Consider the following 41,942-nt stretch of genomic DNA (forward strand, 5'->3'; position numbering starts at 1 on the left):
GATCTGGGGCGGCGGCGGCGGTGGCTTCGGCGGCGGCTCCGACGGCGGCGGCGGCTTCTCCTCGGGCGGCGGGGGTGACTTTGGCGGCGGCGGCGCCTCGGGAGATTGGTGATGGGAGCCCGTTTGCTACGCCTGCTCAAGCATCGCCTCTGGGACGAGGGCGACGCGCAGCGCGCCCTCCCCGAACCTGTGCTGGAGCGCCTGCGCCAGCGCGTGGCCGCCAGCGAGACGCGCCACAGCGGCGAGATCCGCATCTGCGTGGAGGCCAGCCTGCCGCTGTCCTATCTCTGGCGCCAGGCCAGCGCACGCGAGCGCGCCCTGGCCATGTTCGGCAAGCTGCGCGTCTGGGACACCGAGCACAACAACGGCGTGCTGATCTACCTGCTGCTGGTGGAACACCGCATCGAGATCATCGCCGACCGCGGCCTCACACGGCGCGTCGGGCCCGAGGCCTGGAACGCCTTGCTGGCGCGCATGCGCGGTGCCTTCCGCGATGGCGCATTCGAGGCCGGGCTCAGCCAGGCCGTTGACGAGGTAGGCGAAATGCTGGCGCAGCATTTCCCGCTGCGCGCGGGCGAGCTCAATCCGAACGAGCTGCCGGACGAGCCGGCGCTGCTCTGATCAGCCCCGCTTCAAGCCAGGCTCAGGCTCTGGCGGCCCACCCAGCTCTCGCCGGGGGCCAACTGCACCGGGCGCTCGACCTGCGCCGCCTCGATGCACAGGAAGTGCTGGTAACCGTCGGCCGGCATGTCCGCGAGCGCCGCACATTTGGCCGCGCCGGGATTCCACACCACCGCGTCCTCGAAGCCCTGCTGCTGGATGCCCACGCGGCGCTCGCCCGCGGCGGTGAGTTCCTGCAGGGTCAGGTCTTGCTTCACCTGGTAGTAGATGCGATCCAGGTCCTGCGCGCCCGGGCTGCCGGGCAGGAGCAGATCGGTGCGCTGGCTGCGCTCCACCCCGTCCACCGAATCCCAGTAGCTCAGGCCGGCAAGGCCCTGCACGCTGGCGTCGCCCAAAGCGCCCAGACCCAGATAGCTGTGCAGCGCGGCGCTGAAGCTGAACATCTCCTCGCCCTTGTTCTCGCAGGCGAGCTCGATCTCGAGATCGCGGCCGGCCACGCGCACGCTCAGCTCGAGCTCGAAGGCATGGGGCCAGAACATGCGCGTCGCCGCGTCGTCGCTGAGGCGCAGCACCGCCAGCGCGTCGCCCTCGCCCTGCTCGGCCATCACCAGCTGCCAGGGCTTGGTGCGGGCAAAGCCATGGCGCTGCAGCGGGCCGCGCGCTGCGAACTGCGGAAAGATCACCGGCACGCCGCCGCGTATCGCCTGGCCTGAGGCCATGGCCGTCTTGGGCGAGACGTAGAGCTGCTCGTCGGCACCGGCGGGCACCCAGGACAGCACATGGCCGCCATGCAGCAGCACGGTGGCACGGGCGCCGTCGGGGGCGCAGAGCTCCAGGGCTTCCATGCCTTGGTGGCGGGTGATGGCGATGGGCGTGGACATAGGGTCAGAGCATACGAGAGACAAAAAAGAACGCCCGCCTGACTTGCGTCGGCGGGCGCCGTGAGCAGCCGGGCTGCTTGCTTACTTCTTGCGGAACTTGCGCAGCGCAGCGATCTGGGCGGCCATGGCGGCGAATTCGCCTTGCGCGGCGGCAAAGTCGATATCGCTCTTGGCGTTCTTCATCGCTTCCTCGGCCAGCTTCTTAGCCTCGGTAGCCTTGGCTTCGTCGAGGTCCTTGCCGCGGATCGCGGTGTCGGCCAGCACGGTCACGGTGCCCGGTTGCACTTCGAGAATGCCACCGGCCACGAACACGAACTCTTCGCCACCGTCGGCGCGCTCGATGCGCACCGCGCCCGGCTTGATGCGGGTGATCAGCGGGGTGTGCTGGGGCAGGATGCCCAGCTCACCGCTTTCGCCCGGCAACGCGACGAACTTGGCCTCGCCGGAGAAGATCTGCTCTTCGGCGGAAACCACATCAACGTGGATGGTTGCCATGTCAATCTTCCTTTAGCGGTTGAAAAGATTCAGTCATGCGGCTGGGGTGCGAGCACCCCGAGGCCTCATCACTGCATCTTCTTCGCCTTTTCGAACGCTTCGTCGATCGTGCCGACCATGTAGAAGGCCTGCTCGGGCAGGTGATCGCACTCGCCGTTGACGATCATCTTGAAGCCGCGGATGGTTTCCTTCAGGGGCACGTACTTGCCGGGCGAGCCGGTGAAGACTTCGGCCACGTGGAAGGGCTGCGACAGGAAACGCTGGATCTTGCGAGCGCGGGCCACGGCCAGCTTGTCTTCCGGCGACAGCTCGTCCATGCCCAGAATCGCGATGATGTCGCGCAGTTCCTTGTAGCGCTGCAACACGCCCTGCACGGCACGGGTGGTGTTGTAGTGCTCTTCGCCCACCACGTTCGGGTCCACTTGACGCGAGGTCGAGTCCAGCGGGTCCACGGCGGGGTAGATACCCAGCGAAGCGATGTCACGCGACAGCACGACCGTTGCGTCCAAGTGGGCAAAGGTGGTGGCGGGTGAGGGGTCGGTCAAGTCATCGGCAGGCACGTAAACGGCCTGGATGGAGGTGATCGAACCGACCTTGGTCGAGGTGATGCGCTCTTGCAGACGGCCCATTTCTTCGGCCAGCGTCGGCTGGTAGCCCACGGCCGAAGGCATACGACCCAGCAGTGCCGACACTTCGGTACCGGCCAGGGTGTAGCGGTAGATGTTGTCCACGAAGAACAGCACGTCCTTGCCTTCGTCACGGAAGGACTCGGCGATCGTCAGACCGGTCAGGGCCACGCGCAGACGGTTGCCCGGGGGCTCGTTCATCTGACCGTAGACCATCGCGACCTTGGAGTCCTCGAGCTTCTCGAGGTTCACCACGCCGGAGTCGGCCATCTCGTGATAGAAGTCGTTGCCCTCACGGGTACGCTCGCCCACACCAGCGAACACCGACAGACCGCTGTGGGCCTTGGCGATGTTGTTGATGAGTTCCATCATGTTCACGGTCTTGCCCACGCCGGCGCCACCGAACAGACCCACCTTGCCGCCCTTGGCGAACGGGCAGATCAGGTCGATCACCTTGATGCCGGTTTCCAGCAGGTCTTGCGAGGGGCTCAGCTCGTCGTAAGACGGTGCAGCGCGGTGGATGGACGCGGTCAGCTCGGCAGCCACGGGGCCGCGCTCGTCGATCGGGTTGCCCAGCACGTCCATGATGCGGCCAAGGGTTGCCTTGCCGACCGGGACCTTGATGTTCTCACCGGTGTTGTAGACCTCGGTGCCGCGGCGCAGGCCGTCGGACGAGCCCAGCGCAATGGTACGCACCACGCCGTCGCCCAGCTGCTGCTGGACTTCCAGCGTCAGAGCCGAGCCTTCCATCTTCAGCGCGTCATAGACCTGCGGCATCTGGTTGCGCGGAAACTCCACGTCCACCACGGCGCCGATGCACTGAACGATCTTGCCCACTGATTGAGTGTTAGCCATTTTTTCGTTCCTTCAATTCCAAAACTTTTGCGTTCGACTGCGATCAGCCCACGGCGGCGGCGCCGCTGACGATTTCCGACAGTTCCTTGGTGATGGCGGCCTGGCGGGTCTTGTTGTAGACCAGCTTCAGCTCGGCGATCAGGTTGCCGGCGTTGTCAGTAGCGGCCTTCATGGCCACCATGCGCGCCGATTGCTCGGACGCCATGTTCTCGGCCACGGCCTGGTAGATCAGGGCCTCGGTGTAGCGCACCAGCAGCTCGTCGATGACCGTGGCGGCATCCGGCTCGTAGATGTAATCCCACGAGTGGTTGTTGCCCGCGCCCGCCTTCATGCTCTCGGCCGACAGCGGCAGCAGTTGCTGCACCACCGGCTCCTGCTTCATCGTGTTGATGAAGCGGGTGTAGCAGAGGTAGACGGCCGACAGCTCGCCTGCGGCGTACTTGTCCAGCAGCACCTTGACGGGGCCGATGAGCTTCTCGATGTGCGGCTGGTCGCCCAGCTGCGTCGCATGAGCCACCACCTTGGCGCCGATGCGGTTCATGAAGGAGTAGCCCTTGTTGCCGATGGCAACGACTTCCGCCTTCTGACCCGCGCCCTCAAGCTCCTTGAGCTTGTTGGTCGTGGCGCGCAGCAGGTTGGTGTTCAAGCCACCACAAAGACCCTTGTCGGTCGTCACCACCACGTAGCCGGCCACCTTGGCCTGGTCATTCTTGACCAGGAAAGCGTGCTGGTACTCGGGGTTGGCCTGGGCGAGATTGGCGGCGATGTTGCCGATCTTCTCGCTGTAGGGGCGGGCCGCACGCATCCGGTCTTGCGCCTTGCGCATCTTGGAAGCGGACACCAGCTCCATGGCCTTGGTGATCTTCTTCGTGTTCTCGAAGCTCTTGATCTTGCCGCGAATTTCCTTGCTTGATGCCATGATTTCTCCTGTTAGGTCCGGGCCGTTCTTTGCATCACAGCCCGGTCATGGTCATTAGGCGAAGGACTTCTTGAACGTGGTGATGGCAGCGTTCAGCTCGGCTTCGGCATCCTTGTCCATGGCCCGATCGGCCTCCAGCTTGGCCAGCAGAGCGGCGTGGCTGGTTTTCAGGAACTGGTGCAGGCCGTGCTCGAAAGCCAGAACCTTCTTGACGTCCAGGCTGTCCATGAAGCCCTTGTTCACCGCGAACAGCGTGGCAGCCATCAGGCTGATCGGCAGCGGCGAGTACTGAGCTTGCTTGAGCAGCTCGGTCACGCGGGCACCGCGGTCCAGCTGCTTGCGGGTGGACTCGTCCAGATCGGAAGCGAACTGCGCGAACGCGGCCAGCTCACGGTACTGGGCCAGGTCGGTACGGATACCGCCGGACAGGTTCTTGATCAGCTTGGTCTGTGCAGCACCACCGACGCGCGACACCGAGATACCGGCGTTGATGGCGGGGCGGATACCGGCGTTGAACAGGCTGGTTTCCAGGAAGATCTGACCGTCGGTGATCGAGATCACGTTGGTCGGAACGAAGGCGGACACGTCACCGGCCTGGGTTTCGATGATGGGCAGGGCCGTCAGCGAACCGGTCTTGCCCTTCACTTCACCCTTGGTGAAGGCTTCCACGTAATCGGCGTTCACGCGGGCTGCGCGCTCCAGCAGACGGCTGTGGAGATAGAACACGTCGCCGGGAAAGGCTTCGCGGCCGGGCGGACGACGCAGCAGCAGCGAGACCTGGCGATAGGCCACGGCTTGCTTGGACAGGTCGTCATACACGATCAGGGCGTCTTGGCCGCGGTCGCGGAAGTACTCGCCCATGGTGCAGCCGGAGTAGGCCGAGACGTACTGCATGGCAGCCGACTCGGACGCCGAGGCGGCCACCACGATGGTGTATTCCATCGCGCCGTTGGCTTCCAGGGCACGCACCACGTTCTTGATCGACGACGCCTTCTGGCCGATGGCGACGTAGATGCAGGTCATGTTCTGACCCTTTTGGTTGATGATGGCGTCGATCGCGACGGCAGTCTTGCCGGTCTGACGGTCGCCAATGATCAACTCACGTTGGCCGCGGCCCACGGGCACCATCGAGTCGATGGACTTCAGACCGGTCTGCACCGGCTGGTCCACGGACTTACGGGCGATCACGCCGGGAGCGACCTTTTCGATCACGTCCGTCATCTTGGCGTTGATCGGGCCCTTGCCGTCGATCGGCTGGCCCAGGGCGTTCACGACACGGCCGATCAGCTCGGGGCCGACGGGCACTTCCAGAATGCGGCCCGTGCACTTCACGGTGTCGCCTTCGGAGATGTGCTCGTAGGCACCCAGGATCACGGAACCGACGGAGTCGCGCTCGAGGTTCAGCGCCAGGCCGTAGGTGGGTTGACCATCGGCGGCGGCGGGGAACTCCAGCATCTCGCCTTGCATCACATCGGACAGGCCGTGGATGCGGACGATACCGTCGGAGACGGACACCACGGTGCCCTGGTTGCGGACGTCCGTCGATGTGCCAAGGCCCTCGATGCGGCTCTTGATCAATTCGGAAATTTCAGCAGGATTCAGTTGCATTGCTTGCTCCCATCTGGTCGGGCGTCTGTTGCCAGAGCGCGGGTGACACAGGGATGAATCGGAATAGGTGTCTTCTCGCGCTAGCTTTTAAGCTGTGAGCGCCACTTTCATGCGTTCCAGGCGGGCCTTGACGGAGGTGTCGAGCACCTCGTCGCCGACCACCACACGGATACCGCCGATGAGTGAAGGCTCCAGCGTGACATGGGCTTCGAGCTTGCGACCGAAACGCTTCTCCAGGGTGCCGATCACATCGCTCAGCTGGGCTGCGTCGATGGGATAGGCGCTGAAGATCTGCGCATCAGCCACGCCGGCTGCGGCATTGGCCAGCACGTGGAACTGCGCCACCACTTCGGGCAGCGCCGCCAGGCGGCTGTTCTCGATCACCGCGCGCAGAAAGTTCTGCAGCTCCGGGGCCAGGTCTTGCTTGGCGGCCGCGGTCATCACCGCGTACACCTGCTCGGCCGTGACCTTGGGGTTGTCGGCGAACTGGCGCAGATCGGCATCCTGTGCGACCAGGGCGAGCGCGTCGAGCGCCGCGCCCCAGGCCTTCACATCATGCTTGACCGCGACCTGGTAGAGCGCTTCAGCGTAAGGGCGTGCAATGGTTGCGAGCTCAGCCATGATTACAGCTCCGTCTTCAGACGGCCCAGCAATTCGGCGTGCACGCTGGCATTGACTTCGCGTTGCAGAATTTGCTCGGCGCCCTTCACGGCCAGTGCGGCGACCTGCTCGCGCAGGGCCTCACGGGCACGCGCGGCTTGCTGTTCGGCCTCGGCCTTGGCAGCAGCCACGATCTTGGCGCCTTCATCTTCTGCGCGCTTCTTCGCTTCGTCCACGATCGCAGCGGCGCGCTTTTCGGCGTCGGCCAATTGCTTGGTGGTTTCGTTGCGCGCCTGGCTCAGTTGCTCGTCAACGCGCTTGTTGGCGGTTGCCAATTCGCTCTTGGCCTTGTCGGCCGCAGCCAGCCCGTCAGCGATCTTCTGCGCACGCTCATCCAGCGCCTTCATCACAGGCGGCCAAATGAAGCGCATGGTGAACCACACAAGGATCGCAAAGACGATCGCTTGCAGGAACAGGGTTGCGTTGATATTCACAGCACGATCCTTTCAACCGTGAAAGGTAAGCGAGCCGCTTAGATCGCGAAGGGCTTGGCGAATGCGAACAGCAGAGCGATAGCCACACCGATCAGGAAGGCAGCGTCGATCAGACCAGCCAAGATGAACATCTTGGTTTGCAGTTCGTTCATCAGCTCAGGCTGGCGAGCCGACGATTCCAGGAACTTGCCACCCATCAGCGCGATGCCGATAGAAGCGCCCAGAGCGCCCAGACCAACGATGAGACCGCAAGCCAGCGCGACGAGACCGAGGATGTTTTCCATGATTAGCTCCTGAATGGAATGAAAAGAAAGAAATTGAAGAAAAGGGAAAGAGAAGAACTGCTTGGGAATCAGTGCGAGTCGTGCGCCTGGCCCGTGTAGATCAAGGTCAACATCATGAAGATGAAGGCCTGCAAGGTGATGATCAGGATGTGGAACAGCGTCCACACCGTACCGGCCACCACATGACCGAAGCCCAGCCAGAAACCACCCGTAAGGGGGTTCAGCTCCCAGGCCCAGACACCGCCCATCAGCGCGATCAGCATGAACACGAGTTCGCCGGCAAACATATTGCCGAACAGTCGCATGCCGTGCGAGACGGTCTTGGCAGCGAACTCGATCATCTGCATCAGGAAGTTGACCGGATACAGGAACCACTTGTCGCCGAACGGCGCAGCCAGCAGTTCATGCGTCCAACCACCGACGCCCTTGATCTTGACGCTGTAGAAGAAGCACATCAGCAGCACGCTGGTCGACAGACCCAGCGTGGTGGAGAGATCGGCGGTGGGCACCACACGCATATAGGCATGGTGCGCATCGTGGCCCATCGAGGCATAGACCTGGGTCCAGGCCGAAGGCAGCAGGTCCACCGGCAGCATGTCCATGAAGTTCATCAGGAAGATCCAGACGAACACGGTCAGGGCCAGCGGCGAGATGACCTTGCGGCTGGCGGCGTTGTGGATCACGCCCTTGGCCTGGTTCTCGACCATTTCGGCAATGATTTCAACGGCAGCCTGGAAGCGGCCCGGCACACCCGAGGTGGCCTTGCGCGCGGCGCGCCACAGGATGAAGCAACCAATCACGCCCAGGATCACCGAATAGATCAGCGAGTCCAGATTGAACAGGCTGAAGTCAACGATGCTGGTCTGCTTGACCGCCTGCCCCGAGAAATTGACCTGCATGTGCTGCAGGTGGTGCTGGATGTATTCGCCCGCGTTCGGCGCGTGTCCTTCGGCTGCCATCGTCAGTTTCCGTCACTAATGCTTGTAGAACGGCCCCGCGTGAGCAGGACCAGCCAATTAACTTTCAGGCAGAGGATCATGGTCACCAGCATCGCCAGCCAACTCAGATCCGCCACCCGTTTGGCCACCACCACCAGGATGGCAATGGCCAGCAAAATCTTGACCGACTCCCAGAACATCATCGAGAGCAAGGCCGCTCCCGCATCCGTCACCGTTCGTCGCGTGGCACCCCAGGCCATCAGGCCGTTCGGCACCACCACCGCGATCGCGCCACACAGCGCCGACCACGCCTTGCCGCTCTCCTGCGTGAACAACCACCAGAGCGCAGCCATCACCACACCTGCCAGGGCCTGCACCATCACCAGGCGCCAGGGCGACCATTTCAACAACGTATCAGGCCACCTGGCTCTCAGGCTTTGCGCTTCTTCACGCGACAGCACCTTGAAAGGCTCTTCGCCGACCTCATCTCCCCAGGCATCGTCAGGCCTGGCCTGCGGCGCGGCATTGTCACGGGCGCGCAGGTTCTCAGGGCTCACGGCTTAGGGGTGCAATCAGCAAAACCCAAGGATTATATGTGGTTTCCCCTTACACCCAGGTAACGCAGCGATGCACATGCCTTTGCGGCCAGGCTTGACAAAGCGCACGCTGTGGCTTTAGCCACCCGTGGATTACCCTGCCCGCGGGGCTTCAGAGGCGTGCGAACTGGGCCGGCAGCCCCGGCACATCCACCCGCAGCTTCAGCACGCAACCGGCCCAGGGCTGGGCGGCCAACTCCTCGGCGGGGCGTTTCTCGCGCGCCGTGGTGATGTAGAGCGTGCGCAGGTCCGGGCCGCCAAATGCCGGCATGGTGGGGCAGCGTACCGGCAGCCGCACGGTTTGCAACAGCGCGCCGGAAGGCGACAGCCGCAGCAAGCGCTGACCCTCGAACATCGCAACCCAATAGCAGCCCTCGGCATCCACCGCCGCGCCATCGGGCCGGCCGGCATAGTCGTCCAGGGCCTGATCGGCCTGGCGCGGCTCGAACTGCGCGAACACGCGGCGCTGGCTGATGGCACCGCTGCCGGCATCGAAATCCCAGGCGTAGATGGCATGGGCCTTGGTATCGGCGCCGTACATGCAGCGCTGATCCGGGCTCCAGGCCAGGCCGTTGGCGGTGGTGATGCCATCGACCATGCGCTGGCATTGCCCGTCGGCCACGCGGTAGAGGCCCGCCTCGGGCCGGCGCGCGTCGTCGATCGTGCCGACCCAGAAGCGCCCCTGGGCGTCGGGCTTGCCATCGTTGAAACGCTGCTGGCCGGGATCAAAGGGGGGCGGCATCAGGCGCTCATGCGCGCCACTGGCCGTGTCCAGCCGCCACAGGCCGTTGCGCTGCGCGACCAGCAGGCCACCACCCGCCAGCGCCGCGATGCAACCCGGTTCGCTGTCCAGCTGCCAGACCTGCGCCTCGCCCTCGCGCAGGCACAAGACCTGGCGCGCGGCGATGTCGACGTAATAGAGGCATTGCTCCAAAGGGTGCCACAGCGGCGATTCGCCCAGGGTGGCGGGCTGCGGGCAGGCAAGTTCGACAACAACGCTCATGCCGCGATGCTAAGGCCGTACCAGGCCGTAACTCAGCCCAGTTCCACTTTCAGATAGTGGGCGCCCGCGATCGGGTTGAAGTAATAGGGTGGGATCTCTTCGAAGCCCAGGCTTTCATAGAGACCGCGCGCCGCCTCCATATCGTCCAGGGTATCCAGCAGCATGGCCGAATAGCCCGACTCGGTGGCCCGGTCGATCAGGGCCTGGGCCAGCAAGCGCCCCAGACCGAAACGCCGGAAGGCCGGGCGTACAAAGAGGCGCTTCATCTCGCAGGCATTCGGATAGTCCACATCCGGCGCCGGGCGAAAGCCGCCGCAGCCGGCCAGCTGACCATCCACCATGGCCAACAGCATCAGGCCGGCGGGCTGGGCGTATTCACCCGGCAAACCAGCCAGCTCGGCCTCGAAATTCTGGAAGCACAGATCGACGCCCAGGGACTGCGCGTACTCGCGCAGGATCTCGCGGGTGCGTGCAAAGCCTTCGGGGGTATCCGGCAGAACCAGACTGATATCGGGTGTTTCCATGCAGGCCGGCAGTGTACCCATCAGCCCAGACTCACCAGCAGGTAGACCGCGGCACCGCAGGCCCCCAGCAGGGTGAGCGCGAACACGCGCGTGGCGAGCGAATCGCGCGACGCCGGCACATGGGCGGGCAGCTGCTTGTCGCCGCTGAACATCGGGCCCAGCAGATCGCGGTCCTTGCCGAAGCGGTAGAACAGCACCACCAGCACATGCAGGGCCACCAGGGCCAGCAAGCCCCATTGCCCCAGGTGCTTGTGATAGGCCGTCCAGGCCAGGCTCTGCTCGCTGGTGACGAAGCGGATCAGCGGGCCGGTGACGGAGATCTCGTCATCGGCGATCAGCCCCGAGCCGACCTGCACCAGCAGCCAGGCCAGCATCACCAGCACCGAGAGCCCGCCCAGCGGGTTGTGGCCGATATCGAAGCGCTCGCCCGGCCGGGGCCGGTGGCGCACATAGCGCCAGATCGCTGCCGGGCTGTAGATCAGATGATGCAGGCGCGACCAATGGCCGCCCACCAGGCCCCACAGCACGCGAAACGCCACCAGGGTCAGCACCGCATAGCCCAGCCACATATGCCAGACCATGGCATCGCCGCCCAGCTTGGCACTCAGCACCGAGCCCAGCACGGCCAGCACCAGCGCCCAGTGGAACAGCCGCGTCGGCAGATCCCACACGCGCACCCGGGCTCGCAATTCGGCCGTCGCCTCGTTCATGGCAGAAAGCGCTGTTGGTAAAGGGACATGGACCGACGATAACCCAAACATTTCGACCCTGCATACACTCGCGGGCCCGGGCAAGACCCGGCACCAGCTAGCCCAACACTGCAAGGATTTCAAGCATGAAGCGTTACGTGATCGCCCTGGCCGTCGGCCTGTGCAGCGCCCTGCCCTCTCACGCCCAGTTCCAGAAGCCTGAAGATGCGGTCAAGTACCGCAAGGCGGCGTTCACGGTGATGGCCACGCATTTCGGCCGCATCGGCGCGATGGCGCAGGGTCGCGTGCCCTTCGACGGCGCGGCCGCTGCGGCCAATGCCGAGATCGTGGCGGAGATCGCCAAGCTGCCCTACATGGCCTTTGTGGAAGGCACGGGCGGCAACGAGAAGGGCAGCCCCAAGGCCAATGTCTGGAGCGAGCGCGCCAAGTTCGACGAGGCCGCCAAGAACCTGCAGACCGAGGCCGCCAAGCTGGCCCTGGCCGCCAAGGCCAACAACCTCGACCAGCTGAAGGCCGCCTTCGGCAATACGGCCAGGACCTGCAAGGCCTGCCACGACAATTTCCGCAACGACTGATCGCCCGCTCAGGGCTGCCCGTTGCGGCCGTGCGCCATAAAGCCCGGCCGCGCGCTCAAGCGCTCGTAATAGGCGCGCACGGCGGGCAGCTCGGCATGCGCCAGCGGCGCCGCGGCCCAGCGGTGCACCGACAGGCCCAGCACCACATCGGCGAGCGTGAAGTCGGCCCCGAGCACGTAAGGGCCGCCGGCCGCCAGCTGTGCATCCAGCATGGCCATGTGGCGATTCCAGCCCGCCACGCCGGCGGCCAGCGCCGCGGCGTCCTGGTGCGCCGGACTCTGGCGCACCAGGCTCATGAAGGCATAGCGCCAGCTGTTGTTCAGCTCGCCGGCCTGCCAGTCCATCCATTGCTCGACCAGGGCGCGCTGCCGCGGCGCTGCCGGCAGCAGATCGCTGCGCGCCTGGCGCGCCGCCAGGTAGCGGCAGATGCTGTTGCTCTCCCACAGCACGAAGTCGCCGTCGAGCAGCACCGGCACCATGCCGTTCGGATTCAGCTTGAGAAATTCAGGCGTCTGGGGATCGGCAAAGCCCGCGCCCCAATCCTCGCGCTGGTAGTCCAGGCCGAGCTCGGCGCAGGTCCACAAGACCTTGCGCACATTGATCGACGCGGCCTTGCCCAATATCTTCATCGTCATGTTGCAAACCCCAATACGACCCTTCGGGTCTTGGCCGATTTCTTCTCGATCTTGCTGACCACCACGGCACCGATCTCGGCCGTGTTCGACACATGCGTGCCGCCGCAGGGTTGCAGGTCCACCCCTTCGATCTGCAGCACCCGCACCCGGCCCGAGCCGCGCGGGGGTTGCACGCTCATGCTGCGCACCAGGCCGGGGTTAGCCTCCAGCTCCGCATCGCTGATCCAGCTGTGGCTGACGGCATGCGCTTCGGCGACCAGACGCGCCAGCCCGGCCGTGAGCTCGTCCTTGTCCAGCGGCTCGGTCATGTGAAAGTCCAGCCTTGCGTATTGCGCGGTGATCGAGCAACCGTCCACCGGATGAGGCACCAGCGCGCACAGCAGGTGGGTGGCGGTGTGAAAGCGCATATGCGCATGCCGGCGCGCCCAGTCGATGCGGGCGCTGACGGCCAGCCCCGGCAGCAAGGCCGCCAGCAGCTCCGGCTGCTCCGGCGCCGGCAGATGCAGGATCTCGCCCGCCTCGCCCTTGCGGGTATCGGCGATGCGCAGCGCGCGGCCGTCGGGCAGCAGCAGTTCGCCGGCATCGCCGGCCTGGCCGCCGCCAAGCGGATAGAACACCGTGCGGTCCAGCAGCACGCCGCGCTCGTCCACGCGCAGCACGCGCGCCTGGCATTCGGTCAACTGCGCGTCTTCTCGAAACAGGTCTTCGGTCACCGTCATCATCCAATCTGCTCCAGCACGATCTCGCCGCGCGGCGTGGCCAGGCGGGCACGCAGGCCGTCGCGCGCCTCCAGGGCCAGCAACTGCACCCCGCTGGCGGGCATCTGGTCGCAAGGATGGGCAGCACCCCACTCGATCAACACCGGCAGGGCTTCGCGCTTGAGCCGCCGCCCGTCCTCCCGCAGCGCGATGCGCCAGCTCAGCGCGCCGCGCGAGGCCGCCACCGGCTCGCCCGCGTCCACGCCCTCGCTGCGGCATTGCGCCAGCGCCGCGTCCAGATTCGGCACCCGCGCCACCCAATGAATCAGGCCCGCGCCATCCTGCAGGCGCTGCTGCAGGGCGGGCTGGTCCAGGTCGAACCAGCGCGCGCGGCCAGGGGGCAGCGCCTCGGGGTCCATGGCGATGATCTCCAGATAGCAGCGCGGATACAGCGCCGAGCTGATATTGAGCAGGCAGTTGTGCGTGCCCATCAAGGCGTGCTTGCCGCCGGGCAGCGGCGTGACGCCCAGCACCTGCTCGCACCAGGCCCGGCCCTGCGCCAGGCTGGCCGCCGCCACCACCAGATGATCGGTTTCCATCGTCATCAAAGCCTTATCTGTCCTTGGATCAGGGGCGTGATATCGCCGCCGATCCAGATGTCATCACCCTGGCGCCGCACATGAACCCGGCCCGCGCGTTGCAAGGCCGTGCCCTGTGAAACCACATAGGCGGCGGGCGCCAGCCCGGCGCCCATCATCCATTGCGCCAGGCCGGCGTTCAAGCTGCCGGTGACGGGGTCTTCGGGCTGGGGCAGCCCCGGCACGAAGGCGCGCACCTCGAACTGCGCCGGCGCACCCTCGGGATAGGCGCCCACCACGCCCAGCTCGAGGCCCTGCATGGCCGAATAGTCGGGCTGCAGCGCCAGCACCGCGGCTGCGCTGCGCAATCTGGCGCCGATCCAGGGCGGCCCATTGGCGACCCAGACCACGTCGAGCAAGTCCTGCTCGGCCAGGCGCAGGGACCGCGCCACCTGCTCGCGCAGCGCCGCCTCCACCGGCCCGCTGCGCCGCAGCGGCGGCGCCGCAAACGCCAGGCGCGCGCCGTCGCGCCGCACGCACACGAGGCCGACGCCGCATTGCTGCACCAGCTCGTCCGCGCGCCTGGGCGCACCGCCGTGGCTCAGCCAGACATGGGCCGAGCCCAGGGTCGGATGGCCGGCAAAGGGCAGCTCGCCAGCCGGCGTGAAGATGCGCAGGCGGTAGTCGGCGGCCGGGTCGCTGGGCGGCAGCAAGAAGGTGGTCTCGGACAGCTGCGTCCAGCACGCCAGCGCCTGCATCTGCGCATCGCTGAGCCCCTCGGCATCGACCACCACCGCCAGCGCGTTGCCCCGCAGGGCCAGGTCGGTGAACACATCCACCTGGGCAAAACGTCGTGACTTCATGGCTCCGGATTCGCGGCAGGCCCAAGCGGCCCGGGCCGATATTAGGGGGCTGCCGGCCACCGACACCAGTACAGCCAAGCGGCCATGCACACACACTGTATTGCCGGCTTGACCGCACAAGGCAAGGCATGACCCCAGCGCCGCGAGGCTGCGCGTCTTTACCCTTGCGGGCCCATCGGGCGGGGTATATAAACCGTGTTGACGCGAGTCAAAAGCAATCCGTCACTCCATTCGCCTAAGCGCTTGCACGCGTCGCAAGCGGAGGCCAGCTACCAGGTGTGTCGATCGTCTTGATCGCTGCCCTGCTGAGGAGGTCGCCATGCATGCACAAGCGCAATCGCATCGATGGTCGCAGGGCACGCCGGACTGGCCGGTGGCCTGTATCGCAGGCCTGGTGGCCGGCGCCGTGATGATGGTGCTGGAGCTGGTCTGGTCGGCGGTACTGAATGACGTCAGCCCCTGGCATACCTCGCGTCTGGTGGCCGCCATCATGCTCGGGCCACAGGTCCTGCAAGGCTCCGGCTTCGACTTCGCCGTTGTCAGCGTCGCCTTGCTAACCCACTATGTGCTTGGCCTGGTGTTCGGCATCTGCATGGCCTATGTGATCGCCGGCTTCCACTACGAGTCCAGCGCCGCCATGATGGAAGTGATCGGGGCCGCGGCCGGCGTGGTGGTCTACTTCGTGAACTTCCACGCCATGAGCACGGTGTTCCCCTGGATGAGCGAGCTGCGCGGCTGGGGCACCTTCATCGCGCACCTGATCTTCGGCATCAGCGCCGCCAGCACCTACTGGCGCCTGGCCCTGTACCGCACGCCTCACTGACAAGCAGGTTCGCTGCGCCGGGCGCAGCCTCCATACGCTGGAAGGAGCTGGGCATGATCTTGGCCTTGGTGTTGATCATCATGGTGCTGGGTTCGCTGGTGTTCCACTTCGTCAACCCCTGGCATGCCCCGGCGCTGGCATCCAACTGGCTGGAGATGGACCGCACGCTGGACATCACCTTCGCGGTGACCGGCCTGTTCTTCGTCGTCCTCAACCTGCTGCTGGTCTGGCTGCTAGTGCGTTTCAAGCACAAGCCCGGCCAGCGTGCCGCCTACCAGCCCGAGAACCACCGGCTGGAACGCTGGTTGATCGGCATCACCGCGCTGGGCATCATCGGCCTGCTGGCGCCCGGCCTGCTGGTCTACGCCGACTATGTGCGCCCGCCCGCCAACGCTATGCTGGTCGAGGTGCTGGGAAAGCAATGGCAGTGGCGCTACCGCTTCCCCGGCGCCGACGGCAAGTTCGGCAGCAGCGATGCGCGCTTCATGACGGCCAGCAATCCCTATGGCCTGGACCCGGCCGACCCCAATGGCCAGGACGATGTGCTGGTGGAGGGCTCGGAGCTGCATCTGCCGCTGAACCAGCCGATGAAATTCCTGCTGCGCTCGGCCGATGTGCTGCACGACTTCTACATGCCGCCGATGCGCGCGCGCCTGAACATGGTGCCCGGCACTGTCACCAGCTTCTGGTTCACGCCCACCGAGGCGGGCCGCTACGAGGCCCTGTGCGCGCAGCTCTGCGGCATCGGCCACGCCAATATGCGCGGCAGCGTGGTGGTGGAGGCGCTGCCGCAGTTCCAGAGCTGGCTGGGCGGCCAGGCGCGCTTCAGTCAGCCGGCCGCCGCGGCCGCGGTGGCCGACACCCCGGCTGCGCGCGGCGAGGCGCTGGCCAAGGCCAAGGCCTGCGTGGCCTGCCACAGCGTGGACGGCTCGGCCGGCGTGGGCCCGACCTGGAAGGGCCTGTACGGCAAGACCGAGACCCTCGCCGACGGCAGCACGCACCAGGTGGATGCGGCGTTCCTGCGCGGCGAGATCACCGACCCGCAGGCGCGCGTGGTGAAGGGCTTTGCGCCCATCATGCCCAAGATCGAACTCAGCAGCGACGAGGTCAACGCCTTGGTGGCCTATATCGAGTCGCGCGGCAAATAGACAGCCCTGACCAACGAGGAGCGCATGAGCCATTCCGAGCATGACGAACCGCAGAGCTTCTGGACCAAGTACGTCTGGAGCCAGGACCACAAGGTGATTGCGATCCAGTATGGCGGCACCGCGGTGCTGGTGGGCCTGGTGGGCCTGCTGCTGTCCAATCTGATGCGGCTGCAGATCGGCTTCCCGGGCCAGTTCGAATTCATCAACGCCGAGCGCTATTACCAGTTCGTCACCATGCACGGCATGATCATGGTGATCTATCTGCTCACCGCGCTGTTCCTGGGGGGTTTCGGCAACTACCTGATCCCGCTGATGGTGGGGGCACGCGACATGGTGTTCCCCTACCTGAACATGCTGAGCTTCTGGGTCTACCTGCTCTCGGTGGTGGTGCTGATGATCAGCTTCTTCGTGCCCGGCGGCCCCACCGGCGCGGGCTGGACGCTGTATCCGCCGCAAGCCATCCTGCCCGGCACGCCCGGCCACGACTGGGGCATCATCCTGATGCTGGTCTCGCTGGTGATCTTCATCGTCGCCGCCACCATGGGCGGCCTGAACTACGTCACCACGGTGCTGCAGGCGCGCACCCGCGGCATGAGCCTGCTGCGCATGCCGCTCACCGTCTGGGGCATCTTCACCGCCACCATCCTGGCCCTGCTGGCCTTTCCGGCCCTGCTGGTGAGCGGCATCATGATGTTGCTGGACAAGACCATAGGCACCAGCTTCTTCATGCCCGCGCTGGTCTCGATGGGCCAGATCACCGAGACCAAGGGCGGCAGCCCGCTGCTGTTCCAGCACCTGTTCTGGTTCTTCGGCCACCCCGAGGTCTATATCGTCGCGCTGCCGGCCTTCGGCATCGTCTCCGACCTCATCAGCGTGCATGCGCGCAAATGCATCTTCGGCTACCGCACCATGGTGTGGGCCATCCTGGCGATCGGCGTGCTGAGCTTCGTGGTGTGGGCCCACCATATGTTCGTCAGCGGCATGCACCCCTACTTCGGCTTCTTCTTCGCCACCAGCACCCTCATCATTGCGGTGCCCACCGCGATCAAGGTCTACAACTGGTTGCTCACGCTGTGGCGCGGCGACATACATCTGAGCGTGCCGATGCTGTTCGCGCTCGCCTTCATCTCCACCTTCATCATCGGCGGGCTGACCGGGCTCTTCCTCGGCAACGTCAGCGTGGACATCCCGCTCTCGGGCACCTACTTCGTGGTGGCGCATTTCCATATGGTGATGGGGGTGGCGCCGCTGCTGGTGGTGTTCGGCGCGATCTACCACTGGTACCCCAAGATCAGCGGCCGCATGCTGGACGACCGCCTCGGCCATCTGCATTTCTGGGTCACCTTCATCGGCACCTACGCGATCTATTTCCCCATGCATTACCTCGGCCTGCTGGGCATGCCGCGGCGCTACTACGAGTACCGGAACTACCAGTTCATCCCCGATTCGGCCCACCAGCTCAACACCTTCATCACGGTGGCGGCCATCATCGTGGGCATCACCCAGCTGGTGTTCGTGTTCAACCTGCTGTGGAGCCTGAAAGCCGGCCGCAGAGCCGAGCCCAATCCCTGGCGCGCCGCCTCGCTGGAATGGTTCACCCCCGACACCCCGCCGCGTCATGGCAACTGGGGTGTCACCCTGCCGGTGGTGCACCGCTGGGCCTATGCCTATAGCGTGCCGGGCGCGCCGGAGGACTTCATCCCGCAGACCGCACCGCTGTCCGCCGGCGGTGTCGAGGGCCCCGACGCCAGCCATGGCACGCCCCGGGAGCAACTGGCATGAACGGCCTGGCCGCCGCCTTGCAAACCGGCGCCTGGCCACGCCCGCAGGCCGCCGCCAGCACCGGCCTGTGGTTCATGATGGCGGTGTCGAGCTCGATCTTCTTCCTGCTGCTGGTGGCCTATGTGATGCGGCTGAACGGGCTGGAGGGCTTCCCGCTCGCCCTGCCCTGGCAGTTCATGCTCAGCAGCGCCCTGCTGGCGCTGGGCGGCCTGGCGCTGGAACTGGGCCGCCGCTCCGCCACGCGTGACGCCCGCGGCTTGCGCTGGGGCGGCCTCTGTGCCCTCGCCTTTGTGCTGGTGCAGCTCTGGGGCTGGCAGGCCCTGGCGGCGGCACGCGTGCTGCCGAGCGGCAACCCGGCGGCGAGCTTTCTCTACCTGCTCACCGCCATGCATGGCCTGCACGTGCTGGGTGGCCTGTGGGGCTGGTGGCGCTGCCTGCGCGCCTGGCCGCGGGCCGATGCGGCCCAGCGCGCCACGGGCCTGGCGCTGTGCGCACGCTTCTGGCATTTCCTCTTGCTGCTCTGGGCATTGCTTTACGCCACCCTGGGCTGGCTAACCCCCGAACTGGTGCGTGCCATCTGCGGCACGCGCTGAACCAGCACCACCAAGGAGCCCCCCATGACCGCCAGCTCCACCACCGGCAGCAGCGCCCCAGGCTGGCGCGGCCTCGTCGAGGACTGGGCAGCCGACCAGCAGGCCTTCCAGGTGCCCTGGGGCAAGGCCATGATGTGGATCTTCCTGCTCAGCGACACCTTTGTGTTCAGCTGCTTCCTCACCGGCTATATGGCGGTGCGCAACAGCACCACCGTGCCCTGGCCCAATCCCAGCGAGGTGTTCTCGCTGCAGATCGCCGGCCAACCGGTGCCGCTGCTGCTGATTGCCATCATGACCTTCGTGCTGATCAGCAGCAGCGGCACCATGGCGATGGCGGTGAACTGCGCCTACCGGCGCCAGCGCGGCGCGGCCGCGGCGCTGATGCTGGCCACCGCCCTGCTGGGCGCTACCTTCGTGGGCATGCAGGCCTTCGAGTGGACCAAGCTGATCCACGAGGGTGTAAGGCCCTGGGCCAATCCGATGGGGGCGGCCCAGTTCGGTGCCTGCTTCTTCATGATCACCGGCTTCCACGGCCTGCATGTCTCGGCCGGGGTGATCTACCTGGCCGTCGTGGCGCGGCGCGTGCAGCAGGGTCGCTACGAGCATGGGCCGGGCGGGCCCAACTACCAGATCGTCGAGATCGCCGGCCTCTACTGGCACTTCGTGGACCTGGTCTGGGTCTTCATCTTCGCGCTCTTCTACCTGTGGTGAGGTCAGCCATGCATGCAAGCAGTCAAGAGCACCAGCAGCCTCCGATCGCCCTGTATTTCAAGGTCTGGGGCCTGTTGTTCGTGCTCAGCACCATGTCCTATCTGGTGGACTATTTCCAGCTCCATGGCCTGCTGCGCTGGAGCTTGATCCTCGCCTTCATGGCGCTCAAGGCCGGGCTCATCGTCGCCGTCTTCATGCACATGGCCTGGGAACGGCTGGCGCTCATCTACGCCATCCTGCTGCCGCCGCTGGTGCTGGCGGTGTTGATCGGGCTGATGTTCAGCGAGGCCAGCTGGGTGCACCAGATGCGCAGCTTCTATTTCAAATGACATGAGCAACGACTCCAGCCTCAGCCTGGATCTCGCCGGCGCACGCCGGCCGCTCTGGCGCAGCTACTTCGAACTCGGCAAGCCGCGCGTGGTGGCGCTGATGAGCTTCACCGTGCTGGTGGGCATGCTGCTGGCTCGCCCCGGCCTGCCGGACTGGCAGGTGCTGCTGTTCGGCAATCTGGGCATCGCCCTGGTGGCGAGTGCCGCCGCCGCCGTCAATCACCTGGTGGACCGGCGCATCGACGCCTTGATGGCACGTACGCGCGGCCGCCCCCTGCCCACCGGCAGCCTCGGCGCGCCCCAGGTGCTGGCCTACGCGCTGCTGCTGGGGAGCGCCGGCATGGCCCTGCTGATGGCCTACACCAACCCGCTGTGCGCCGCGCTCACGCTGGGCTCGCTGATCGGCTATGCCGGCATCTACAGCCTGTATCTGAAACATGCGACGCCGCAGAACATCGTCATCGGCGGTGCCGCGGGCGCCGCGCCGCCGCTGCTGGGCTGGGTGGCGGTGCAGGGGCAGCTCGAACCGGGCGCCCTGCTGCTCTTCCTCATCATCTTCATCTGGACGCCGGCGCATTTCTGGGCCCTGGCGATCCACCGGCGCGAGGACTACGCGCGCGCCGCCGTGCCGATGCTGCCGGTCACGCATGGCGTCTCGCATACCAGCCGGCGCATCCTGCAGTACACCTGGGCGCTGGTGTTCACCAGCCTGCTGCCCTGGGCCATCGGCATGAGCGGCTGGCCCTATCTGCTGGGCGCGCTGCTGATCGGCGCGCGCTACCTGCAATGGAACTACCGGCTGCGGCGCGACAAGCTGCAGGCGATGATGAGCTTCCGCTTCTCCATCGCCTACCTGTTCGCGCTATTCGGCCTCCTGCTGGCCGATCACTTCCTGCTGCTAGCTTGAGCAGCGGCCCTCAGGGCGTCGGCTCGACCTGCGTTTCCAGCGCCTCGTGCAGCACGCGGCCGAGGATTTCCACGCCCTCGGCGATCAGCTCGGGCGTCAGCGTCACGAAGGAGAGGCGCAGCGCGCGCGGGTCCGGCGCGCTGGCGTAGAAGGCGGCGCCCGGCACATAGGCGATGTTCGCCTCCACCGCCTGCGGCAGCAGGGCCATGGCGTCGAGGCCGGCCGGCAGGCGGATCCAGAAGAACATGCCGCCCTTGGGACTCTGCCATTCGCAGCCCGCCGGCAGATGCTGTTTCAGCGCCGTGGCCATGGCATCGCGATTCGCCTTGTAGCGGGCACGGATCTTGGGCACATGCTCGTCCAGGAAGCCGTTCTTGATGACCTCATAGACCACGCGCTGGTTGAAGCCCGGCGTGTGCAGATCGGCCGCCTGCTTGGCCTGCAGCAGCTTCGGGTAGAGCTCCTTGGGGGCGATGATGTAACCGAGCCGGAAGCCCGGCGTCAGCACCTTGGAGAAGGAGCCCAGGTAGATGGAACCCTCGGGCCACATCGAGGAGAGCGAGGGCAGCGGCGGCTCGTCGAACCAGAGGTCGCCATAGGGGTTGTCTTCCACGATGGGCACGCCGGCCGCCTTGGCCGCGGCCATCACGGCCTGGCGGCGCTCCAGGCTCATGACGCGGCCGGTGGGGTTCTGGTAGTTCGGCAGCAGATAGGCGAAGCGCGTGCCCGGCGCGTCATGCGGCAGCTTGGCAAAGGCCTCGGGCAGGGGGCCCTGCTCGTCGCTGGCCAGGCTGGTGAAGATCGGCTCGTAGGGCGTGAAGGCCTGCAGCGCGCCCAGATAGGTGGGCGTTTCCACCGCCACCGGCGCGCCGGCGTCGCACAGGATCTTGCCCACCAGGTCCAGGCCCTGCTGTGAGCCGCTGGTGATCAGCACCTGGTCCGGGTCGACCTGCATGCCCAGCGAGGCCACGCGCTTGGCCACCCATTCGCGCAGCGGCGCAAAGCCCTCGCTGGCGGCGTACTGCAAGGCCTCCTTGGCGTTCTCGCTCAGCACCTTGTCGCAAGCGGCCTTCAGCGCCTCCACCGGGAAGGTGTCGGCCGAGGGCAGGCCGCCGGCCATCGAGAGGATGCCGGGCTTCTCGGTGACCTTGAGAATCTCGCGAATGATGGACGGGTTCATGCGCGCGGCGCGGCGCGCCTGGGTCCAGATGGTGCTCATTGCTTGTGTCTCCTGCAAATCAATCCGTCGTTGTACCACCGGGGGTACAGATCCAATCCACCGCCGCCTGCGCCTGCAGTGCGGTGCTGTCGAAAAATGGCAGCGGGCTGAGCGGCTGCGCGCTGGCGTCCAGCAGCAGGCCGATCTCGGTGCAGCCCAGGATCACCGCCTGCGCACCGCGCCCGGCCAGCGCCCGCACGGCATCCAGGTAGAGCTGGCGCGAGGCCGGCAGGATCTGGCCGCGGCACAGCTGCTCATAGATGATGCGGTTCACCTCGTCCGCCTGCGCCGCCGCGGGCGTCAGCAGCTCGATGCCGTGGCGCTGCATGCGCAGGTGATAGAAGGAGCCCGGCTCCATGGTGTAGCGCGTGGCCAGCAGCCCGGCGCGCCGGATGCCCTGCGCGCGCAGCGCCAGCGCGGTGGCATCGACGATATGCAGCAGCGGCAGGCCGGCCGCGGCCTCGATCGCGTCGGCCACGCGATGCATGGTGTTGGTGGCCAGCAGCAGGCCTTCAGCGCCGGCCGCCTTCAGGCCCGCCCCGGCCGCGCCCAGCAGGGCAGCGGCACCGACCCAGTCGCCGGCGCGCTGGCGCGCCTCGATGTCGGCGAAATCCACGCTGTGCATCAGCACCGGGGCGCTGTGCAGCCCGCCCAGGCGCGTGGCCACGCCGCGGTTCAGCAGCGCGTACAGATGCGCGCTGGATTCCCAGCTCATGCCGCCCAGCACACCCAGCAGCCTCATCGCGCCTCCCGCGCGAGCGCGTGCACGGGCATGCGCTTGCCAAGCCAGACCACGGCAATCACCGCCAGCGCAAACAGCAGAGTCACGCCATCCAGCGCCTCGCCCAGGATCGGCACGGCCAGCAGCATGGACAGAAAGGGTTGCAGCACCTGCACCTGGCTGACGCGCACCGCGCCACCCAGCGCCAGCGCCCGGTACCAGGCAAAGAAGCCCAGCCACATCGAAAACAGCGCCACGTACAGAAAGCCGCCCCAGGCCGCCGCGCGGATCGGCTGCGCGGGCCAGAACAGCCAGGCTGCGGGCAGCGTCAGCGGCAGGCTCAGCACCAGCACCCAGCTGATCACCTGCTCGGGCTTGATGGCCGCACTCAGCTGGGCGCCGCTGACATAGCCGGCCGCGGCGCTCAGCACCGCGCCCAGCAGCAGCAGGTCGGCCGTCTGCAAGCCGGCCGCGCCGCGCCACCAGGCAAAGCCCAGCACCAGGGCCAGACCGGCCACCGCGCAGGCCCAGAAACCCAGGCTGGGGCGCTGGCGCAACGCCAGGGCCGCGATCACCGCAGTGGCCAGCGGCAGCACGCCCGAGATCACCGAGGCATGCACGGCATCGACCTGGCGCACCGCATAACCCAGCAGCAGCGGCCAGCCGAACACCACGCCCAGGGCGGTGAAGGCCAGCAGCGCCCATTGGCGCCCCTGCGGGCGCGGCGCCCCGGTCCAGCGCAGATAGGCGATGGACAGCAGCCCCGCCAGCGCCGCACGCCCCAGCGCCACGAACTCGGGCGGCAGTTGCGGCGCCTCGACGCTGCCGCTGGCCAGGCGCGTCATCGGGATGCTCAGCGCAAAGATGAACACCCCCAGCGCCCCCAGGGCCAGGCCGCGGCGCAGATCGGCGGGCGCGCTGGAGGCCGTGGATGGGAGGGCTTGGGGCTGCGAAGGCATCCGGCCAGTCTATGGCCGGATGCAGTACATAGCCAATACAGTCAGCCGATCAGCCAGCTTTTCTGTATTGGCATGCTGACCAGCACAGCCGGTCAGGGCTTCAACACGAACTCCACCGGCAGCGCCGACCTGGGCAGCCTGACCAGGTGCGCCGGGGCGCTGACCACCTGCGTGCAGCTCACGTTGTCGGCCGGCGGCTTGCCTTCCTGGTACGCCACCTGCAGCGCCGCGCCGTTCGACGCAACCCCGCTGATCGCCACGCTGGCACAGCCGTTGGCTCGCTCACCCAGGAACACCGCCACCACCATCTGGGTGCCGAAGTCCACCGCCGGCAGGGCCGGTGCCGGCGAGTTGCCGGCCACATGCTGGTTCCACAGCTCGGCCCAGGCGGCCTGATCGAGCACCGCCGCATTGCGCGCCTTCTTGACGCCCGAGATGCTGCGCTGGTCCAGGCTCAGCAACTGACCCACCGTCACCGTGACATCGGCGCTCACGCTGCCGAAATCCTCGCGCGTGGCGCGCACATGGTAGACACCGTTGGCCATCGGCGCGGTATAGCGGCCGTTGAGTGCCTCGACCGCGCCACCACTGGCCTCCTGCAGCGCCCACTTCACCGGCTGGCGCACATAGACCACATTGGGCGGGTAGTTGAGGTCGGCCATCAGGGTCTGGCTGGCGCCGGCCAGCATGCTCACGGCCTGCGGCTCCACCGTGATCCAGGGGAGGAACGGCGCCGGGTCCACCGGATCGGCGGCATTCGCCAGCACGCCCAGCAACTGCACTTGGCGGGCCTTGCTGAGCCGCATGTGCAGGGCGTCCAGCAGCTTGTCCTGCGCATCGCCCTGGTTGGGGTTGGCGGACGTGGCGGCCTTCAGCGGCGTGCCGAGGAAATCTCCCAGGTTGCGGATCTCGGTGGTGGGCGCCAGCAGCTTGCTCACATCGGCCTGGGCCAGCTTGACCTTGTCGACGCTGAGGGCCTTGCCGGCCGCGGCATCGAAGCCGACGAAGTAGGCCGCGGCATCGCGCCGCGCCAGTCTGGTCGTGACCATCTCGGTCAGCAGGGTCAGGTTGGCCATTTCGCCGTTGCCGCCGGGCACCGCCAGCGAGCGCAGCTGCAGGCCGCTGCTGGCATGGGTGAGCTCCAGGGCGCAGGGCAGCTCGCCCGCGGGAATGCTCAGCTTGTAGCTGCCGTCCGCCGCGGTGCTGGTCGTGCCCTCGCCCTTCAGGCATTTGGCGCGCACCTGGCCGCCCGCCACCGCCAGCCCCACGGCCGCCGTGCCCTGCAGGGCCAGCGGCTTGGCGGTCTCGCTGCCACCGCCGCCGCAGGCGCTCAGCCCCGCCGCCACCAGCCCCGCCATCAGCATCACGCGCATTGCGCTGTTGTTGCTTGCTTTCACTTTCGTCATCGCTTTCCTCCTCCGTTTGAGTGCGATGTGGGATAATATTCCACACATCAAAGTCCACGTCAACCGGTTGACAATGCCGGCCGTGCCGCAAGGCCAGACCCCAGACCCAGACGAGGCCCAGCCGCCATGCCACAGGCAGTGAACACCAACCCACGCAGGAGCGCAGGCCGCGCCGGGCGGAGCCGCGCATGAAGTCCGCGGCCACATTGGCGCTGGAGTTCAGCCTCAAGGTCGTGCGGCCGCTGGCACGCATGCTGATCAAGAGCGGCGTCGCCTACCCGGCCTTCGCCCAGGCCTTGAAGACCGAATTCCTGGCCGCCGCGCAGCAGGAACTGAAGGAGCGCGGCATGCCGCAGACCGATAGCGCGGTGAGCCTGCTGTCGGGCGTGCACCGGCGCGATGTGCGCAACCTGACGCGCCCCGCCGAGGTCAAGGCCGCCGATGCCGAGGCCTTCCGCCCGCTCAGCCTGGCGGCCGAGGTGGTGGGCCGCTGGCTCAACGACGCCCCCTTCCTGGACGCCCAGGGCCGCCCCAAGCTGCTGCCGCGCAGCGCCGGCGACGACAGCTTCGACGCCCTCGTCACCCGTGTCAGCAGCGATGTGCGGCCGCGCGCGGTGCTGGACGAATTGCTGCGCCTGGGCGGCGTGGCCGAAGAGCCGGAAGGCATACGTCTGCTGGCCGAGGAGTTCACGCCCCGCCAGGGCATGGAGGAACTGGCCTGGCTGTGCGCCGACAACCTGCGCGATGCGCTCTCGGCGGGCACCGCCAACCTGCTGGGCGAGGACAAGTTCCTGGAGCAATCCATCTTCGTGGACGAACTCACGCCGGCCTCGGTGGCGCGGCTGCACCAGGTCTCGCGTCAGGCCTGGCGCCAGGCTTTCAAGCTGGTGATGCAGGAAGCCCAGGACCGTTTCAATGACGACGCCCAGCATGCCGAAGCGGCACAGAAGAACCAACGGGCCCGCTTCGGCGTCTATTTCTATGCAGAACCCATGAATGAGGGAGAGAAGCCATGAAGCCCAACCATCTGCTCGCCGGCCTGCTGGGCCTGCTGCTGAGCGCCTGCGGGCCGGGCACGGGAGGCTCGGGCCTGACCACCGAATCGCACGGCTATCTGGCCCTGGCGGGTGCCAAGTCGGCCCCCCTGTGCAGCGCCCCCTGGGCCGACCAGCTGGCCTGCGGCCTGCCGCCCGGTAGCAGCGGCGTCTCGCCCGACCACCCCGGCACCGCCAAGGTGCTGTACGCCAGCAGCGCCAGCAACCCCGAATTCGTGCTGAGCTTCGAGGGCAACGAGCTCAAGCTGGAGGGCGGCTGCCCACGCCTGAGCTATAGCGGTGAATGGGGCCAGCCGGGCAGCGGCGCGGCCGCCTTCTTCGGCGGCTACCTGGATGCCGGCCTGATCCAGCCGGTGCTGGCGATGGGCACCGTGCAGGCCTTGGCGCCCAGCAGCGACGGCACGCCGCGCCTGCAGCTGGAGCTGCGCAGCGCCAGCGGCCAGGTGCTGGCCCTGCTGCAGCTGCAAAAGCTCAGCAGCGGCGCCCAGGCCAGCCCGCGCGGCTGCCCCTGAGGGGGCGCCGGCAGGACGCCGGAGCAATACAGCACCAGTACACTTGGCTGCTGAATTGTTGTTCGTTCATTGCCGGAGAGCCCACCATGAGCCACAGCGCCGCCGCCTCACCCCTCTCGCGCGATGCCAGCACCCCGCTGGCCCAGCAGCTGGCGCTGCGCTTTGCCGAACGCATCCAGCAGCGCCTGCTGCTGCCGGGCGCGCGCCTGCCCTCGGTGCGCGAATGCGCGCGCCACCATGGCGTGAGCCCCTACACGGTGGTGGCGGCCTACGACCAGCTGCTGGCCTCGGGCATGCTGGAGGCGCGCAAGCAGCGCGGCTTCTTCGTGCGCGATCTGCGCGATGCGCGCCCGCACGCCAAGCAGCCCGCCCCCAGCCCGGCGGGCAACGCACCGATCGACGCCTCGGCCCTGATACGCGGCATGTTCCAGGCCGACGCGCGCCATGCGCCGGGCCTGGGCACCCTGCCGGGCGACTGGCTGGACCTGCCGATGTTGCAGAGCGCGATGCGCCGCGTCGTCAGCCAGAGCGAGGAGCCCGACCAGCTGGCCCTGCAGTACGGCGAGCCCGGCGGCGACCCGCGCCTGCGCGCCGCGCTGGCGCGCCGGCTGGAGGACATCGGCGTGCATGCCGCGCCCGAGCAGATCGTCAGCACCGTGGGCGCCACCCATGCGCTGGACCTGATCACGCGCAGCCTGCTGAGCCCCGGCGATGCGGTGCTGGTGGACGACCCCGGCTGGGCGATCGAGTACGCACGCCTGTCGCAGGCGGGCATGCGCCTGCTGCCGGTGCCGCGCGGCCAGCAGGGCCCCGATCTGGACGTGATGGCGCGCCTCATCGAGGAGCACCGGCCGCGCATGTATGTGACGGTCTCGGTGCTGCACAACCCCACCGGCCACAGCCTCTCGCTGGCCAGCGCGCACCAGATCCTCAAGCTTGCCGAGGCGGCCGACCTGATGATCGTGGAGGACGACACCTATGCCTTCCTGGCGCCCAACCATGCGCCGCGGCTCTCGGCCCTGGACGGGCTCAAGCGCACGCTCTATGTGTCGGGCTTTTCCAAGATCCTCACGCCGGCCTGGCGCGTCGGCTATGTGGCGGCCAGCGCCGACAAGGTGCACCAGCTCACCGAGCTGAAACTGCTCTCCACCCTCACCACCAGCCCGATGATGGACCGCGCGGTGGCGATCTGCCTGGAGCAGGGCCAGCTGCGCCGCCACGCCGAGCGCGTCATCACCCGGCTGGATGCGGCGCGCCAGCGCGTGGTGCGCCTGGCCGAGGAGGCCGGCTGCGAATTCGTGACCCCGCCGCAGGGCCTGTTCGGCTGGCTGGAGGTGGGCATGGACACCGAGCGCCTGGCGCAGCGCATGCTGGATGCCGGCTGGCTGATCGCGCCGGGCCTGCTGTTCAGCCCGACGCGCCGCGCCGGCACGCTGATGCGCATCAACTTCGCCACCTCGCAGGACGCGCGCTTCTGGCGCCTGCTGCAGCAGCTGCGCGAGAGGCGCTAGGCCTCAGCGCGCGCCGAGCGCTTCCCAGCGCTCCAGCAAGCCCATCAGCTCGTCCTCGATCTGGCTGGCGCGCGCCGTCATCTCGGCCAGGCGCGCGGCACCCTGGGTGTAGAGCTCGGTGCCGGCCAGCAGGGCGGCCACCTGGGCCTGCTCGGTCTCCAGCGCCTCGATGCGTGCGGGCAACTCGTCCAGCTCGCGCTGCTCCTTGTAGCTGAGCTTGCGCTTCGGCGCCGCCGGGGCCGCTGCCACAGCCGGTGCAGGCGCGGGGGCCGGTGCGGGCGCCGGCGCCTGCTTGGCTTGCAGCGCCGCGGCACGCTTGGATTGCAGCAGCCAGTCCTGCACCCCGCCCTCGTACTCGCGCCAGCGCCCGTCGCCCTCGCTGACGATGGTGGAGGTGACGACGTTGTCGAGGAAACGCCGGTCATGGCTGACCAGGAAGACGGTGCCGTCGTACTCGGCCAGCAGCTCTTCCAGCAGCTCCAGGGTCTCGATGTCGAGGTCGTTGGTGGGCTCGTCGAGCACCAGCACATTGGCGGGGCGCGCGAACAGGCGCGCCAGCAGCAGGCGGTTGCGTTCGCCGCCGGAGAGGCTCTTCACCGGCGAGTTGGCGCGCGCGGGCGAGAACAGGAAGTCGCCCAGATAGCTCTTCACATGCTTCTTCTGGCTGCCGATCTCGATCCACTCGCTGCCGGGGCTGATGGTGTCGGCCAGGGTCGCGTCCAGATTGAGCGTGTCGCGCATCTGGTCGAAATAGGCCACCGAGAGGCGCGAGCCCTGGCGCACCTCGCCGCTGTCGGGTGCCAGCTCGCCCAGGATCAGTTTCAGCAGCGTGGTCTTGCCGGCGCCGTTGGGGCCCACCAGGCCGACCTTGTCGCCGCGCAGGATGGTGGCGGTGAAGTCGCGCACGATGGTGCGATCGCCATAGCTCTTGAACACATTCTCCAGCTCGGCCACGATCTTGCCGCTGGCGCCGCCGGTGTCGATGTCCAGCTTGACCTTGCCCTGCACATCGCGGCGCGCCGCATGCGCCAGGCGCATCGCCTCCAGGCGCTGGATGCGCGCCACGCTGCGCGTACGGCGCGCTTCCACGCCCTTGCGTATCCACACCTCTTCCTGCGCCAGCAGCTTGTCGAAGCGGGCGTTGAAGAGCGCCTCGTTCTGTAGCTCGTATTCCTTGGCGGCGGTGAAGGCCGCGAAGTTGCCGGGGTAGCCGCGCAGCTGGCCGCGGTCCAGCTCGACGATGCGGTTGGCGACGTTGTCGAGGAAGGCGCGGTCGTGGGTGATCAGCAGCAGCGAACCCTTGAAGTTGTTGAGCAACTCCTCCAGCCAGGTGATGGCGTCCAGGTCCAGGTGGTTGGTGGGCTCGTCCAGCAGCAGCACGTCGGGCTGTGCCACCAGGGCGCGGCCCAGGGCGACGCGCTTCTTCAGTCCGCCCGAGAGCGCGCCCACCAGGCGCGAGCCATCCAGGCCCAGGCGCTGCAGGGTCTCGTCGACGCGCTGTTCCCAGTTCCAGGCACCGATGTGCTCGATGCGTTCCTGCACCCAGGCGAGGTCGTCGTTCTCGTCGTGGATCTCGTAGCGCGCGCGCAGCGCCTTGGCCTCGGCCACGCCCTCGCTCACCACCTCGAAGATGGTGGCATCGGCACGCAGCTCGGGCTCCTGCGGCACGTAGACGCTGGTGAGGCCCTGCTGCAGCTGCAGCAGGCCATCGTCGAGCTTCTCCAGGCCGGCGAGGATTTTCAGCAGCGAGGACTTGCCCGTGCCGTTGCGGCCGATCAGGCCGACGCGCTCACCGATTTCGAGTGAGAAGTTGGCGCCATCCAGCAGGGCGACATGGCCGAATGCGAGATGGGCGTTGCTAATTGAGAGGACTGCCATGGGGCCGATTGTCCCCGACGCGGCCGCCCCACCCGTTTCGGCCGCTTTTCTTTCAGTCGTCGGAGGAAAAGCCTGAGGCCTTGACGATGGGCCCCCATTGCGCGCGCTCGGCCGCGAGGCGGCGCGCATATTCGGGCGCGCTCAGCGAGAAGGGTTCGAAGCCGAGCTTGGCCAGGCCCTCCACCACCGCGGTCTCGCGCAGCGCCGCGCGCACCAGGTCGGCGATGCGGTCGACGGTGGCCGGCGCCGCCTTGGCCGGCAGGAACAAGCCATAGCTCTCCACGCCCTCGATGCCCTTGAAGCCCTGCTCCTCGAAGGTCGGCACCTCGGGCGCGAAACGCGAACGGCGCGTGTCGGTCACGCCCAGCAGGCGCACCCGGCCCGAGGCCAGATGCGGCAGGAAGTCGCCGATGCTGAAACAGCCCGAGGCGATCTGGCCGCCCATCAGGTCCTGCATGCCGGGCGCGGCGCCGCGGTACGGCACATGGGTCAGCTTGATGCCGGCGGCGCGCTCGAACTGGTTGCCCAGGAAATGCGGCATCGCGCCCGCGGCCGGCGAGGCATAGGCGGCGCTCTGTGCATTCGCCCGCGCCCAGTCGGCAAACTGGGCCAGCGTCTTGACGGCGGCCGGCACCATCGGACCGACGCCAAAGCCGCAGGTGGAATGCGCCAGCGGGCCCACCGGCACCACATCGGACTCCGGCTTGTAGGCCAGCTTGCGATAGGCATGCGGGTAGATGGTGAACATCGACGAGGGGCTCAGCAGCAGCGTCATGCCATCGGGCGCCGCGTCCTTGAGCGCCGCAATCGCCAGGCGGCCGCCGGCGCCCACCTTCTGCTCCACCAGCACCGATTCGGCCATGCGGCCGCGCCAGGCCTCGGCGACGCGGCGCGCGGTCGTGTCCACGGAGCCGCCGGCCGGGAAGCCCACCAGGATGCGCGGCAGGGCGCCCTGGGCGCGCGCCAATGGCCCGGCCAGCAAGGCCGCCAGGCCCAGCGTGAGTTCGCGTCGATGCATCGAAAAGTGCTTGGTCATGGCTTGGGTCTCCTGTCGGTTTTGGTCGGCTTGGCGGGTGGAATCGGTTGGGCCGCCGCGGTGGCCACCCAGGCCAGCCGCTCGAGATCGGCCTTCAAGGCGCTGCCGCGCTCGCCCAGGCCCTGCAACAGGGCCTGGTCGTGGGCGCGCACCAGCTGCTCCAGCTTGGCCAGGGTGCGGCGGCCATGCGCGGTCAGGTGCAGGCCCCAGGAGCGTGCGTCGCTGGGATCGTCGCGCCGCTCCGCCCAGCCCTGCTCGGTCAGCCAATCGGTCAGGCGCAGCGCGCCGCTGCGGTGCAGCCCCATCGCCTGGGCCAGCAGGCCCTGGCGCATGCCGGGATTGCGGGCCACCAGCACCAGTGCGGCAAAGCGCTGCGGGCTCACGTCCAGCCCCTCGGTGGCGCGGTAGAAGTCCAGGTAGAGCGCGTTCTGCGCGCGCCGCAGGGCATAGCCCAGCAGCTCGTCCAGCACGCCGTAGTCGAGCCCGGGCACGGGCAGGAGCAGCCCCTCGGGAACCTGCGCTTGGGAACTTGCCGTCTTGCTCATGGCTTCAGGATAAATATCGTTGCATAGCGCAACAATCTCGCTTACCCTTATCCCAGATCAAGCAAAACCGAGAACAGCCATGCAAGACAAAGCCCTGGACATCCTGATCGCCGGCGGCGGCATCGGTGGCCTCACCGCCGCCCTGGCCCTGCAGGCGCGCGGCCACCGCGTGCGCGTCTGCGAGGCCACGCCGCAGCTCAAGCCGCTGGGCGTGGGCATCAACCTGCTGCCGCATGCGGTGGCGGTGCTGGACGGCCTGGGTCTGCTGCCGGCGCTGCAGGCGATGGCGGTGCCGACCTCGGCCCTGGTGTTCGCGAACCGCCATGGCCAGGCCATCTACCGCGATGCGCGCGGGCTGGGCGGCGGCTACAGCCATCCGCAGCTGAGCATCCACCGCGGCGAGCTGCAACTGCTGCTGTGGCGCGAGGCGGCAGAGCGTCTGGGCGAGGCCAGGCTGCTGAGCGGGCAACGCGTGCTGGCCGCGCGCACCGAGGGCGAGCGCGTGGTGGCGCAGCTGCAGGCCAGCGACGGCAGCCACAGCGAATTGAGCGCCGATCTGCTGATCGGCGCCGATGGCATCCATTCGGCGCTGCGCCGCCAGTTCTATCCCGACGAGGGCGCGCCGCGCTGGAACGGCATGATGATGTGGCGCGGCACCAGCCTTGCACGCCCCTTCCTGGACGGCCGCACCATGGTGCAGGCCGGCCACCGGCGCGCCAAGTTCGTGGTCTACCCGATCGCCCCGGTGGCCGACGACGGCTTGCAGCTGATCAACTGGATCTGCGACCGCCGGCTGCGCGAGGACGGCTTTGGCGGCGGCCTCAGCGCCCCCAGCCGCGAGGACTGGAGCAAGCCCGGCTCGCTGGACGACCTGCTGCCCACCTTCGGCAGCTGGCATTTCGACTGGCTGGACGTGCCGGCCCTGATACGCAGCGCCACCCAGCTGCTGGAATGGCCGATGGTGGACCGCGACCCCCTGCCGCGCTGGCGTCATGGCCGCATCACCCTGCTGGGCGACGCGGCGCACCCGATGTACCCGATCGGCTCCAACGGCGCCACCCAGGCCATCCTCGATGCCGACTGCCTGGCCCAGGCCCTGCAGCAGGGCGCCACGCCGGAAGCGGCGCTCGACGCCTACGAGGCACAGCGCCTGCCGATGTGCGCGCGCATCGTCGAGATGAACCGCCAGGAGGGGCTGGACGCCATCCTCGATCTGGTCGAGGAGCGCGCGCCCGCCGGCTTCAAGCGGCTGGAGGACGTGATCGATCCGGCCGAGATCGACGCGCTGGTGCGGCGCTACAAGGCCGCGGCCGGCCACCAGCAGACGCGCTAAGAACGCATGCCAAAGGTCATCCGTGCCGCCCGCCCCCTCGGTCGGCCGACCCGGCACAGCACCGCCATGACCATGGTCATGCACGCGCCGCCAGGCAAGACCTGACCCCGGAAAGAAGTCATGCGGGCCCGCCCCTAGGCCGCGCTGGCACCCCAACTCCGTTCGTCGCTGGAATCCGGCAAACCGTCCGCGCAATCCGCTGCTTGGTCGACTCCGGCTTGGTCGCGCCGGGCCCTCTGCCTAATCTGAATTGAGCGCGGACATTGGACGGCTCAACAGCCGGCAGACCGCCGCCTCAACCCTCAGCAACGGAGTCATCATGAATCGCAACACCACCCTCGCATCCAGCCTGCTGGCCGCCACCGCCATGACCTTCTTCACCGGCCTTGCCAGCGCCGACAGCGGCGGCACGCAGGACCTGAAGCGCGTTGAAGTCACCGGCAACAAGGCCTTCGAGATGGCCCGCACCGACGTGCTCAGCGTCTGCCCGGCGGCCGCCGTCGAATTGCAGGAGGCGCTCTCCACCGCCTGGTCGCGCGTCGAGCAAGAGGGCACCGTGCGCGTGCAGTTCCGCCTCAAGGGCGGCAGCGTCGGCCGCGTCGACACCAGCGCCGGCCCGCGCGGCTACCACCATGCGCTGAAGCGCGCCGTGCGCGCCATCGACTGCAACAACGACAACGCCAGCGAGCAACTGTTCGCCTTTGCCGTGCATTTCAGCGATCCCGATTCGCCCACCGGCAACGGCGCCGTGGCCCTGCTGAGCAAGTAAGCCGACGCTTAAGCCGACGCTTCGGCGTTATGCTGCCGGGCATCGCCAACCCGACATGCCCCGCAGATGAAAAACGCCCTGATGATCGCCCTGGCCCTCGCATCCGGCACGGCTTGTGCGCAGCAGTCCGAGCTGCAGCGCTGCCGCGGCATCGCCGACAAGGACGCACGCTTGGCTTGTTATGACGGCATCGCTCTGGCAACGCCCGCGGCAGCTGCGCCGGCGGCCGCTGCGCCCAAGGCGGCGGCCCCGGCTGAGCCCAAGGCCGACACCTTCGGTCTGGAGCGGCGCCAGCTCAAGACCGAGGCCGATGCGGTGGAAAGCCGCATCGATGGCCCCTTCGACGGCTGGGGTCCGAAGAGCGTGATCCGCCTGGCCAATGGCCAGGCCTGGATGGTGATCGACGGCAGCTCGGCGGTGTTGCGCCTGAAGAGCCCCAAGGTGCAGGTACGCCGCGCCGCGATGGGCTCCTTCATGATGGAGTTCGAAGGCTCCAACGAGACGGCACGCGTGCGCCGCCTGGAGTGAGGCTGGCTCAGGGCAGCAGCTGGGCCGCGTGGTGGCGCAAATGCTCGTCCACGAAGCTGGCGATGAAGTAGTAACCGTGGTCGTAGCCGGCATGGCGGCGCAGGCGCAGCGGCTGACCCACCGCGGCGCAGGCGGCCTCGAAGGCTTCCGGATGGAGTTGCTCGGCGAGGAACTTGTCGCTCAAGCCCTGGTCGATCAGGATGCCGCCCGGATAGGGCGCGGCCGGCAGCGCCGCCATCAGGGCGCTGGCATCGTGCGCCGCCCAGGCGCTGCGATCGGCGCCCAGGTAGCCGCCGAACGCCTTGTGCCCCCAGGGGCATTGCATGGGCGCGCAGATCGGCGCGAACGCTGAAAGTGAGCGGAACGCGCCCGGGTGGCGCAGCGCCAGGGTGAGCGCGCCATGGCCGCCCATCGAGTGGCCGAAGATGCCGCTGCGCTCGGGCCCCAGGCCCAGCTCGGCCTGCACCTGCGGCAGCAGTTCGCGCATCAGATAGCTTTCCATGCGCCAGTGCCTGGCCCAGGGCTGCTGGGTGGCGTCGAGGTAGAAGCCGGCGCCGACGCCGAAGTCCCAGGCCGCATCCTCGCCGGCGGCTTGCGCGCCGCGCGGGCTGGTGTCGGGCATCAACAGGGCCAGGCCCAGCTCGGCCGCCAGGCGCTGGGCCCCGGCCTTGATGGCAAAGGTCTCCTCGGTGCAGGTGAGGCCGGCCAGATACAGCAGCAGCGCGCGCGGCCGCGGCGGCAGGTAGAGCGCGTAGCGCATCGGCAGGCCGATTTCGGCCGAGGCATGGCGCAGAAAACGCTGCCGGCCGCCAAAGCAGGCGTGCTCGCTGAGCAGCTCGGCCGCCATCTCAGAACTCCACCACGGTGCGGATGGATTCGCCGCGCTTCATCAGCTCGAAGGCCTCGTTGATGCGTTCCAGCGGCAGCTTGTGGGTGATGAGCTCGTCGATCTTGAGCTTGCCGTCCATGTACCAGTCGACGATCTTGGGCACATCGGTGCGGCCGCGCGCGCCGCCGAAGGCCGAACCCTCCCACTTGCGGCCGGTCACGAGCTGGAAGGGCCGCGTGCTGATCTCGGCGCCGGCCTCGGCCACGCCGATGATGATGCTGCGGCCCCAGCCCTTGTGGGTGCACTCGAGCGCATCGCGCATCACCTTGGTGTTGCCAATGCATTCGAAGCTGTAGTCGGCGCCGCCGTCGGTGAGCTGCACAATCTCGTCCACCACGTTCGCCACCTCCTTGGGGTTGATGAAGTGGGTCATGCCGAACTGGCGCGCCAGCGCCTCGCGGCCCGGGTTCAGGTCCACGCCGATGATCTTGTCGGCGCCCACCATCTTGGCGCCCTGGATCACGTTCAGGCCGATGCCGCCCAGGCCGAACACCACCACGTTCGCACCCGCCTCCACCTTGGCGCTGAACAGCACCGCGCCCACGCCGGTGGTGACGCCACAACCGATGTAGCAGACCTTGTCGAAGGGCGCATCCGGGCGGATCTTGGCCAGCGCGATGCCGGGCACGACGATGTGGTTGGAGAAGGTGGAGGTGCCCATGTAGTGGAACACCGGCTGGCCGTTCAACGAGAAGCGCGCGCTGCCATCCGGCATCAGGCCCTTGCCCTGGGTGCTGCGGATCGCCTGGCAGAGATTGGTCTTGCGCGAGAGGCAGAACTTGCACTGCCGGCACTCCGGCGTGTAGAGCGGGATCACATGGTCGCCGGGCTTGAGCCAGCCGACGCCCTTGCCCACCTCCAGCACCACGCCCGCGCCCTCGTGGCCCAGCACCGCGGGGAAGATGCCCTCGGGATCGGCACCCGAGAGCGTGTAGTAATCGGTATGGCAGACCCCGGTGGCCTTCACTTCCACCAGCACCTCGCCCTCGCGCGGGCCGTCCAGTTCCAGGGTCTCGATGGTCAATGGGGCGCCGGCCTTCCAGGCCACCGCAGCACGGGTCTTGATCATGGGGCTACTCCAGTGAAGATGCGAGGCGCAGCATAAACGGACGCGCGACAATCTGCCCGCGCCGCGGGATGGCGCGGGGAGCAGCACAAGATGACGCGCATGCACGACCTGATGTCCAGCAACCTGGTGACGGTGGAGCTGGACGACAGCCTGGCCACGGTGAAGGAGATCTTTGATAGCTCCAGCTTCCACCATCTGCTGGTGGTGGAGGAAGGGCGCTTGTTCGGCGTGGTCTCCGACCGCGACCTGCTGCGCGCCATCAGCCCCTATGTCGGCACCATGGTGGAGACGACGCGCGACCTCGCCACGCTCAACAAGCGCGTGCACCAGGTGATGAGCCGCAAGCCGCTGACACTGCGGCCCGAGGACCCCGTCGGCGACGCGATCCGGCTGTTCCTGGAGCATGGCATCTCCTGCCTGCCCATCGTGGTGGAGGACCTCAAGCCGGTGGGCATCGTCACCTGGCGCGACGTGCTGCGGGCGCTGGCGCCGCGCTGATCAGGCGCGCGGATCAGCGTTCAAATCGGCGCGCAGCTGGCGCACCGCGCTCGCCAGCCAATGCGCCTCGCGCTCGCACAGGCGCAGGCGGCGCAGCAGCCAGGGGGTGAGGCTGACGTCGGCGCGGTGCTCGGGCCAATCGTCCTCGGTGGTTTCCAGCTTCGGCGGGGTCGGGTCTTGCCCCGCCAGGGCCTCCAGCCTGAGCGTGCCCACGCAGGCCTGCAGGGTCTGCTGCAGCGCCCGGCTGGCCTCGACCTCGTCCAGGCGCTCGGCGCGCCGGTTCAGCAGGGTCTGCACGGCACCCAGCAGGGCCATCAGGCGGTAGCCATGCGTCAGCAGCGCTTCGACATGCGCATCGGGCACGCGCACATGCTCGGGCTCCACGCGGGTGCGCTGGCCGGCCGCGGCCAGCGCCGCCAGCGCGGCATAGGCCTGCTGGCGGCTCAGGCGCTGCGCCAGCTGCTGCTGCACCTGCTGCTGATGCACGCCGGGCGCCCAGCGCAGCACATTGGCGGCGTGGCGCGCCAGGGCGCCGCACAGCTGCAGCGCCAGCCGGCCCAGGGTGCGGCGCTCCCAGGCCGGCAGCACGAAGCAGAAGGCCCAGGCCAGCAGCGCGCCCAGCACCGTGTCTGCCAGCCGCTCGCCCACCGCCGGGCTGCTGCCGGGCGCCAGCAGCAGCGGCTGCAGCAGGGCCATCAGGGTGGCGGCCGTGGCGGCCACGCGGTAGCGCACGTTCACATAGGCATGGGCCGTGCCCACCGCGGCGATGAAGGCCAGGGCCAGCAGGGCATGGCTGTGCACCTGGGCCAGCGCCAGCACCAGCAGGCAGCCGATCACGGTGCCGATGATGCGTTCGTTGCGGCGCGCGAGGGTCTGCTCCAGATTGCCGCGCAGCACCACCGCCACGCTCAGCACCAGCCAGTGCGGATGCGCCGCCCAGGGCAGCACCAGGCCCAGCGCGTAGGCGCAGGAGAGCGCCAGCGTGCCGCGCAGCGCATGGCGCAGCACGCCGGACTGCAGGGTCCAGTGCGTCTTCAGCGCCGCCAGCGGCCAGCCCTCGGGCGAGACGAACTGCTGCAGCTGCGCGGGCGTCAGGGTGGCGGCGCGGTCGGGCCCGGCCAGGCGCTCGGCCATCTGCGCCACGTCGTCCAGCATATGACCCAGGCTCGACTGCAGCGCCGCCAGCAGATGGTGGCGCGCATGGTCGGCTGCGGCGGGCACGGCGGCCAGGCGCCCGGCCAGCTCGTCGCGCCAGCCCTGCGCGGAGATCGCCGGGCAGGCGGCGCCTGTTCGCCCCACCGCGGCGGCCATGCCGTCCAGCGCGTCGGCCAGCTGGCGCAGGGTGATGGCCAGGGCGGCGCGCCAGGCCAGGCCGGCCGCGTCCTCGCCCAGCAGCGGGATGTCCAGGCGGCTCGCCAGCAGCAGGTCGCGCAGCTCGATCAGGCCTAACACCAGATCGACCTGGCGGCGGCTCTGCACCGAGGGCCGGGCGGCGAACACCTGATCGCGCGCGGCCTGCAAGGCGTCGGCCAGCGCCACGTCGTCGCGGATCGAGGCGCGCATGCTGGGGCCCTCGGCCAGCGCCTCGCCGGCGATGCGGGCGGCGCGTGAATGCAGGCGGCGCGCGCAGGCGCGCATCGCCTCCGCAATCGCCAGGTCGCGGTAGCGGCGGCGCAGCAGCCAGGCGGTGCTGCGCGCCCACAAGGCATAGAGCGAGGCGCCCAGCAGCACCCAGCCGGCATGCTGGAGCGCCTCCAGCCGCGTCAGCGGGTCTTCCCAGGCCATCGCGAACACCAGGGCCAGCACGCCCGAGAACGAGAGCGGCCCGGCGCGCGGCCCCCAGGCCATCGTCATCAGCGTGACGAAGGCGGTGAGCGCGATCAGCGCCGTCATCAATGGCGGCGACTCGCGCAGCAGGCCCACGGCCAGCGTCACCAGCGCCCCCAGCAGGGCCGCGGGGACCAAGCGCCGCAGCACCCGCTGGGGCGGGTTGGGCACGTCGGTGAGGCTGGCGCAGACCGCGCCGCCGGCCGCCGCCAGGCCCACGTCGGCGCCGAACACCGCGCTCAGCAGCGCCTGCACCAGCGCCACGCCCAGCGCCACCGTGAGGCCGTTGAGCTGGGCGGCCGTCAGGCGGCTGATCATCGTCAGAGGCTGCGCTCCAGCGCGTCGACAAACATCTTGGGCACGTCGAAGCCGGTCTGGTCGGTGATCTCCTGGAAGCAGGTGGGGCTGGTGACGTTGATCTCGGTGAGGCAGTCGCCGATCACGTCCAGGCCCACCAGCAGCAGGCCGCGCGCGGCCAGGATCGGGCCCAGGGTTTCGGCGATCTCGCGGTCGCGCGCGCTGATCGGCTGGGCCACGCCCTTGCCGCCCGCCGCCAGGTTGCCGCGCACCTCGCCGCCCTGCGGAATGCGCGCCAGGCAGAAGGGCACGACCTGCCCCCCGATCACCAGCACGCGCTTGTCGCCCTCCTTGATGGCGGGCAGGTAGCGCTGCACCATCACGGTTTCGGCGCCGCCCTTGTTGAGGGTCTCGATGATGGCGCCGAGGTTGAGGCCATCGGCCGGCACGCGGAAGATGCCCATGCCGCCCATGCCGTCCAGGGGCTTCAGGATGACGTCGCCCTGCTCGGCATGGAAGGCGCGGATCGCGGCCTCGCTGCGCGTCACCAGGGTGGGCGCGATGAACTGCGGAAACTCCAGGATGGCGAGCTTCTCCGGATGGTCGCGCAGCGCCGCGGGCTTGTTGAAGACGCGCGCGCCCTCGCGCTCGGCCTGGCCCAGCAGATGGGTGGCGTAGAAATACTCGCTGTCGAAGGGCGGGTCCTTGCGCATGATGACGGCCTGGGTATCGGCCAGCGCCAGCTCGGCGGTGGCCACCACGCTGAACCAGGCATGCGCATCGCCGGTGAGCGTGATGGCGCGCGCCGCGCGCGCCACCACCCGGCCACCGGCGCGCCAGACCAGGTCGGCGGGCTCGCAGGCCCACAGCTCATGGCCACGCCTGGCGGCCTCGCGCATCATCGCGAAGGTGGTGTCCTTGTAGGTCTTGAAGGATTCAAGCGGGTCGGCGACGAACAGGATCTTCATGGTGGCTCTGGCTGCGGATGATTTACTTGGCTCGGAAGTGTTGCACCAAAAGAGAAACCGTGCCCGCCACCACGCCCCAGAAGGCCGAGCCTATGCCCAGCATGGCCACCCCCGAGAGCGTGACCAGAAAGGTCAGGATGGCGGCATCGCGGTGCTTTTCCTCCTTCAGCGCCGCGGCCAGGCCCCCGGCGATGGTGCCCAGCAGGGCAAGACCTGCCACCGCCGCCACCAGCTCGCGCGGGAAGGCCGCCAGCAGGCCCACCACCGCGCCACCAGCCAGGCCCAGGGCGATGTAGAACACGCCGGCCATGGCGGCAGCGGTGTAGCGGCGCCGCGGGTCTTCGTGCGCCTCGCGCCCCATGCAGATCGCCGCCGTGATGGCCGCGAGGTTGAAGGCATAGCCGCCAAAGGGGGCCAGCAGCAGGGTCGCCAGGCCGGTGGTGCTGATGCTGGGCGAGATCGGGGTCTGGTAGCCGGAGGCGCGCTGGGCCGCCACGCCGGGCAGGTTCTGCGAGGCCATGGTGACGAGGAAGAGCGGCAGCGCCACGCCGATCAGCGCCGCCATGCTGAAGCGCGGGCTGGTCCAGACCGGCTGGGCCCAGGCCGAATGCCAATCGGGCACCTCGCTCATGTGCAAACGCCCCTGCCCCGCCGCCACCGCCACGCCGACCAGCAGCACGGCGGGCACCGCATAGCGCGGCCACCAGCGCCGCCCGGCCAGGTAGACGGCCGCCATCACCAGCACCAGCGTGGGGGCGGTCTTCACGCTGGCCACCGCGTCCAGGCCGAAGCGCGCCAGCACGCCGGCCAGCAGCGCCGAGGCCACCGCCACCGGGATGCGATCCATCACGCGCTCGAAGGCCTTGGTGAGGCCGGCCAGCAGGATCAGCGCGCCGCACACCATGAAGGCGCCGATGGCCTCGGGCATGCTGATGCCGGCGGTGCCGGCCAGCAGCGCCGCGCCGGGCGTGGACCAGGCGGTCAGCACCGGCTGGCGCGTCCACAGCGACAGCCCGAGGCTGGTGATGCCCATGCCCAGGCCCAGGGCCCACATCCACGAGGTGATCTGTGACGAAGTAGCACCCAGGGCCTGGGCCGCCTGGAATACGATGGCCACCGAGCTGGTGAAGCCCACCAGCACCGCCACAAATCCCGCCACGGCCGATGGGACTGAGAGATCATTGAGCCAGGTTTTCATGGCCGCAAGCATAAACAAGCATGTGTAGATTCCTGGCCTACCTGGGCGCGCCGATCTTCCTGGACGAGTTGGTATGCGCCCCCCGGCATTCGCTGGTGCGACAGTCGCTGCGCGCCGAGGAAGCCAAGGTGGTGACGAATGGCGATGGCTTCGGCGTGGGCTGGTATGGCGAGCGCGAGGCGCCGGGCGTCTACCGCGAGGTGATGCCGGCCTGGTCCGACGAGAACCTGCTGGCGTTATGCGCCAATGTGCGCTCCCGGCTGTTCTTTGCGCATGTGCGCGCGGCCACCGGCGGCGGCATTGCGCGCCAGAACTGCCACCCCTTCCATTACGGCCGCTATCTGTTCATGCACAACGGCCAGATCGGCGGCTATGGCCAGCTGCGCCGGCGCATGGAGGCGCGCATCCCCGATCACCTCTACGAACATCGCAAGGGCGCGACCGACTCCGAGCTGCTGTTCCTGCTCATCATCGCGCGCATGGAGGAAGGGCTGGACGCGCTGCGCGCCACCAGCCAGGTGCTCGGCGAGACCCAGGCGATGATGCAGCTGCTGCACATCCAGCAGCCGCTGCGCTTCTCGGCCGCGCTGGCCGATGGCGACCAGCTCTGGGCCTTCCGCTATGCCACCGACAAGCGCGCACCCACGCTCTACGTCAACCGCTCGGCGGCCGGCGTGGTGGTGGCCTCGGAGCCGCTGGAGGGCGACCCGCAGGGCTGGGAGCTGATCCCGCAGGGAGAGATGCTGCACTTCGACGCCGCGGGCCGGCGCAGCAGCGAGGCGCTGCAGGCGGTGCCGGCCTAGGGCCTGTTAACACTACGCCAATGGGTCGCGTTGTCGGCCAGAAAGGCTGCAGGCAAGGCGCAAACCGCAGCCGGGTTGGACACCCGGCGAGGATTTGCAACGCGGCCTGCGGTCTTTCTGGCCAC

The 41,942-nt window shown here is 68.1% G+C and carries 46 protein-coding genes; 17 read left to right on the forward strand and 29 right to left on the reverse strand.

Annotation, left to right across the window (positions count from 1 at the left end):
* Positions 1 to 111 precede the first annotated feature (111 nt).
* Positions 112 to 621 carry a TPM domain-containing protein gene (locus AC3WQY_RS21515; protein WP_285234943.1) on the forward strand — a complete coding sequence of 170 codons (510 nt, stop codon included), beginning with the start codon at positions 112 to 114 and terminating at the stop codon, positions 619 to 621.
* Positions 622 to 632: 11 nt separating this feature from the next.
* Here AC3WQY_RS21515 and AC3WQY_RS21520 read toward each other — a convergent pair whose 3' ends face one another.
* From AC3WQY_RS21520 to AC3WQY_RS21580, 13 genes are all read right to left on the reverse strand, one after another.
* On the reverse strand, positions 633 to 1,502 hold the full coding sequence (locus tag AC3WQY_RS21520) for a D-hexose-6-phosphate mutarotase (RefSeq protein ID WP_492710620.1): 870 nt from the start codon (positions 1,500 to 1,502) through the stop codon (positions 633 to 635).
* An 81-nt stretch (positions 1,503 to 1,583) separates the two neighbouring features.
* Positions 1,584 to 1,997 (reverse strand): F0F1 ATP synthase subunit epsilon, encoded by a 414-nt coding sequence (locus AC3WQY_RS21525; RefSeq protein ID WP_285234941.1) that lies wholly within the window; start codon positions 1,995 to 1,997, stop codon positions 1,584 to 1,586.
* A 68-nt stretch (positions 1,998 to 2,065) separates the two neighbouring features.
* A complete protein-coding gene (gene atpD / locus AC3WQY_RS21530) occupies positions 2,066 to 3,478 on the reverse strand; it encodes a F0F1 ATP synthase subunit beta (protein ID WP_285234940.1) in 1,413 nt (470 codons plus the stop codon).
* A 43-nt stretch (positions 3,479 to 3,521) separates the two neighbouring features.
* Positions 3,522 to 4,397 carry a F0F1 ATP synthase subunit gamma gene (gene atpG, locus AC3WQY_RS21535; protein ID WP_285234939.1) on the reverse strand — a complete coding sequence of 292 codons (876 nt, stop codon included), beginning with the start codon at positions 4,395 to 4,397 and terminating at the stop codon, positions 3,522 to 3,524.
* Between the two features lie 54 nt (positions 4,398 to 4,451).
* Complete coding sequence (gene atpA, locus AC3WQY_RS21540; protein ID WP_285234938.1) at positions 4,452 to 6,005, reverse strand: F0F1 ATP synthase subunit alpha; 1,554 nt, start codon at positions 6,003 to 6,005, stop codon at positions 4,452 to 4,454.
* Between the two features lie 87 nt (positions 6,006 to 6,092).
* Positions 6,093 to 6,626 (reverse strand): F0F1 ATP synthase subunit delta, encoded by a 534-nt coding sequence (locus AC3WQY_RS21545; RefSeq protein WP_492710621.1) that lies wholly within the window; start codon positions 6,624 to 6,626, stop codon positions 6,093 to 6,095.
* Between the two features lie 2 nt (positions 6,627 to 6,628).
* Positions 6,629 to 7,099 carry a F0F1 ATP synthase subunit B gene (locus AC3WQY_RS21550; RefSeq protein WP_285234936.1) on the reverse strand — a complete coding sequence of 157 codons (471 nt, stop codon included), beginning with the start codon at positions 7,097 to 7,099 and terminating at the stop codon, positions 6,629 to 6,631.
* Between the two features lie 38 nt (positions 7,100 to 7,137).
* A complete protein-coding gene (gene atpE, locus AC3WQY_RS21555) occupies positions 7,138 to 7,383 on the reverse strand; it encodes a F0F1 ATP synthase subunit C (protein WP_058721792.1) in 246 nt (81 codons plus the stop codon).
* A gap of 68 nt (positions 7,384 to 7,451) precedes the next feature.
* The gene (gene atpB, locus AC3WQY_RS21560) at positions 7,452 to 8,342 is read right to left on the reverse strand and encodes a F0F1 ATP synthase subunit A (RefSeq protein ID WP_285234935.1); all 891 of its coding nucleotides are present in this window, start codon (positions 8,340 to 8,342) and stop codon (positions 7,452 to 7,454) included.
* A 2-nt stretch (positions 8,343 to 8,344) separates the two neighbouring features.
* Positions 8,345 to 8,878 carry an ATP synthase subunit I gene (locus tag AC3WQY_RS21565; protein WP_492710623.1) on the reverse strand — a complete coding sequence of 178 codons (534 nt, stop codon included), beginning with the start codon at positions 8,876 to 8,878 and terminating at the stop codon, positions 8,345 to 8,347.
* Positions 8,879 to 9,029: 151 nt separating this feature from the next.
* Positions 9,030 to 9,920, reverse strand: a complete 891-nt coding sequence (locus AC3WQY_RS21570) for an SMP-30/gluconolactonase/LRE family protein (RefSeq protein WP_492710625.1) — start codon at positions 9,918 to 9,920, stop codon at positions 9,030 to 9,032.
* 32 nt (positions 9,921 to 9,952) lie between these two features.
* A complete protein-coding gene (locus AC3WQY_RS21575; protein WP_285235563.1) occupies positions 9,953 to 10,444 on the reverse strand; it encodes a GNAT family N-acetyltransferase in 492 nt (163 codons plus the stop codon).
* A gap of 20 nt (positions 10,445 to 10,464) precedes the next feature.
* Positions 10,465 to 11,154 carry a cytochrome b/b6 domain-containing protein gene (locus AC3WQY_RS21580; protein WP_285234932.1) on the reverse strand — a complete coding sequence of 230 codons (690 nt, stop codon included), beginning with the start codon at positions 11,152 to 11,154 and terminating at the stop codon, positions 10,465 to 10,467.
* Between the two features lie 125 nt (positions 11,155 to 11,279).
* Between AC3WQY_RS21580 and AC3WQY_RS21585 the strand changes: the two genes are divergently transcribed.
* Positions 11,280 to 11,729: a c-type cytochrome gene (locus tag AC3WQY_RS21585; protein WP_285234931.1), complete on the forward strand. Its 450-nt coding sequence runs from the start codon at positions 11,280 to 11,282 to the stop codon at positions 11,727 to 11,729.
* An 8-nt stretch (positions 11,730 to 11,737) separates the two neighbouring features.
* On the opposite strand, the gene AC3WQY_RS21590 is transcribed toward AC3WQY_RS21585, so the two are convergent.
* Genes AC3WQY_RS21590 through AC3WQY_RS21605 form a run of 4 tightly spaced genes read right to left on the reverse strand, consistent with a single transcriptional unit; the run spans position 11,738 to position 14,503 of the window.
* The gene (locus AC3WQY_RS21590) at positions 11,738 to 12,364 is read right to left on the reverse strand and encodes a glutathione S-transferase family protein (protein ID WP_492710628.1); all 627 of its coding nucleotides are present in this window, start codon (positions 12,362 to 12,364) and stop codon (positions 11,738 to 11,740) included.
* Positions 12,361 to 13,077 (reverse strand): alanyl-tRNA editing protein, encoded by a 717-nt coding sequence (locus AC3WQY_RS21595; RefSeq protein ID WP_285235562.1) that lies wholly within the window; start codon positions 13,075 to 13,077, stop codon positions 12,361 to 12,363. The genes AC3WQY_RS21590 and AC3WQY_RS21595 overlap by 4 nt, the downstream gene beginning before the upstream one ends.
* A 5-nt stretch (positions 13,078 to 13,082) precedes the next feature.
* Positions 13,083 to 13,667 (reverse strand): VOC family protein, encoded by a 585-nt coding sequence (locus tag AC3WQY_RS21600; protein WP_492710629.1) that lies wholly within the window; start codon positions 13,665 to 13,667, stop codon positions 13,083 to 13,085.
* Entirely contained in the window at positions 13,667 to 14,503 is an 837-nt protein-coding gene (locus AC3WQY_RS21605) for a PhzF family phenazine biosynthesis protein (protein WP_492710631.1), read from the reverse strand. Before AC3WQY_RS21605 ends, AC3WQY_RS21600 begins: the two co-directional genes overlap by 1 nt.
* Before the next feature lie 319 nt (positions 14,504 to 14,822).
* On the opposite strand from AC3WQY_RS21605, the gene AC3WQY_RS21610 reads away from it, so the two are divergent.
* From AC3WQY_RS21610 to cyoE, 7 genes are read left to right on the forward strand one after another with little or no spacing between them, the layout of a single operon-like run.
* Positions 14,823 to 15,326, forward strand: a complete 504-nt coding sequence (locus AC3WQY_RS21610; RefSeq protein WP_285234927.1) for a hypothetical protein — start codon at positions 14,823 to 14,825, stop codon at positions 15,324 to 15,326.
* A 53-nt stretch (positions 15,327 to 15,379) separates the two neighbouring features.
* Positions 15,380 to 16,474 (forward strand): cytochrome c oxidase subunit II, encoded by a 1,095-nt coding sequence (locus AC3WQY_RS21615; RefSeq protein WP_285234926.1) that lies wholly within the window; start codon positions 15,380 to 15,382, stop codon positions 16,472 to 16,474.
* 24 nt (positions 16,475 to 16,498) lie between these two features.
* The gene (ctaD, locus tag AC3WQY_RS21620; protein WP_285234925.1) at positions 16,499 to 18,256 is read left to right on the forward strand and encodes a cytochrome c oxidase subunit I; all 1,758 of its coding nucleotides are present in this window, start codon (positions 16,499 to 16,501) and stop codon (positions 18,254 to 18,256) included.
* Positions 18,253 to 18,849: a cytochrome c oxidase subunit 3 family protein gene (locus AC3WQY_RS21625; protein WP_285234924.1), complete on the forward strand. Its 597-nt coding sequence runs from the start codon at positions 18,253 to 18,255 to the stop codon at positions 18,847 to 18,849. Before ctaD ends, AC3WQY_RS21625 begins: the two co-directional genes overlap by 4 nt.
* A gap of 24 nt (positions 18,850 to 18,873) precedes the next feature.
* Positions 18,874 to 19,560, forward strand: coding sequence for a heme-copper oxidase subunit III family protein (locus AC3WQY_RS21630; protein WP_285234923.1), 687 nt, complete (start codon positions 18,874 to 18,876; stop codon positions 19,558 to 19,560).
* A gap of 8 nt (positions 19,561 to 19,568) precedes the next feature.
* On the forward strand, positions 19,569 to 19,889 hold the full coding sequence (locus tag AC3WQY_RS21635; RefSeq protein ID WP_492710634.1) for a cytochrome C oxidase subunit IV family protein: 321 nt from the start codon (positions 19,569 to 19,571) through the stop codon (positions 19,887 to 19,889).
* Between the two features lies 1 nt (position 19,890).
* A complete protein-coding gene (cyoE, locus tag AC3WQY_RS21640; RefSeq protein ID WP_285234921.1) occupies positions 19,891 to 20,796 on the forward strand; it encodes a heme o synthase in 906 nt (301 codons plus the stop codon).
* A 10-nt stretch (positions 20,797 to 20,806) separates the two neighbouring features.
* Here cyoE and AC3WQY_RS21645 read toward each other — a convergent pair whose 3' ends face one another.
* The 4 genes from AC3WQY_RS21645 to AC3WQY_RS21660 all read right to left on the reverse strand — a co-directional run bounded on the left by AC3WQY_RS21645 (position 20,807) and on the right by AC3WQY_RS21660 (position 25,101).
* Positions 20,807 to 22,015 (reverse strand): aminotransferase-like domain-containing protein, encoded by a 1,209-nt coding sequence (locus AC3WQY_RS21645; protein WP_492710636.1) that lies wholly within the window; start codon positions 22,013 to 22,015, stop codon positions 20,807 to 20,809.
* Positions 22,016 to 22,034: 19 nt separating this feature from the next.
* Positions 22,035 to 22,757: an aspartate/glutamate racemase family protein gene (locus tag AC3WQY_RS21650; protein WP_492710637.1), complete on the reverse strand. Its 723-nt coding sequence runs from the start codon at positions 22,755 to 22,757 to the stop codon at positions 22,035 to 22,037.
* Positions 22,754 to 23,695, reverse strand: a complete 942-nt coding sequence (locus AC3WQY_RS21655; protein WP_492710638.1) for a DMT family transporter — start codon at positions 23,693 to 23,695, stop codon at positions 22,754 to 22,756. Before AC3WQY_RS21655 ends, AC3WQY_RS21650 begins: the two co-directional genes overlap by 4 nt.
* 92 nt (positions 23,696 to 23,787) lie before the next feature.
* A complete protein-coding gene (locus tag AC3WQY_RS21660; protein WP_492710640.1) occupies positions 23,788 to 25,101 on the reverse strand; it encodes a hypothetical protein in 1,314 nt (437 codons plus the stop codon).
* 188 nt (positions 25,102 to 25,289) lie between these two features.
* Between AC3WQY_RS21660 and AC3WQY_RS21665 the strand changes: the two genes are divergently transcribed.
* The 3 genes from AC3WQY_RS21665 to AC3WQY_RS21675 all read left to right on the forward strand — a co-directional run bounded on the left by AC3WQY_RS21665 (position 25,290) and on the right by AC3WQY_RS21675 (position 28,179).
* Positions 25,290 to 26,117: a DUF6502 family protein gene (locus AC3WQY_RS21665; RefSeq protein ID WP_492710642.1), complete on the forward strand. Its 828-nt coding sequence runs from the start codon at positions 25,290 to 25,292 to the stop codon at positions 26,115 to 26,117.
* Entirely contained in the window at positions 26,114 to 26,668 is a 555-nt protein-coding gene (locus AC3WQY_RS21670; protein WP_285234915.1) for a hypothetical protein, read from the forward strand. The genes AC3WQY_RS21665 and AC3WQY_RS21670 overlap by 4 nt, the downstream gene beginning before the upstream one ends.
* A gap of 86 nt (positions 26,669 to 26,754) precedes the next feature.
* Complete coding sequence (locus AC3WQY_RS21675) at positions 26,755 to 28,179, forward strand: aminotransferase-like domain-containing protein (protein ID WP_285234914.1); 1,425 nt, start codon at positions 26,755 to 26,757, stop codon at positions 28,177 to 28,179.
* A gap of 3 nt (positions 28,180 to 28,182) precedes the next feature.
* On the opposite strand, the gene AC3WQY_RS21680 is transcribed toward AC3WQY_RS21675, so the two are convergent.
* From AC3WQY_RS21680 to AC3WQY_RS21690, 3 genes are read right to left on the reverse strand one after another with little or no spacing between them, the layout of a single operon-like run.
* On the reverse strand, positions 28,183 to 30,057 hold the full coding sequence (locus AC3WQY_RS21680; protein ID WP_492710643.1) for an ATP-binding cassette domain-containing protein: 1,875 nt from the start codon (positions 30,055 to 30,057) through the stop codon (positions 28,183 to 28,185).
* Between the two features lie 52 nt (positions 30,058 to 30,109).
* Positions 30,110 to 31,093, reverse strand: coding sequence for a Bug family tripartite tricarboxylate transporter substrate binding protein (locus AC3WQY_RS21685; RefSeq protein WP_492710644.1), 984 nt, complete (start codon positions 31,091 to 31,093; stop codon positions 30,110 to 30,112).
* Positions 31,090 to 31,638: a MarR family winged helix-turn-helix transcriptional regulator gene (locus tag AC3WQY_RS21690; RefSeq protein WP_285234911.1), complete on the reverse strand. Its 549-nt coding sequence runs from the start codon at positions 31,636 to 31,638 to the stop codon at positions 31,090 to 31,092. Before AC3WQY_RS21690 ends, AC3WQY_RS21685 begins: the two co-directional genes overlap by 4 nt.
* A gap of 79 nt (positions 31,639 to 31,717) precedes the next feature.
* Between AC3WQY_RS21690 and AC3WQY_RS21695 the strand changes: the two genes are divergently transcribed.
* The 3 genes from AC3WQY_RS21695 to AC3WQY_RS21705 all read left to right on the forward strand — a co-directional run bounded on the left by AC3WQY_RS21695 (position 31,718) and on the right by AC3WQY_RS21705 (position 34,268).
* Positions 31,718 to 32,971, forward strand: coding sequence for a flavin-dependent oxidoreductase (locus AC3WQY_RS21695; RefSeq protein ID WP_492710646.1), 1,254 nt, complete (start codon positions 31,718 to 31,720; stop codon positions 32,969 to 32,971).
* A 319-nt stretch (positions 32,972 to 33,290) separates the two neighbouring features.
* Positions 33,291 to 33,740, forward strand: a complete 450-nt coding sequence (locus AC3WQY_RS21700; RefSeq protein ID WP_285234909.1) for a hypothetical protein — start codon at positions 33,291 to 33,293, stop codon at positions 33,738 to 33,740.
* Between the two features lie 66 nt (positions 33,741 to 33,806).
* Complete coding sequence (locus AC3WQY_RS21705; protein ID WP_492710648.1) at positions 33,807 to 34,268, forward strand: hypothetical protein; 462 nt, start codon at positions 33,807 to 33,809, stop codon at positions 34,266 to 34,268.
* Positions 34,269 to 34,275: 7 nt separating this feature from the next.
* Here AC3WQY_RS21705 and fghA read toward each other — a convergent pair whose 3' ends face one another.
* Together fghA and AC3WQY_RS21715 are read right to left on the reverse strand one after the other, a co-directional pair.
* Positions 34,276 to 35,115 carry an S-formylglutathione hydrolase gene (gene fghA / locus AC3WQY_RS21710; protein WP_492710650.1) on the reverse strand — a complete coding sequence of 280 codons (840 nt, stop codon included), beginning with the start codon at positions 35,113 to 35,115 and terminating at the stop codon, positions 34,276 to 34,278.
* A gap of 1 nt (position 35,116) precedes the next feature.
* On the reverse strand, positions 35,117 to 36,223 hold the full coding sequence (locus tag AC3WQY_RS21715; RefSeq protein ID WP_492710657.1) for an S-(hydroxymethyl)glutathione dehydrogenase/class III alcohol dehydrogenase: 1,107 nt from the start codon (positions 36,221 to 36,223) through the stop codon (positions 35,117 to 35,119).
* Between the two features lie 93 nt (positions 36,224 to 36,316).
* On the opposite strand from AC3WQY_RS21715, the gene AC3WQY_RS21720 reads away from it, so the two are divergent.
* Positions 36,317 to 36,724 carry a CBS domain-containing protein gene (locus tag AC3WQY_RS21720; protein ID WP_285234906.1) on the forward strand — a complete coding sequence of 136 codons (408 nt, stop codon included), beginning with the start codon at positions 36,317 to 36,319 and terminating at the stop codon, positions 36,722 to 36,724.
* On the opposite strand, the gene AC3WQY_RS21725 is transcribed toward AC3WQY_RS21720, so the two are convergent.
* Genes AC3WQY_RS21725 through AC3WQY_RS21735 form a run of 3 tightly spaced genes read right to left on the reverse strand, consistent with a single transcriptional unit; the run spans position 36,725 to position 41,014 of the window.
* Positions 36,725 to 38,869, reverse strand: a complete 2,145-nt coding sequence (locus AC3WQY_RS21725) for an FUSC family protein (RefSeq protein ID WP_492710652.1) — start codon at positions 38,867 to 38,869, stop codon at positions 36,725 to 36,727.
* 2 nt (positions 38,870 to 38,871) lie between these two features.
* The gene (gene gshB, locus AC3WQY_RS21730) at positions 38,872 to 39,816 is read right to left on the reverse strand and encodes a glutathione synthase (RefSeq protein WP_285234904.1); all 945 of its coding nucleotides are present in this window, start codon (positions 39,814 to 39,816) and stop codon (positions 38,872 to 38,874) included.
* Between the two features lie 22 nt (positions 39,817 to 39,838).
* Positions 39,839 to 41,014: a benzoate/H(+) symporter BenE family transporter gene (locus AC3WQY_RS21735; protein WP_492710654.1), complete on the reverse strand. Its 1,176-nt coding sequence runs from the start codon at positions 41,012 to 41,014 to the stop codon at positions 39,839 to 39,841.
* Between the two features lie 20 nt (positions 41,015 to 41,034).
* On the opposite strand from AC3WQY_RS21735, the gene AC3WQY_RS21740 reads away from it, so the two are divergent.
* Complete coding sequence (locus AC3WQY_RS21740; protein ID WP_285234902.1) at positions 41,035 to 41,817, forward strand: class II glutamine amidotransferase; 783 nt, start codon at positions 41,035 to 41,037, stop codon at positions 41,815 to 41,817.
* Positions 41,818 to 41,942: the final 125 nt, after the last annotated feature.

The organism is Roseateles sp. FW301-B2 (assembly GCF_058788955.1).

What these genes read in the sequence shown, in the direction of transcription:
- AC3WQY_RS21725 (WP_492710652.1), bottom strand. Translation starts at nt 38,869, where the DNA reads ATGATCAGCCGCCTGACGGCCGCCCAGCTCAACGGCCTCACGGTGGCG.
- AC3WQY_RS21635 (WP_492710634.1), top strand. Translation starts at nt 19,569, where the DNA reads ATGCATGCAAGCAGTCAAGAGCACCAGCAGCCTCCGATCGCCCTGTAT.
- AC3WQY_RS21610 (WP_285234927.1), top strand. Translation starts at nt 14,823, where the DNA reads ATGCATGCACAAGCGCAATCGCATCGATGGTCGCAGGGCACGCCGGAC.
- fghA (WP_492710650.1), bottom strand. Translation starts at nt 35,115, where the DNA reads ATGGCGGCCGAGCTGCTCAGCGAGCACGCCTGCTTTGGCGGCCGGCAG.
- atpB (WP_285234935.1), bottom strand. Translation starts at nt 8,342, where the DNA reads ATGGCAGCCGAAGGACACGCGCCGAACGCGGGCGAATACATCCAGCAC.
- AC3WQY_RS21580 (WP_285234932.1), bottom strand. Translation starts at nt 11,154, where the DNA reads ATGAACGAGGCGACGGCCGAATTGCGAGCCCGGGTGCGCGTGTGGGAT.
- AC3WQY_RS21680 (WP_492710643.1), bottom strand. Translation starts at nt 30,057, where the DNA reads ATGGCAGTCCTCTCAATTAGCAACGCCCATCTCGCATTCGGCCATGTC.
- ctaD (WP_285234925.1), top strand. Translation starts at nt 16,499, where the DNA reads ATGAGCCATTCCGAGCATGACGAACCGCAGAGCTTCTGGACCAAGTAC.
- AC3WQY_RS21655 (WP_492710638.1), bottom strand. Translation starts at nt 23,695, where the DNA reads ATGCCTTCGCAGCCCCAAGCCCTCCCATCCACGGCCTCCAGCGCGCCC.
- AC3WQY_RS21605 (WP_492710631.1), bottom strand. Translation starts at nt 14,503, where the DNA reads ATGAAGTCACGACGTTTTGCCCAGGTGGATGTGTTCACCGACCTGGCC.
- AC3WQY_RS21675 (WP_285234914.1), top strand. Translation starts at nt 26,755, where the DNA reads ATGAGCCACAGCGCCGCCGCCTCACCCCTCTCGCGCGATGCCAGCACC.
- AC3WQY_RS21525 (WP_285234941.1), bottom strand. Translation starts at nt 1,997, where the DNA reads ATGGCAACCATCCACGTTGATGTGGTTTCCGCCGAAGAGCAGATCTTC.
- AC3WQY_RS21625 (WP_285234924.1), top strand. Translation starts at nt 18,253, where the DNA reads ATGAACGGCCTGGCCGCCGCCTTGCAAACCGGCGCCTGGCCACGCCCG.
- AC3WQY_RS21520 (WP_492710620.1), bottom strand. Translation starts at nt 1,502, where the DNA reads ATGTCCACGCCCATCGCCATCACCCGCCACCAAGGCATGGAAGCCCTG.
- atpA (WP_285234938.1), bottom strand. Translation starts at nt 6,005, where the DNA reads ATGCAACTGAATCCTGCTGAAATTTCCGAATTGATCAAGAGCCGCATC.
- AC3WQY_RS21570 (WP_492710625.1), bottom strand. Translation starts at nt 9,920, where the DNA reads ATGAGCGTTGTTGTCGAACTTGCCTGCCCGCAGCCCGCCACCCTGGGC.
- AC3WQY_RS21700 (WP_285234909.1), top strand. Translation starts at nt 33,291, where the DNA reads ATGAATCGCAACACCACCCTCGCATCCAGCCTGCTGGCCGCCACCGCC.
- AC3WQY_RS21615 (WP_285234926.1), top strand. Translation starts at nt 15,380, where the DNA reads ATGATCTTGGCCTTGGTGTTGATCATCATGGTGCTGGGTTCGCTGGTG.
- AC3WQY_RS21685 (WP_492710644.1), bottom strand. Translation starts at nt 31,093, where the DNA reads ATGACCAAGCACTTTTCGATGCATCGACGCGAACTCACGCTGGGCCTG.
- AC3WQY_RS21600 (WP_492710629.1), bottom strand. Translation starts at nt 13,667, where the DNA reads ATGACGATGGAAACCGATCATCTGGTGGTGGCGGCGGCCAGCCTGGCG.
- AC3WQY_RS21735 (WP_492710654.1), bottom strand. Translation starts at nt 41,014, where the DNA reads ATGAAAACCTGGCTCAATGATCTCTCAGTCCCATCGGCCGTGGCGGGA.
- AC3WQY_RS21690 (WP_285234911.1), bottom strand. Translation starts at nt 31,638, where the DNA reads ATGAGCAAGACGGCAAGTTCCCAAGCGCAGGTTCCCGAGGGGCTGCTC.
- AC3WQY_RS21740 (WP_285234902.1), top strand. Translation starts at nt 41,035, where the DNA reads ATGTGTAGATTCCTGGCCTACCTGGGCGCGCCGATCTTCCTGGACGAG.
- AC3WQY_RS21515 (WP_285234943.1), top strand. Translation starts at nt 112, where the DNA reads ATGGGAGCCCGTTTGCTACGCCTGCTCAAGCATCGCCTCTGGGACGAG.
- AC3WQY_RS21670 (WP_285234915.1), top strand. Translation starts at nt 26,114, where the DNA reads ATGAAGCCCAACCATCTGCTCGCCGGCCTGCTGGGCCTGCTGCTGAGC.
- AC3WQY_RS21645 (WP_492710636.1), bottom strand. Translation starts at nt 22,015, where the DNA reads ATGAGCACCATCTGGACCCAGGCGCGCCGCGCCGCGCGCATGAACCCG.
- AC3WQY_RS21665 (WP_492710642.1), top strand. Translation starts at nt 25,290, where the DNA reads ATGAAGTCCGCGGCCACATTGGCGCTGGAGTTCAGCCTCAAGGTCGTG.
- AC3WQY_RS21660 (WP_492710640.1), bottom strand. Translation starts at nt 25,101, where the DNA reads ATGACGAAAGTGAAAGCAAGCAACAACAGCGCAATGCGCGTGATGCTG.
- AC3WQY_RS21695 (WP_492710646.1), top strand. Translation starts at nt 31,718, where the DNA reads ATGCAAGACAAAGCCCTGGACATCCTGATCGCCGGCGGCGGCATCGGT.
- atpE (WP_058721792.1), bottom strand. Translation starts at nt 7,383, where the DNA reads ATGGAAAACATCCTCGGTCTCGTCGCGCTGGCTTGCGGTCTCATCGTT.
- atpD (WP_285234940.1), bottom strand. Translation starts at nt 3,478, where the DNA reads ATGGCTAACACTCAATCAGTGGGCAAGATCGTTCAGTGCATCGGCGCC.
- cyoE (WP_285234921.1), top strand. Translation starts at nt 19,891, where the DNA reads ATGAGCAACGACTCCAGCCTCAGCCTGGATCTCGCCGGCGCACGCCGG.
- AC3WQY_RS21720 (WP_285234906.1), top strand. Translation starts at nt 36,317, where the DNA reads ATGACGCGCATGCACGACCTGATGTCCAGCAACCTGGTGACGGTGGAG.
- AC3WQY_RS21650 (WP_492710637.1), bottom strand. Translation starts at nt 22,757, where the DNA reads ATGAGGCTGCTGGGTGTGCTGGGCGGCATGAGCTGGGAATCCAGCGCG.
- AC3WQY_RS21545 (WP_492710621.1), bottom strand. Translation starts at nt 6,626, where the DNA reads ATGGCTGAGCTCGCAACCATTGCACGCCCTTACGCTGAAGCGCTCTAC.
- gshB (WP_285234904.1), bottom strand. Translation starts at nt 39,816, where the DNA reads ATGAAGATCCTGTTCGTCGCCGACCCGCTTGAATCCTTCAAGACCTAC.
- AC3WQY_RS21630 (WP_285234923.1), top strand. Translation starts at nt 18,874, where the DNA reads ATGACCGCCAGCTCCACCACCGGCAGCAGCGCCCCAGGCTGGCGCGGC.
- AC3WQY_RS21575 (WP_285235563.1), bottom strand. Translation starts at nt 10,444, where the DNA reads ATGGAAACACCCGATATCAGTCTGGTTCTGCCGGATACCCCCGAAGGC.
- atpG (WP_285234939.1), bottom strand. Translation starts at nt 4,397, where the DNA reads ATGGCATCAAGCAAGGAAATTCGCGGCAAGATCAAGAGCTTCGAGAAC.
- AC3WQY_RS21705 (WP_492710648.1), top strand. Translation starts at nt 33,807, where the DNA reads ATGAAAAACGCCCTGATGATCGCCCTGGCCCTCGCATCCGGCACGGCT.
- AC3WQY_RS21590 (WP_492710628.1), bottom strand. Translation starts at nt 12,364, where the DNA reads ATGACGATGAAGATATTGGGCAAGGCCGCGTCGATCAATGTGCGCAAG.
- AC3WQY_RS21585 (WP_285234931.1), top strand. Translation starts at nt 11,280, where the DNA reads ATGAAGCGTTACGTGATCGCCCTGGCCGTCGGCCTGTGCAGCGCCCTG.